Annotated in this window: 53 protein-coding genes (1 of these 53 only partly in view); 31 read left to right on the top strand and 22 right to left on the bottom strand. The window is 60.0% G+C overall.

Translation table 11 applies throughout. From position 1 onward, the window contains the following. Together HW452_RS13025 and frdA are read right to left on the bottom strand one after the other, a co-directional pair. A protein-coding gene (locus tag HW452_RS13025) for a succinate dehydrogenase/fumarate reductase iron-sulfur subunit (RefSeq protein ID WP_224106545.1) crosses the window boundary here: on the bottom strand, positions 1-185 show its 5' portion. The gene continues 583 nt to the left of window position 1, outside the view; 185 of the gene's 768 nt are visible here — the first part of the coding sequence; the start codon lies at positions 183-185; its stop codon lies beyond the left edge, outside the window. Continuing rightward, positions 182-1,969, bottom strand: a complete 1,788-nt coding sequence (gene frdA / locus HW452_RS13020; RefSeq protein WP_224106544.1) for a fumarate reductase (quinol) flavoprotein subunit — start codon at positions 1,967-1,969, stop codon at positions 182-184. The genes HW452_RS13025 and frdA overlap by 4 nt, the downstream gene beginning before the upstream one ends. 311 nt (positions 1,970-2,280) lie before the next feature. On the opposite strand from frdA, the gene HW452_RS13015 reads away from it, so the two are divergent. After that, a complete protein-coding gene (locus HW452_RS13015) occupies positions 2,281-3,750 on the top strand; it encodes an anion permease (protein WP_224106543.1) in 1,470 nt (489 codons plus the stop codon). A gap of 12 nt (positions 3,751-3,762) precedes the next feature. Here the strand turns inward: HW452_RS13015 and menH are convergent, their stop codons facing one another. The 4 genes from menH to HW452_RS12995 form a co-directional block, all read right to left on the bottom strand. Then, positions 3,763-4,512, bottom strand: coding sequence for a 2-succinyl-6-hydroxy-2,4-cyclohexadiene-1-carboxylate synthase (gene menH, locus HW452_RS13010; protein WP_317986353.1), 750 nt, complete (start codon positions 4,510-4,512; stop codon positions 3,763-3,765). Continuing rightward, positions 4,505-6,271, bottom strand: a complete 1,767-nt coding sequence (gene menD, locus HW452_RS13005) for a 2-succinyl-5-enolpyruvyl-6-hydroxy-3-cyclohexene-1-carboxylic-acid synthase (protein WP_224106541.1) — start codon at positions 6,269-6,271, stop codon at positions 4,505-4,507. The genes menH and menD overlap by 8 nt, the downstream gene beginning before the upstream one ends. 3 nt (positions 6,272-6,274) lie before the next feature. Continuing rightward, the gene (locus tag HW452_RS13000) at positions 6,275-7,603 is read right to left on the bottom strand and encodes an isochorismate synthase (protein ID WP_224106540.1); all 1,329 of its coding nucleotides are present in this window, start codon (positions 7,601-7,603) and stop codon (positions 6,275-6,277) included. A gap of 66 nt (positions 7,604-7,669) precedes the next feature. Then, a complete protein-coding gene (locus tag HW452_RS12995) occupies positions 7,670-8,161 on the bottom strand; it encodes a DoxX family protein (protein ID WP_224106539.1) in 492 nt (163 codons plus the stop codon). Between the two features lie 182 nt (positions 8,162-8,343). Here HW452_RS12995 and HW452_RS12990 point away from each other — a divergent pair, with 182 nt between their 5' ends. The 3 genes from HW452_RS12990 (at position 8,344) to HW452_RS12980 (ending at position 12,568) form a co-directional block, all read left to right on the top strand. Then, positions 8,344-9,270: a 1,4-dihydroxy-2-naphthoate polyprenyltransferase gene (locus tag HW452_RS12990; protein WP_224106538.1), complete on the top strand. Its 927-nt coding sequence runs from the start codon at positions 8,344-8,346 to the stop codon at positions 9,268-9,270. 63 nt (positions 9,271-9,333) lie between these two features. After that, entirely contained in the window at positions 9,334-10,920 is a 1,587-nt protein-coding gene (locus HW452_RS12985; protein WP_224106537.1) for a hypothetical protein, read from the top strand. 49 nt (positions 10,921-10,969) lie between these two features. Then, on the top strand, positions 10,970-12,568 hold the full coding sequence (locus HW452_RS12980) for a hypothetical protein (RefSeq protein WP_224106536.1): 1,599 nt from the start codon (positions 10,970-10,972) through the stop codon (positions 12,566-12,568). 59 nt (positions 12,569-12,627) lie between these two features. Here HW452_RS12980 and HW452_RS12975 read toward each other — a convergent pair whose 3' ends face one another. The 4 genes from HW452_RS12975 to HW452_RS12960 all read right to left on the bottom strand — a co-directional run bounded on the left by HW452_RS12975 (position 12,628) and on the right by HW452_RS12960 (position 16,817). Next, complete coding sequence (locus HW452_RS12975) at positions 12,628-12,930, bottom strand: antibiotic biosynthesis monooxygenase family protein (protein WP_224106535.1); 303 nt, start codon at positions 12,928-12,930, stop codon at positions 12,628-12,630. A gap of 148 nt (positions 12,931-13,078) precedes the next feature. Then, positions 13,079-14,347, bottom strand: coding sequence for a cation:proton antiporter (locus HW452_RS12970; RefSeq protein ID WP_224106534.1), 1,269 nt, complete (start codon positions 14,345-14,347; stop codon positions 13,079-13,081). 195 nt (positions 14,348-14,542) lie between these two features. Then, positions 14,543-15,430, bottom strand: coding sequence for a carbon-nitrogen hydrolase family protein (locus tag HW452_RS12965; protein ID WP_224106533.1), 888 nt, complete (start codon positions 15,428-15,430; stop codon positions 14,543-14,545). 10 nt (positions 15,431-15,440) lie between these two features. Continuing rightward, positions 15,441-16,817, bottom strand: a complete 1,377-nt coding sequence (locus HW452_RS12960) for an APC family permease (protein ID WP_224106532.1) — start codon at positions 16,815-16,817, stop codon at positions 15,441-15,443. Between the two features lie 241 nt (positions 16,818-17,058). Between HW452_RS12960 and HW452_RS12955 the strand changes: the two genes are divergently transcribed. Then, a complete protein-coding gene (locus HW452_RS12955) occupies positions 17,059-17,865 on the top strand; it encodes a helix-turn-helix transcriptional regulator (RefSeq protein WP_224106531.1) in 807 nt (268 codons plus the stop codon). A gap of 104 nt (positions 17,866-17,969) precedes the next feature. On the opposite strand, the gene gabT is transcribed toward HW452_RS12955, so the two are convergent. Genes gabT through HW452_RS12940 form a run of 3 tightly spaced genes read right to left on the bottom strand, consistent with a single transcriptional unit; the run spans position 17,970 to position 22,169 of the window. After that, positions 17,970-19,241, bottom strand: a complete 1,272-nt coding sequence (gabT, locus tag HW452_RS12950; RefSeq protein ID WP_224106530.1) for a 4-aminobutyrate--2-oxoglutarate transaminase — start codon at positions 19,239-19,241, stop codon at positions 17,970-17,972. A 36-nt stretch (positions 19,242-19,277) separates the two neighbouring features. Next, positions 19,278-20,729 carry an NAD-dependent succinate-semialdehyde dehydrogenase gene (locus HW452_RS12945; RefSeq protein WP_224106529.1) on the bottom strand — a complete coding sequence of 484 codons (1,452 nt, stop codon included), beginning with the start codon at positions 20,727-20,729 and terminating at the stop codon, positions 19,278-19,280. Between the two features lie 24 nt (positions 20,730-20,753). Continuing rightward, positions 20,754-22,169: an APC family permease gene (locus tag HW452_RS12940; protein WP_224106528.1), complete on the bottom strand. Its 1,416-nt coding sequence runs from the start codon at positions 22,167-22,169 to the stop codon at positions 20,754-20,756. Between the two features lie 235 nt (positions 22,170-22,404). Here HW452_RS12940 and HW452_RS12935 point away from each other — a divergent pair, with 235 nt between their 5' ends. From HW452_RS12935 to HW452_RS12910, 6 genes are all read left to right on the top strand, one after another. Beyond that, entirely contained in the window at positions 22,405-23,841 is a 1,437-nt protein-coding gene (locus HW452_RS12935) for a PLP-dependent aminotransferase family protein (protein ID WP_224106527.1), read from the top strand. A gap of 37 nt (positions 23,842-23,878) precedes the next feature. Further along, positions 23,879-24,559, top strand: a complete 681-nt coding sequence (locus HW452_RS12930) for a lysozyme-like domain containing protein (protein ID WP_224106526.1) — start codon at positions 23,879-23,881, stop codon at positions 24,557-24,559. A 26-nt stretch (positions 24,560-24,585) separates the two neighbouring features. Further along, a complete protein-coding gene (locus tag HW452_RS12925; RefSeq protein WP_224106525.1) occupies positions 24,586-25,326 on the top strand; it encodes a sulfite exporter TauE/SafE family protein in 741 nt (246 codons plus the stop codon). Positions 25,327-25,436: 110 nt separating this feature from the next. Further along, the gene (locus tag HW452_RS12920; RefSeq protein WP_224106524.1) at positions 25,437-25,808 is read left to right on the top strand and encodes a hypothetical protein; all 372 of its coding nucleotides are present in this window, start codon (positions 25,437-25,439) and stop codon (positions 25,806-25,808) included. A gap of 181 nt (positions 25,809-25,989) precedes the next feature. Further along, positions 25,990-27,108 (top strand): alkene reductase, encoded by a 1,119-nt coding sequence (locus HW452_RS12915; protein WP_224106523.1) that lies wholly within the window; start codon positions 25,990-25,992, stop codon positions 27,106-27,108. 152 nt (positions 27,109-27,260) lie between these two features. Beyond that, complete coding sequence (locus tag HW452_RS12910) at positions 27,261-27,860, top strand: cell division protein ZipA C-terminal FtsZ-binding domain-containing protein (protein WP_224106522.1); 600 nt, start codon at positions 27,261-27,263, stop codon at positions 27,858-27,860. A gap of 3 nt (positions 27,861-27,863) precedes the next feature. Here the strand turns inward: HW452_RS12910 and HW452_RS12905 are convergent, their stop codons facing one another. Both HW452_RS12905 and HW452_RS12900 read right to left on the bottom strand, forming a co-directional pair. Continuing rightward, positions 27,864-29,450: an ABC-F family ATPase gene (locus HW452_RS12905; RefSeq protein ID WP_224106521.1), complete on the bottom strand. Its 1,587-nt coding sequence runs from the start codon at positions 29,448-29,450 to the stop codon at positions 27,864-27,866. A gap of 83 nt (positions 29,451-29,533) precedes the next feature. Further along, positions 29,534-30,397 carry a sirohydrochlorin chelatase gene (locus HW452_RS12900; RefSeq protein WP_224106520.1) on the bottom strand — a complete coding sequence of 288 codons (864 nt, stop codon included), beginning with the start codon at positions 30,395-30,397 and terminating at the stop codon, positions 29,534-29,536. Positions 30,398-30,461: 64 nt separating this feature from the next. Between HW452_RS12900 and HW452_RS12895 the strand changes: the two genes are divergently transcribed. After that, complete coding sequence (locus tag HW452_RS12895; RefSeq protein ID WP_224106632.1) at positions 30,462-31,022, top strand: gamma-glutamylcyclotransferase; 561 nt, start codon at positions 30,462-30,464, stop codon at positions 31,020-31,022. Between the two features lie 4 nt (positions 31,023-31,026). Here HW452_RS12895 and HW452_RS12890 read toward each other — a convergent pair whose 3' ends face one another. Continuing rightward, positions 31,027-31,554, bottom strand: coding sequence for an HPP family protein (locus tag HW452_RS12890; RefSeq protein ID WP_224106519.1), 528 nt, complete (start codon positions 31,552-31,554; stop codon positions 31,027-31,029). 172 nt (positions 31,555-31,726) lie between these two features. Beyond that, positions 31,727-32,020 carry a hypothetical protein gene (locus tag HW452_RS12885; RefSeq protein ID WP_224106518.1) on the bottom strand — a complete coding sequence of 98 codons (294 nt, stop codon included), beginning with the start codon at positions 32,018-32,020 and terminating at the stop codon, positions 31,727-31,729. 155 nt (positions 32,021-32,175) lie between these two features. Between HW452_RS12885 and HW452_RS12880 the strand changes: the two genes are divergently transcribed. The 5 genes from HW452_RS12880 (at position 32,176) to madM (ending at position 37,459) form a co-directional block, all read left to right on the top strand. Next, positions 32,176-32,937, top strand: coding sequence for an SDR family NAD(P)-dependent oxidoreductase (locus tag HW452_RS12880; RefSeq protein ID WP_224106517.1), 762 nt, complete (start codon positions 32,176-32,178; stop codon positions 32,935-32,937). Between the two features lie 258 nt (positions 32,938-33,195). Beyond that, positions 33,196-34,533: a malonyl-CoA decarboxylase gene (locus HW452_RS12875; RefSeq protein ID WP_224106516.1), complete on the top strand. Its 1,338-nt coding sequence runs from the start codon at positions 33,196-33,198 to the stop codon at positions 34,531-34,533. 50 nt (positions 34,534-34,583) lie between these two features. Further along, positions 34,584-36,125, top strand: a complete 1,542-nt coding sequence (locus HW452_RS12870; RefSeq protein ID WP_224106515.1) for a malonate--CoA ligase — start codon at positions 34,584-34,586, stop codon at positions 36,123-36,125. Positions 36,126-36,214: 89 nt separating this feature from the next. After that, the gene (gene madL, locus HW452_RS12865; RefSeq protein ID WP_224106514.1) at positions 36,215-36,682 is read left to right on the top strand and encodes a malonate transporter subunit MadL; all 468 of its coding nucleotides are present in this window, start codon (positions 36,215-36,217) and stop codon (positions 36,680-36,682) included. 15 nt (positions 36,683-36,697) lie between these two features. Then, positions 36,698-37,459, top strand: a complete 762-nt coding sequence (gene madM / locus HW452_RS12860; RefSeq protein WP_224106513.1) for a malonate transporter subunit MadM — start codon at positions 36,698-36,700, stop codon at positions 37,457-37,459. On the opposite strand, the gene HW452_RS12855 is transcribed toward madM, so the two are convergent. Further along, positions 37,456-37,758 (bottom strand): hypothetical protein, encoded by a 303-nt coding sequence (locus tag HW452_RS12855; RefSeq protein ID WP_224106512.1) that lies wholly within the window; start codon positions 37,756-37,758, stop codon positions 37,456-37,458. The genes madM and HW452_RS12855 overlap by 4 nt on opposite strands. 10 nt (positions 37,759-37,768) lie before the next feature. On the opposite strand from HW452_RS12855, the gene HW452_RS12850 reads away from it, so the two are divergent. The 3 genes from HW452_RS12850 to HW452_RS12840 all read left to right on the top strand — a co-directional run bounded on the left by HW452_RS12850 (position 37,769) and on the right by HW452_RS12840 (position 39,434). After that, entirely contained in the window at positions 37,769-37,951 is a 183-nt protein-coding gene (locus HW452_RS12850; RefSeq protein WP_224106511.1) for a LysE family transporter, read from the top strand. A gap of 199 nt (positions 37,952-38,150) precedes the next feature. Next, positions 38,151-38,642, top strand: a complete 492-nt coding sequence (locus HW452_RS12845) for a ferritin-like domain-containing protein (RefSeq protein ID WP_224106510.1) — start codon at positions 38,151-38,153, stop codon at positions 38,640-38,642. A 342-nt stretch (positions 38,643-38,984) separates the two neighbouring features. Next, positions 38,985-39,434 carry a YbaN family protein gene (locus HW452_RS12840; RefSeq protein WP_224106509.1) on the top strand — a complete coding sequence of 150 codons (450 nt, stop codon included), beginning with the start codon at positions 38,985-38,987 and terminating at the stop codon, positions 39,432-39,434. A 53-nt stretch (positions 39,435-39,487) separates the two neighbouring features. Here HW452_RS12840 and HW452_RS12835 read toward each other — a convergent pair whose 3' ends face one another. Then, a complete protein-coding gene (locus HW452_RS12835) occupies positions 39,488-41,080 on the bottom strand; it encodes a methyl-accepting chemotaxis protein (protein WP_224106508.1) in 1,593 nt (530 codons plus the stop codon). A gap of 337 nt (positions 41,081-41,417) precedes the next feature. Then, positions 41,418-42,083 (bottom strand): GntR family transcriptional regulator, encoded by a 666-nt coding sequence (locus HW452_RS12830; RefSeq protein WP_224106507.1) that lies wholly within the window; start codon positions 42,081-42,083, stop codon positions 41,418-41,420. Positions 42,084-42,372: 289 nt separating this feature from the next. Between HW452_RS12830 and HW452_RS12825 the strand changes: the two genes are divergently transcribed. From HW452_RS12825 to HW452_RS12775, 11 genes are all read left to right on the top strand, one after another. After that, positions 42,373-43,767 (top strand): NAD(P)H-dependent oxidoreductase, encoded by a 1,395-nt coding sequence (locus HW452_RS12825; protein ID WP_224106506.1) that lies wholly within the window; start codon positions 42,373-42,375, stop codon positions 43,765-43,767. Positions 43,768-43,849: 82 nt separating this feature from the next. Further along, positions 43,850-44,815 (top strand): Bug family tripartite tricarboxylate transporter substrate binding protein, encoded by a 966-nt coding sequence (locus HW452_RS12820; RefSeq protein ID WP_224106505.1) that lies wholly within the window; start codon positions 43,850-43,852, stop codon positions 44,813-44,815. Positions 44,816-44,913: 98 nt separating this feature from the next. Continuing rightward, complete coding sequence (locus HW452_RS12815; RefSeq protein ID WP_224106504.1) at positions 44,914-45,402, top strand: tripartite tricarboxylate transporter TctB family protein; 489 nt, start codon at positions 44,914-44,916, stop codon at positions 45,400-45,402. A gap of 40 nt (positions 45,403-45,442) precedes the next feature. Further along, the gene (locus HW452_RS12810; protein ID WP_224106503.1) at positions 45,443-46,930 is read left to right on the top strand and encodes a tripartite tricarboxylate transporter permease; all 1,488 of its coding nucleotides are present in this window, start codon (positions 45,443-45,445) and stop codon (positions 46,928-46,930) included. Positions 46,931-46,952: 22 nt separating this feature from the next. After that, positions 46,953-48,239, top strand: coding sequence for a 3-oxo-tetronate kinase (gene otnK / locus HW452_RS12805; protein WP_224106502.1), 1,287 nt, complete (start codon positions 46,953-46,955; stop codon positions 48,237-48,239). Beyond that, the gene (gene otnC, locus HW452_RS12800) at positions 48,236-48,883 is read left to right on the top strand and encodes a 3-oxo-tetronate 4-phosphate decarboxylase (protein ID WP_224106501.1); all 648 of its coding nucleotides are present in this window, start codon (positions 48,236-48,238) and stop codon (positions 48,881-48,883) included. The genes otnK and otnC overlap by 4 nt, the downstream gene beginning before the upstream one ends. Before the next feature lie 163 nt (positions 48,884-49,046). Beyond that, complete coding sequence (gene mgtE / locus HW452_RS12795; RefSeq protein ID WP_224106500.1) at positions 49,047-50,405, top strand: magnesium transporter; 1,359 nt, start codon at positions 49,047-49,049, stop codon at positions 50,403-50,405. A 151-nt stretch (positions 50,406-50,556) separates the two neighbouring features. Continuing rightward, positions 50,557-51,642, top strand: a complete 1,086-nt coding sequence (locus HW452_RS12790; RefSeq protein WP_224106499.1) for an HDOD domain-containing protein — start codon at positions 50,557-50,559, stop codon at positions 51,640-51,642. 104 nt (positions 51,643-51,746) lie between these two features. Beyond that, positions 51,747-52,499 (top strand): 5-oxoprolinase subunit PxpA, encoded by a 753-nt coding sequence (locus tag HW452_RS12785; RefSeq protein ID WP_224106498.1) that lies wholly within the window; start codon positions 51,747-51,749, stop codon positions 52,497-52,499. Then, the gene (locus HW452_RS12780) at positions 52,496-53,200 is read left to right on the top strand and encodes a 5-oxoprolinase subunit B family protein (protein WP_224106497.1); all 705 of its coding nucleotides are present in this window, start codon (positions 52,496-52,498) and stop codon (positions 53,198-53,200) included. Before HW452_RS12785 ends, HW452_RS12780 begins: the two co-directional genes overlap by 4 nt. Continuing rightward, positions 53,197-54,129: a biotin-dependent carboxyltransferase family protein gene (locus HW452_RS12775; protein ID WP_224106496.1), complete on the top strand. Its 933-nt coding sequence runs from the start codon at positions 53,197-53,199 to the stop codon at positions 54,127-54,129. Before HW452_RS12780 ends, HW452_RS12775 begins: the two co-directional genes overlap by 4 nt. 44 nt (positions 54,130-54,173) lie before the next feature. Here HW452_RS12775 and HW452_RS12770 read toward each other — a convergent pair whose 3' ends face one another. Next, positions 54,174-55,673, bottom strand: a complete 1,500-nt coding sequence (locus tag HW452_RS12770) for a sodium:solute symporter family protein (protein WP_224106495.1) — start codon at positions 55,671-55,673, stop codon at positions 54,174-54,176. After that, the gene (locus tag HW452_RS12765) at positions 55,666-55,857 is read right to left on the bottom strand and encodes a hypothetical protein (RefSeq protein ID WP_263433655.1); all 192 of its coding nucleotides are present in this window, start codon (positions 55,855-55,857) and stop codon (positions 55,666-55,668) included. Before HW452_RS12765 ends, HW452_RS12770 begins: the two co-directional genes overlap by 8 nt. Positions 55,858-56,250 lie beyond the last annotated feature (393 nt).

The following is a 56,250-nucleotide window of genomic DNA, read 5'->3' as shown; positions in this document are numbered from 1 at the left end:
CGGTAGCTCAGCGTGCTGTCCAGCTGCTCCTTGATGTGGTTGAGCGCATCCAGCAGCGAGGTGCTGTCGTCCACCGGCAGCTCGAAGGATTGCCAGTAGGGCTCGGTCGAACGATCGGGCAGGTAGCGTTTGACGCTGATGAGCTTGGTATTCAGGTTATCGGTGCCGATCTTGTCGCCACTCATGCCTTGCCCTCCTTTCCCGCATCGCCATAAGCCCGCTCCGCCGGGGCGGAAAACCGCACATCGACGTCCTGCCAGCGCAGCTCGGCATGCCCGTCGCCCTGGTAGAAGACCTGGCTATGCTTCAGGTAGTTGACGTCATCGCGCTTCTGCATGCCTTCGTCCAAGCGCTGGTGGGCGCCGCGGGACTCCCTGCGCTCGAGCGCCCCAAGGCATGAGGCTTCGGCGATATCCAGGCCACACCCCAGCTCGATACACTCCAGAAGCTCGGTATTGAATATCTTGCTCGTGTCGTTGACGCGAACCTGGCGATAGCGCTCACGCAACTGGCGGATCACCGCAAGCGACTGCTGCATGCCTTCCTCGGTACGGTAGATACCGCAACCGCTCTCCATGGCCTGCACCATGGCATGCTTGAGGTCTACCCACTTCTCGCCGCTCCCCTGGCCGTCGCACAACCGGGTCAACAGGGCCTGCTGCCGGTCGGCCTGGGCTTTTAGTACTCCACTATCCGCCCACTCGGTTTGCGCGGCGCGCCGGCTTGCCTGTTCACCGGCCAGGCGGCCAAAGACCAGAAGCTCGGTCAGCGAGTTGGAGCCCAGGCGGTTGGCACCGTGCAGGCCCACCGAGGCGCACTCGCCGGCGGCGTAGAGCCCGGCAATCGAAGTCTCGCACTGCGGGTTGGTCTCGATGCCTCCCATGGTGTAGTGAACCGCCGGGCGAATGGGAACCGGCTCTTTCACCGGGTCGACGTTGATATAGGACTTGGCCAGTTCGCAGATGAACGGCAGGCGCTCCAGAATGGTTTTTTCGCCCAGGTGGCGAAGGTCGAGATAGACCACGTCGCTGTCGCCAAACTTGCCGGTGCGGCCGGCCTGCTGCTCCTGCCAGAAAGCCTGGGAGAGCTTGTCCCGAGGCCCCAGTTCCATGTACTTGTTTTCCGGGTGGCCCAGCGGCGTTTCGGGGCCAAGGCCGTAATCCTGCAGGTAGCGGTAGCCATCCTTATTGAGCAGAATGCCGCCTTCGCCCCGGCACGCTTCGGTAATCAGGATGCCGGAACCGGGAAGGCCGGTAGGGTGGTATTGCACGAACTCCATGTCGCGCAGCGCCACACCGTGGCGGTAGGCCATCGCCATGCCATCGCCGGTGACGATGCCCGCGTTGGTATTGAAACGGAACAGCCGCCCGGCCCCGCCGGTGGCCAGCACCACCGCCTTGGCGCGCAGCAGCGTCAGCTCGCCCGTGGCTATCTGAAGAGCAATGACTCCGACGACCGCGCCGTCGTGTACCGCCAGGTCGAGCACGAAATACTCATCGAAACGTTCGATCTCCGGGTATTTGAGCGAGGTCTGGAAGAGCGTATGCAGCATGTGAAAGCCGGTCTTGTCGGCGGCAAACCAGGTGCGTGCCGTCTTCATGCCACCAAAGCGGCGCACCTGTACCTGACCATCATCCTTGCGGCTCCATGGGCAGCCCCAGCGCTCCATCTGCACCAGCTCTTGATGGGCATGGTGAACAAAATAATCGACCACCCCTTGTTCGACCAGCCAGTCGCCGCCGGAGACGGTGTCGTCAAAGTGCGCCTGATGGGTGTCTTCTGCGCTGGTGACAGCGGCAGCGCCGCCTTCGGCGGCCACGGTGTGCGAACGCATCGGGTACACCTTGGAAAGCAGCGCAATGCGTTGCGGGCTCCCCTGCTGACTGGCCTGCTCTGCCGCGCCAATGGCTGCACGCAACCCCGCTCCGCCGCCTCCCACGATCACGATATCGAAATCTCGCTGCTGCATAACGGTCCCTTCCCTCAGCCCGGCCCAGCGTCAATAAGCGCATCACGCATGGGCGTATTCACTGAACTTACCACACTTGCGTTTTTGCCTTGGTGACATCACAGAGGTCCTTGACATGCGTCAAGAAAGCGCGGGGATCAAGCGGGTAACGCTTCTAACTCAGCGCGGGCGCTTCTACTCTTCAGAGTAGCCGTACTGCCCTGCCGTGCCCACCGAACAGATCGGTCACAGTGGTTCGACAGGTGCAGCAGCGGCTTGGCGGACATGTTTTCGTCCCATGTCCAGCGTATCAAATAGAAGAGAACAGCCTCATGAACAGCAGCGTTCAGGCCTTGCCGCGTTGGAAGTTGTTAGCCCCCCTTCTGGTTGCCATCGTGATGGCGTTGATACCTGCGCCTTCGGGGCTCGCCCCGCATGCATGGTACTTCTTTGCCATTTTCATGGGCTGTGTGGTCGGCCTGATACTCGAGCCCTTGCCGGGGGCGGTCATTGGCCTGCTCGGCGTAACGCTTGCGGCCCTGCTGTCACGCTGGGTGCTGTTCTCACCGGAACAGCTGGCAACCGAAGGGTTCAATGCCGCCAACCAGGCCTTTGCCTGGGCCGTCTCGGGCTTCACCAACTCGACGGTCTGGCTGATCTTTGGCGCCTTCATGTTTGCCCTCGGGTATGAAAAGACCGGCCTTGGTCGGCGAATCTCCCTCTGGCTGGTCACGTCCATGGGCAAACGCACCCTGACCCTGGGCTACGCGGTCATGATCGCCGATACGATCCTGGCCCCCTTCACGCCGTCCAATACGGCGCGCAGCGGAGGCACCATCTATCCGGTCATTCGCAACCTGCCGCCGCTTTACGACTCCCATCCCAACGACCCCAGCATGAAGCGCATGGGCAGCTTTCTGATGTGGACGGCCATCGTTTCCACCTGCGTCACAAGCTCGCTGTTTCTGACCGCCCTGGCCCCCAACCTGCTGGCCATTGCGCTGACCGAAAGCGCAACCGGCATCCATGTCAACTGGGGGCAGTGGTTCATGGCGGTCGCCCCGGTGGGCATTGCACTGCTTCTGCTGGTGCCGTTGCTGTGCTACTGGCTGTGCGCACCGGAGGTCAAGGCGGGCAGTGAAATCTCTGATTGGGCCGCGCAGGAGCTTTCCAAGCTGGGCCGCTTGACGCGCCATGAGATCACCTTGATCGTCATGGTGGTCGTGGCGCTGCTGCTGTGGATTTTTGCCGGAGACATCATCTCTGCCTCGCTGGTGGGCCTGGTAGTCATTGGCGGCATGCTGCTGACCGGCATGGTCAGCTGGAACGACATTCTCGATAACCGCGCCGCGTGGAATACCTTTGTATGGTTTGCCACGCTGGTGGCACTGGCAGGCGGGCTGAGCCAGGTCGGGTTCGTCAGCTGGTTCGGCAACGTGGTGGGCGGGCAGATCAGCGACTTCAACCCGTTGATGGCCATGGTCGCGCTCACCGTGATCTTCTATCTGCTCCACTACCTGTTTGCCAGCGTCACCGCCCACGTGACTGCCTTGCTGCCGGTCATGCTGGCGGCGGCTTCCGGCATTGCAGGGCTGGATATGGAGCTGTTCATTCTGCTGCTGTTGCCCACGCTTGGCTTCATGGGCATTCTCACCCCTTACGGCACCGGCCCAAGCCCGGTCTACTATGGCAGTGGCTACCTGCCAAGCCGCCTGTGGTGGCGATTAGGCGCTCTTTTCGGCCTGCTCTTTTTGGTGGTGTGGTTGGCGGCAGGACTGCCATGGCTTCTGCTGATTCACTGAGCAGGCGGCCGCTTACCGCAGTGCGCGATACCAGGCATCGAGCTGCCGCGCCACCTTGTCAGGCTGCTCGGAATGCAGGTTATGCCCCCCTTCCAGGGGGGCATGATGTATATGGGGCGCGGTTGCGGCCAAACGGTTTGCCAGTGCATGAAACTTGGCATCCTGCAGGCCCGAGAGATACCCCACCGGCAGCGAGGTATCGGCAAGCCACTGCCAGAGCGACGGCTGACACCCCAGGGAGGTTGCCCGAAGCATACGGGCCACGGCCTGCCCGCTGTTATGGCGGCGTCTGTCGCGCTGCCGCCTGCGCTGGGCAGCGCCAAGGTCGGCAAATACCGGCTGCCGATACCAGTCGGCAAGTACCTCCTGAAGCGGCTCCTGCGCAAAGCGCGCCGCCCAGCGCTCGTCATGGGCGATACGGTCAGGCCGCTGTTCGGTGGGCAAGCCTGGGTGAGCGTTCTCCAGCCACAGGGCGGCAAGGCCCGGCGGCTGGCGGCTGGCGTGATACAGCGCCAACCGCCCGCCCAGCGAATAACCCAGCAGGCAGTAGCGCACTATCCCCCGGTCGCTCAACGTAGCGCTTAGCCACTCATGAAACGCCTCGAAAGAGCCTACCTGTACGGCGCGGTTATCGCCGTGACCGGGCAGGTCCAGGGCAAGGTGACTAATCCCCTCCAATCTTTCAGCCACTCTGGCCCAGTCGTGCCGATCCCCCAGCAGGCCATGCAGCATGACCAGGGTTGGCTCGTGCGTTCTATTCACGTGACGATTCACGAATCGCCGCGCCGAGTGCGGCAAGTTCATCGGCCACCTGCTGATGAGGTACGCTGATCTCGATTAGCGTAACGCCTGTCTGAAGCGCCTGGCGGTAGGCCACGTCGAAGGCATCGAGGGAGTCGGGTGCAACATAGGCAAGCCCGAACATCGCCGCTGCCTGCTCGAAGCCCAGCCCATGGGGCTGACGGAAGTAGCGCTCGAGCAGCTCCCCTTCCTGGGGCACGGGTAGCATATGGAAAATACTGCCGCCATCGTTGTTGAGAATGATCACGACCAGAGGGTGAGTTGCCTGCTTCAGCAGCGCCAGGCTATTGAGATCATGCAGGGCGCTGGTATCCCCCAGCACGATGGTGGTGGGGCCTGGATGAGTACAGCTGACGCCGTAGGCCGTGGCAATCAGGCCGTCGATCCCCGACGCACCACGGTTGGCAAATACCCGCAGGGGCAGGTCACGATACGTGCCCAGCATATTCATCAGCCGTGCGGGCAGGCTGTTGCCCACGAACAGTTGCCCTTTAGCCAGCTGCACCAGCTGGTGGCACACCCCCAACTCGGAAAACGCCCTGCATCGCGCGTCGACAAGCTGACCGGTACGGCGCTGAAGGCTGTCCAGCCGGTGCCAAGGCGCCTGCTCCGGGAGGCTGGGCATACCCGCGATGAAATCGGCAGGTGTGCCGACCACGCGGCGCTTGACGCAGTAGTCGGGATCGAGCCGCTGGGAAAGCGGGTCGATCAGCCAGACATCCTGCCACGGCTGCCGAGCAATGAATTGCGTCAACCGCTTGGAGATCAGCCGGCCGCCGAACTGCAGCAGCACCTCTGCCCGGGCAAGCTCAGTGCTGAATGGCGCATCGTGCAGCGCCAGGTCAAAATAGATCAGGTTCTGAGGGTCGAAGCGGAGCTGGCTTTGCAGGTCGGCCAGCAAGGGCCAGCCCAACTGCCTGGATAGCTCGACGAGCTGCTGCGCCTGCTTGGGGTCGCTGGCGCCACCTTCGACGTTACCCACCACGATAATGCCCCGCTGCCGGGCAAAGGCACTCCATTCACTGCCGAGGATGAGGGCGTTGCCGGAAGCAGGAAGCGCAGCATCGGTCTGCCAGGTACTCCATGGCGTCGACGCTGCCTGCCAGCCCCTCAGCGGGGCAAGATAGTCGCTGGCATCGAGCAGGCAGCTGCCGGGATAGAGCGGTTCGCGGTAGCGGCAGTTGATATGAACGGGGCCAGGCGTGCGGCGCTGTTGATCGATCGCCTGGTCGACCGTGCTGAGCAGAAACGCTGCCTTCATGTCAGGGTCCGGCGGCGGCAGGTCGATGTGCATGACCGTATGGCGGGAGAAGATGTCCCGTTGATCGATGGCCTGGTTGCTGCCGTTATCCAGCAGTTCCAGAGGGCGGTCGGCGGAGAGCACCACCAGCGGCACGCCGGTCAGCCTGGCTTCTACCACCGCCGGGTAGAGGTTGGCTACCGCCGTGCCCGATGTCGTGATCACCGCGACGGGCCGTTGGCTGCCCCGGGACATTCCCAGCGCCATGAACCCGAGCCCGCGCTCGTCGAAATGGCAGTGGCAGCAAAGGCCGGCGTGTTCGCTGGCCGCCGTCGTCAAGGGCGCTGACCGCGAGCCCGGCGCCAGCACGACATCGCGCACGCCCAGACGGTAGAGTTCCTCCAGCAGCAGCGCCGCCCAGAGGTGGTTGAAGGTTGCGTGATGAACCGGAAACCCCGGCGTCAAGGCAGGCGCGGACATGTCTTACCCCATTCCCAACAGCGCCATGATATCGGCGATCTTGCTGTCCAGCTCGCGCCACTCCGCGTCTGGTTCAGAGCCTTTCACGATCCCCGCCCCGGCGTAGAGGCGAATCGTGTCCTTACCCACCTGGGCACAGCGAATGGCCACTGCCAAGTCGCTGCTGGCGTGGCTGATGCGTCCAAAGACACCCGCGTACCAACCGCGCCTTTGGCGCTCATGCTGGCGGATGAAGGCCAACGCCGCCTGGCGGGGGACGCCTCCGACGGCGGGCGTCGGGGGCAAGGTGTCGAGCAACGCCTGGTCGCTGACCCCAGGGTGCAGCTTGGCGTGAATCAGGCGGCGAATGTGCAGCACCGAGCGAAGCGTGACAATGTGTGCCTCACCCATGTCGATCCGACACGAAAGCGGCTCGAGCTGGCTCAGCAGCTGTTGATACACGCACTGATTTTCCAGGCCGTTCTTGGCATCTGAAAGCAGCGCGGCGGCACGTTCGCCATCCTGCTGAGCCGTGCGCCCGCGAGGCGTCGTGCCGGCCAGCGCCTCGCTCACCAGGTGCGTGCCTTCACGCTGGTAAAGCCGCTCCGGTGGGCAGCCTATGAACGCCTCATACGGTGTGAGCTGAATACCGAACTGGAAACAGTCAGCGGCCCTTGCCTGCCAATGAGACAGCAGCGCCCAGGGGCTGGGCATTTCCGCACTGTGCAGGCACGTCTCCCGCGAGAGAACCACCTTGGGCGTTCTGCGCAGCTGCTCGGGCTGCGTTACCCGGTGTACCTGGGCAACCCACTCATCGCGCGAGGGCGTGTCTTCTCGCATCAAGGAAAGTGGCTTCATCGGTGGTAACGGCCTTGGCGGGTTCAACGCCTCAAGCGCGGCACGGGCGTCGGCCAGTTCCTGCTCCCGAGGACGATCATCAAAGCGCAGGTTAAGAGACAGGACGCTGTTCTGCCCGTCGCGCTTCAGCGCTAGCCGAGGCAGTAGAAAATGGCAGGCCCCGAACCCCGTCCACCCTTCGGCGTCGGGGTCAAACGCCATACCGCCAAAGTAGTCGGGTTGCTCGCTGGAACAGGCCGCCAGCGCATCTTGGTCCTGGTGCAGTGCCGCCAGCGAGTCGAACGCCTTGACCACTCCGACCATCGCGTACTCGGGTGCATCAGCCTCCCGCGCTTTCCAGTAAAGGCGCGGAAGCGCACGCTGCCCGTCCATCCAGCCCATCAGGTGGTCTACCTGGCAGGGTGTACTCAAGCGTATGAAGCCTTGCGGCTGCTCGCTTTCCAGCGCATCCAGCCGACGCTTGAGCATGGCTACTGGAGCCGCCGAATCCATCATTTGATACGTACTTCCTCTGATACGCGCTTCCTCAAGCTGCCCACGTCAGGATACGGCCAGTGTGGCTCAGCCGTGCCGAGCACGCCCTATCCGGCGGTTGATGTAAGGCAAGACCCAGCGGTCGCCGCCAAAGCGCCCTGCATTGGCGCCTGCCACCAGCAAAAAGAAGGTCAGCGCAATCATCCAGGGGTTGGTCGACACCGTGCCGGCCATGAGAAAAGACATGTTCATCACGATAGCGAAAAATGCCGCATAGGAGGTAAGCACGCCGGCGATCAACCCAAGCCCGACCAGGACTTCTCCCCAGGGAACGACGACATTGATAACATCGGCATAAGGCAGGGCGACGTTTTCCAGAAAGGCAACGTAGTTGGGATACACCATGCTGCCCTCGCGCATGACAGGATTGGCGACCGCATTGCTCAAGAACCCTTGAGCGTCGAAGCCACCGGTCAGCTTGCCTATTCCCAGCGTCAACCAGGTAACACCAAGGTACAGACGCAGTACCAGCCAGACAAAGGCTGCATATTTGTTTTTCCTAAATAAGTCGCCGATCATCCCGTATACTCCATGCCAAAGGGGAACTAGCCGTAGTATGGGTCAAAACACTCCGGCTCTTTTTGACGTGAGTCCATTTTTTCATCAACTCATCATGCATTTTCAAGATGTCATCTCTGTTTCCTGCAGGCCACGTCGACTGCCCGTTCTTTTAACGCCCATGTCAAAAGAGATATTCATCCATGGCTCACTCCACCCAACGCTCCCGTTTCCACGCCTGGCTGCTGGCCGCCCGCCCCCGCACGCTGCCACTGGCCTGTGCTTCCATCTTGCTGGGCAGCGGGCTGGCCGCTCATCTTGGGAGTTTTCATGCAGGCGTATTCCTGCTGACCCTGTTAACGGCAATTTCACTCCAGATCCTCTCCAACCTGGCCAACGACTACGGAGACGCGGTATCCGGGGCGGACGACCATGCGCGTATCGGGCCGGTACGGGCGGTTTCCTCGGGCCTGCTGAGCCCCCAGGCCATGCGCCGCGGAATGATCGTAACGGCCATCGTCGCCGCGCTTTCAGGGCTTTCACTGCTGGTGACTGCCTTTGGCAACCAGTGGGGGCATGTTGTCGCGTTCATTCTGCTGGGGGCTGCTGCCTTGTTGGCGGCGGTGACCTATACCGTCGGGCTTGGGGGCACGCCCTATGGATACCGGGGGCTGGGCGACATTTCGGTCTTCCTGTTCTTCGGACTGCTCGGCGTGCTGGGCACTTACTATCTTCATACCCAGCAATTAAGCGTGCTGGCGTTGCTGCCTGCCGCCACCTGCGGGCTGCTGTCCGCGGCGGTCCTGAACGTGAACAACGTCCGCGATATAGAAAGTGATGCGCGCAATGGAAAAATCACCCTGGCCGTCAAGCTTGGCCGCACCAACGCGATCAATTACCACTGGGCATTGCTGGGCGCGGCGCTGCTGCTTACGGTGGTCTACCTGGTGGCTCTGCCGGTGCCACTCGCGGGATGGAGCTGCCTGGTGGTGGCCAAGCCGCTGACGGATGCCGCCCGAACGTTAAGCCATAGCCGTGATGGAGAGCTACTGACCGGCATGTTGAAGAAAACCGCGTTATCGACGCTGATTTACAGCGTGCTGCTCTCCATCGGCCTGGCGTTTTTTTAAGCGCCATCTCGCTGCACCGAACACTCGATCTTCACTCTGCTCTCTATCAAGGATAGCCACACCATGGATGACACCCTTTCAAACACTTTCTCCTTGACGGCATTTCAGCAGGACTTGGCATCCTCGGATCAACGCCAGCTGTTGCGCTGGGCGGATTGCGAGCTTCATGCGGCCTTTATTCGCCATGCGGAAGGCCATGAAGAGCCGGCCCTGATCCAGGTAGACGAAAGCTCGCGTTATATCGCTTCAACCCAAGCCGATACCCTGCACAACCTGTTGGCCGGTGCCCAGCTTGAAGAGGGTAGCGAAGCCGTGATTCGCTCACTGCCACTGCATGAGCTGGCCCGCAATGCACACCTTTTTCGCGTGGGCCTGCACATTCTTGATGGAGAGGAGGGCCTGTACCTCGAAGGGCCCACGACGCTGGTGTTGGGCACAGCGGCGGTGGTCGAATCGCCGGAGGGCGACGAGGTCATCTATCAGGCGGAAATCTTCTTTTTCGAGCCGCTGGATGAGGCTCGCACCCTACCGCATGGCACCGTTCAGTACTGGTACGATGCCCGCCCGACGCACACCCAGAGCGATGGGCAGACTGCCTCGATTTACGTGTTCGATGATCGACTGGATTGGCTCGACCCCCTCTTTCCCGATCTGCCCGACGGCGCCAGGCCGCTGAGCACGCTATCGCCAGACGCGAGAGCCTTTTTCGAACGCATGCGCTTGCCGCTTTTAAAGCGCCAAGAAAAGACACCGGCTACGCCAGCCGAGCCAGACCGGCGCTATCACAATGACTTGATCAAGGATCAGGTGCTTTACTCTTTCAATCAGCTGCGCGCCATGGTGGATCGCGATATCGTCCCGGCGGCCAGTGGCATCTCGCTGAAGGTAGTGGAAACCTTACGCTCCGAGGAAGAAACCGATGACGCGACCATGAGCTGGGAAATCAGGGTCGGCTTTACCACGCCTCTAGGGGTCGAGGCGCACTTCGACCCCAACTGGGTTTCGGCATCACTGTGCCAGGCCAATGCCGAACTTCCGGATACTACCGGCACCCATGGCGCCAGCGAAGCATTGCGCGAGCGCATCGTCGACCACCTCACCTGGATGTTCTTCCAGCAGGGCCGCAACTTTTTCTTGATGCGTTTCAACGAATGCCTGGAGGGGCTCCTGCCCGATGTCATCATCAACAGCGACAAGCCCTACCAGCCGGACTATACCGATCACCGTTTTCCCTGTCTGGCACGCTTTCAGTGCGGTGAGCATCCGGTGCCGGTGCTGCTGCTGGGTCAGCAAGACGGCAACTACGTTTGCCAGCCATTGAAGGATGTCGATATCGAAGAAAAGCACGTCCCCACCTTGATTCCCAGGCGCAGCAGCTTGATCGACATGACGCGAAACACCATGATGCTTTCCAGTATCGGGGAGAGATGGGTACTCCCTACGTCGCTCATCGATTTTCCCGAATACTGGTATGAGGGCATCCGCCTCAGCAATCAAAACCTCACATCCAAATTTGTTTCGAGCATGCGTGTTAATACGCTGTTAAACGAGTATGAAAAAGGTGGCACGGCCAACAGCAGCGCGGCCAAATGGCTCATCGCGGGCTGTGTGGCGGCGCTGATAGGCGTGATAGCGATGATGAACTTGTAATACAGACCAAACGGATAATGCTGGTATTCTGCATCAAGGATGAAAGGTAATGTTAGAAACACTCACCAACCCACTTCCTTTTGATCAATTCAGGAAAGATGTAGAAAGTAACACAATCGCCAAGATAATAGGCTGGGCGGACCACGAAATTTATGTGCCGTTTATTCGTTATACGTCAGGTGAGGAGGTAGCATTTTTATTTCAAGAACGCCTTTTATGCCACGTCAATGCTTCTTATATGGCGGGAGCTAAACAAATATTAAGCTCCACTGAGACATATACACATCTTAAAGAAATAGTGATCAAGCCGCTGACGCTTGGAGAGCTATTTTGCACTGCCAATTTTCACAAACTGGGCATTAATATATTTGGTGAAGATCATCGTTTGAACTTAGGCAGTCATGCCATGTGTGTATTGGCTGAGTTTGGTCTTTACGACGATAAAGAGAATGAGGAATCACTTCATTCCATCACCGTTTTCTCGTTTGAAAATGATGATTGCACAGCCCTCCTGCCTAAAGGGGCTGTTCAGCTATGGTTACCTAGCCGCCTCTCAGCAACGCTTCCATGGTTCAAAAAGCAGGAGCAAGCTCTACTCATCTTTGATGATCGACTCGACTGGACTAACCCTCGCTTTCCGCCCCTGCCGGATAATGCCAAGCGGCTGAGTCAACTTCCCACTATGGCGCAAAAATCGTTTCAACGAATGCAGTTATCGCCTTTGCCTATCAAGCGGGATACCCCACAGGCTCCAGTCGTCCCAGCCGCTATTTATCATGATTCACTGCTGGCTGAGGAAAAAGTCAAGAGCTTCAGCCGATTACTCGCAAGGGTAGATAAAGAGATTGTACCCAAAGCGATCAATATCAAGCTGAACGTCACCCATCCTTCAGCGCGAAGTTCCGCAGCAGACAAGGCTGACACCTGGGAACTTCAGGTCAGTTTTATCTCGCCAAGGCGGGGTAATATTATCTTTACATCAGAGCTGGTCGACACTGCGCTTTGCAAGGCAAATGCCGCGCTGCCCAATACCCTCGGTACCCAATGCGCCAGCCATCAACTACGTCAACGCATCGTCAAGCATATTGCCTGGATGCTCTTTCAACATGGTCGTGACCTTAACTTCTTGTTCTCTGAATTCTTTTTCGACCTTCAAGGACTTCTCCCATGCTCCATAACCAATGGTAGCGGAAAATTTCAGCCGGACTACACAGATAACCGCTTCCCGTGTCTTGCATGCTTTTCATTTAGCCAACACCAGGTGCCGGTCATGCTGCTGGGGACGGATAAGGACAACTATATCTGCATGCCGTTGGCGTCAAAAGCTTTGCCGGAAACAGATGCCCCCCGCCAGATACCTCATCGTAGCGACCTGATCGACAGGTCGACCGGATACGTGGAATTAAAGCGCAGAACCGACAAGCTGTTGATCCCCAAGTCGCTTATCGACTTTCCTGAGCACTGGTACCAAGGAGAGCGAATCAGCAATAAGATGGTTATCGACCAATTCATCTCGCGCATGGAATATAAAGAGTTGCCCGAAAACACCGATCAGCCGATCAAGGATGAAAGCGGCTCGCCCATGCTGTGGCTCATGGGGTGTGTTTTGGTCATGGCGCTGTTAATCATGTGGGACTTTCTGTTATAGCCCCACATCAGCGGCTCCCAGCACTTTTTTGCTAAATTCATAGGCAAGCGCCAGTTTGTTTAAAGCACCACCTCATACCCTTCAAACTTGGGCGGCCCCAGGTAAATACCTTCTGGCGATTTGGCCCCCGCATGCGCTTTACGGAAGGCTTCTGACTGGGTCCAGGCACGGAAGGCTTCTTCCGATTCCCACACGCTGTGCGAAATAAACACGGTGTGGTCTTCCTGCGTTTCACCCTGGAGCATCTTGAACGTCTTGAAGCCCGGCACTTCATCAAGATGAGAATCGCGGTTGCGCCACACGTCCAGAAAATCTTCTTCGCGGCCTGGGGCGATGCGGAAACGGTTCATGGCGATATACATGGGCTGACTCCTCTGATGATGGTATGGCAACGCTTGATGGTAACGGCGCAGGACAAACACGGATAGCCCAAGACGGCGTCATGGCAAAGACCGGCATTCGCGTGGTTTGGTTCAAGCGCGATCTATGCGCTCCCGCCCCGCCTTCCCGTCAGGGCGCCGACGATCTGCTGCTCAGGCGAATGACTTTTCCCATGGTCAGCCCCTGCACCATGATCGAGAAGACCACCACACAGTAGGTCAGGGTCAGCACCAGGTTTCGAAGCTCGCCTTCGGGCAGCGACAGCGCCATGGCCACCGAGATACCGCCGCGCAGCCCGCCCCAGGTGAGAATACGGATCGCCCCCGGAGACTGGCGGGTCACTCGGCCAAGCGGGCCCATGATGATGGAGACACAAAACCCACGCGCTGCCAGCACGATGGGGATCGCCAACGCACCCGCTACCAGCCAGGCGCGTTCGATGGGCAGGATAAGAAGTTCCAGGCCGATCAAAAAGAAGAGCACCACGTTCAGAATCTCGTCGATCAGTTCCCAGAAGGTATCGACGTTGTCGCGGGTCTTCTCCGACATGGCGAACAGCCGCCCGTGGTTGCCAACGAACAGCCCCGCGATGACCACGGCGATGGGCGCGGACAGGTGCAGGCCGTCTGCCAGAGCATAAAGCCCCATGGCCAGTGCCAGGGTCAGCAGCACTTCGACCTGATAGTTATCCACGCGCTTGAGCATCTGATAGGCCACGTAGCCCACGACCGATGCCAGCAAGAGCGCCCCGCCCACTTCCTTGAGCAGCAGCATGCCAATCGCCGCCGCGTCAATGGGAGATGACATGTGCGACCCTTCCGTCGCATCCAGCCCGGAAAGCTGCAACAGTACCAGAAACACCACCACGCCCAGACCGTCGTTGAACAGCGACTCCCCGGATATCTGGCTTTCAAGCTGCTGGGAAACGCCCACGGATTTCATGATGGCGACCACCGCGATGGGATCGGTCGGGGAGATCAAGGCGCCGAACAGCAGCGCATGCAAAAACGGAATGCCGAGCCCCATCCAGTCAAGCGTAAGCCAGGTCAGCGTGCCCACGATGAAGGTGGACATCAGAGTGCCCGCCACGGCCAGCAGCGCAATGGGCAGCCATTCACGGCTCAGGTTGTCGAACTTGACGTGGATGGCAGCGGCAAACAGCAGAAAGGCCAGCATCCCGTGCAGCACCACCTGATCGAAGTCGATACGCGCCACCAGCGCCGTCGCCTCGTCACGCAGCCCTTCGTTATAGGGGCTGATCAGAATCAGGGCAAGGGAGGCCACCAGCGCCACCAGCATGACGCCGATGGTGGTCGGCAGCTTGATATAGCGGTCGTTGAAGTAACTCGAGACGGCGGCGAGCGTGATCAATATGCTCACCAGAGAAAAGACGCTCATCGGCGCTCCTGATTGAAACGATAAAAGATAAGGACAGCGAAACGATAGCGGCGGCCCCGCACATTTCGAGTAGGTTAATGTGGCCCTAAAATGCAAAACCCGCCACCACGGAAAGCGAAAGCTTCCAGCGGTAGCGGATCAGCCCCGTTGCAGGCACGCCGCGTCAATTGAGCGATGCTAAGGAGAACTCATCTGTTACGTTCGATCCTTCCACTTACGTGGATCGATGCGGCCTTCGTACATGGGTAGTGCGAGTACGGGGTCGTCGTCACGATATTGCGACCACATGCGGTTCAACCCGGCGGTGCCGAACGTGCGCACCCTTTCGACCTCATCGAGGTTGAGTACATCGGTAAGAATGCCTGAGGTGGCGCCGGGCATTTGCGCGCGAATCCGTCCTTCAGGATCGACGATCAGGCTGCGCCCTTCGCCCGAAGGTGTGGCGGCATTGACGCTCACCACATATACCTGATTGAAGATGGCGTTAGCCTGAACAAGGATCTGCTCCTGAGCCCGGTCGCAGGTGGTGGTGGCGACCTGGTTGATGATCACGTCGGCCCCCATCCAGGCAAGTTGCCGTACCGTTTCGGGAAACCAGATGTCGTAGCAGATGGCAAGCCCTACCCGACCTACGCCCGGTACCTCGAACACGTCGAAACGGTTACCCGGGCGATACGGCTCGTAAGGCCTCCAAGGGAAGCACTTGCGGTAGGCGGCCACTCGCGCGCCTTCGGGCGAATACACCGGGGCAGTGTTGTAAAGATGCCCATCCTCTCCGCGTTCACATACCGTGCCCGGGAGCAGCCATATGCCCAGGTTGCGGGCGATACGCGCCAGATGCTGATGGCGCGGCCCATCGATAGGCTCGGCCGCGGCTTCCAGCTGCTCCTTTCGCTGCTCTGGTGTTCCAGAGGCGCTACAAAGATGCATTTCGGGATAGACCACCATTCGAGGCTGCTCAAAATCAGCCCCAAAGTCACTCAGGTGGGTCGCAAGCTCAGCTTCGAACTCAAAAAGCTCGGGGTCGGCGCCGTACTGGCGTGAAATTTCCTGCACCATCAGCACAGGCAAGTATCGGGACATAGTAAACTCCTTAACGCGTTTCCTGCGCCAACGAGTGCGCTGGCTCAGACTCTGACTCGTCAAAATCGACTTCCGGCGGTTCACGGCGGAAGAAACGGGTCAGGTAGGTCAACTGGGCGAGACCGATGGCAAGCCAGATGAAGCCAAGAATAAAGGCCTTGATATCCAGCTTGCTCATCAGCCACAGGTTGACCGCAGCACCAATCAACGGAACCGCCATCCCCTTGAGTACACCATACTCACGTCTTGCCTCTTCGTCCTTGCTCACCAGAAAGATCACCGACAGATTGACCATGATAAAGGCGATAAACGCCCCGAAATTGATGAACGACGCCGCGGACAGCACATCAAGAAACAGGGCGATGATACCGATACCACCCGTCAGCAGAATGCTGAATACCGGGGTATGAAAGCGTGCATGCAGCGCGCCGAAAAACCTGGGTGGCAGTACCGCGTCACGCCCCATGGCAAACAGTAGCCGAGAGGCGCTGGCCTGGGCTGCCAAGCCGGATGTGAACTGAGCAAACACCATGCCCGCCAGGAAGATAGCCCCGAAGAGATCTGCACCGATGGTCGTTGCAATCTCGAAGGCCGCGGAGTCAGCGTTTACAAAGTTACTGCCCGGATGTACAAGCTGAGTGGTGTAACCCACCAGCACATAGATACCGCCGCCGATCAGGGCGGTGAGCATGATCGCCCGGGGTATATTGCGCTTGGGTTCGATGGTTTCTTCGGTCAGGGTCGTTACGGCATCAAAGCCCAGAAACGAATAGGCCGCTACCGCCGCACCGGCGGCAATCGCGCTAAACCCCGCGTCTTCACCCAGGAATGGCCCGAGGCTGAAAAGCGCATCAGTGCCGCCGGTAGACACTACATGGCGAATCGACAGCAGTACAAAGAAAGCGATGACCAGAATCTGGAAGGTCATCAAAAGCGAGTTCACCTTGGACGCCAGCTTGATGCCGTAGATATTCAGAAAGGTAGTGATACCGATGAAACCCAGCAGGAATACCCAGCTTGGCACCTCCGGAAAACGCGCGTTCAGGTAGGCAGCGCCGATCAGCCAGATCACCATGGGCAGAAAGAAGTAATCCAGCAACACGCTCCACCCCACCATGAAGCCCACCCGCGAGTCGATGGCCCGGCGTGCATAGGTATAGGCAGAACCTGACACTGGATAGGTACGCGCCATGATGCCGTAGCTGTAGGCCGTGAACAGCATGGCCACGGTGGTAATAAGGTAGGCAGTGGGCACAGCGCCGCTACTGGTGCTGGCAATCACACCGAAGGTGCCCAGCACGATCAAGGGGGTCATGTAAGCGAGGCCAAACAGCACCACGGCTTTCAAGGATAGGGTTCTTTCCAGTCTTGTATTGTTATCCGTCATCATCCATCTCCGGGAAACGTTGAAACCGACAGCAGGCAACCGCCCTGCCGGTACAAAGCGACGAGCTGATGTATCAGCCTTGGTTTTCTGCGTCTAACGACCGGCCAGCCCTCTTTATTGCTGATATTGTTACTGTCCAGCTAGACTGAGAGGCTTGGCAGCCAGCCTGTTTAAAAGGTATTGGCCGTTCATCTGATCGTATATAACCCCAGCGTGGTATGGCTTTGCGGATGTGGAATTGGTGACACGTAACGAATATGACCCGTTGCTGGCCAGCACCATCATGGCGTTGGCAACGCCTGAGTTACCTCAGCACTTTTCCCGCTTGGTAAAACATCTGACGGCGTTCGATAACCTGATCATCATCGCTTATCACGGCGAACAGCGGCCCGCGGTGCTCTACCGGGAATACACCGACCCCGTGGTATATCTCCCCATGGATAGCCAGTATCTCGGTGGCGCCTACCTGCTCGCCCCGTTCTATCGCGAGCACCTGCGAGGCGGGGCAGAAGGAATACGCCGCCTGATGGATGTCGCCCCCGATCACTTCCGGCGCACGCATTACTACAAGCACTACTACCAGCAGACCACCCTGCTCGATGAGATCGCCGTGTTTGCCAGGCTCACCGAAAACGTCACCTTGACGGCCTGTTTTGGCAAGGACCGCTCCAGCGGCAAACCCTTCAACAAGCGGGAACGTGAGGCGGTCGAGCAGTATGCCGCTACCCTGTCCGGCCTGATGAAAAAACACTGGCAGGATTATCGTCCACCAGACGCAATGAAAGCTGCACCGGCGCCGCTTGAAGAACGCCTGCAAGAGGTGCTCAACCAGGAGCACCGCATCCGGCTCAGCCCGCGCCAGGCGGAAGTGGCGCTGTTCATCTTGCGGGGCCACTCCTCTTTATCCATCAGCCTGCACCTGGGGCTCAGCTTGCAAACGGTCAAGGTGTTTCGCCGTCAGCTTTACGCCAAGTGCAGCATCTCTTCTCAGGCAGAGCTTTTCGCGCTGCTGATGCCATTGTTCGCCAGACTGACGGCGGCTGAGTAAGTGACGCCTTGAGAGTGTGCTGCGTTCAACGGCCTACAAAAAAGCCCGCTCTGCCGGAAACGTCTGTTTCCGGCAGAGCGGGCTAGAGATGCTTAAGCAACGTATCAGCCAAGCGTTTCCAGAGAGGCCTCGATGATACCCAGCCCCTCTTCCAGCACTTCGCTTGAGACCGTCAGCGGCACCAGAATCCGAATGCTGTTGCCGTAGAAGCCGCAGGAGAGCAGGATCAGGCCCTTCTCGCGCGCTTTGGCGCAGAGCGCCGCGGTGGCGGCGGGGTCGGGCTTGCCGTTGTCATCGACGAGCTCGAACGCCGCCATGGCGCCGAGCTGGCGGCCGTGGGCCACGTGCTCGAAGCGCTCTTCCCACACCGAAAAACGCTCAGCCAGCAGCCGACCCATCTGTTCGCTGCGCGCAAGGATGTTCTCTTCCTCGATCACCTCGATCACCGCCAGCGCCGCCGCGCAGGAGAGCGGGTTGCCGCTGTAGGTGCCGCCCAGCGAATTCGGGCCGGAGGCGTCCATGACGGCGGCGGTACCGACGACTGCGGAGAGCGGCATGCCGTTGGCCAGGCTCTTGGCGGTGGTCAGGATATCCGCCTCGACGCCGCTATGTTCCAGCGCAAAGAGCTTGCCGGTGCGCGCGAAGCCGGACTGCACTTCGTCGGCAATCAGCAGGATGCCGTGCTCGTCGCACAGCGCGCGCAGCGCCTGGAGGTACTCGGGGGAGGCGATGTAGAAGCCGCCTTCGCCCTGTACCGGCTCGATGACGATGGCCGCGGTGCGGTGCGGGGCGATATCGGTCTTGAACACCGTGCGAAGCGCCTCCAAAGAGGCCTCTTCGCTGATGCCGTGGATCGGGTTCGGGAACGGCGCGCGGAACACGTCGCCCGGCATCGGGCCGAAGTCGTTCTTGTAGGGCAGCACCTTGCCGGTCATGGCCAGCGTCATCATGGTGCGGCCGTGAAAGGCGCCATCGAAGGTGATGATGCCGGAGCGGCCGGTGGCGGCGCGGGCGATCTTCACCGCGTTTTCCAGCGCTTCGGCACCGGTGTTGACCAGCATCGCCTTGCGCTCGGGCCCGCGTACCGGGGTCAGCTCGCAAAGCTTCTGGCACAGCTCGACGTAGGGCGCGTAGGAGATCACCGCCGCGCTGGTGTGCATCACCTTCTTGAGCTGCGCTTCCACCGCGGCGACGATTTTCGGGTGGCGGTGGCCCAGGTTCAACACGCCAATGCCGCCGGCGAAGTCGATCCAGCGGTTACCGTCGGCGTCCCAGATCTCCGCGTTTTCCGCACGCTCGGCGAACTGGGTGGTCGGCGTGGCCGCGCCTTTGGCGACATACTGGTTCTTGAGTTCGTTCAGTTCCTGATTGGTCATCATCGTTCTCTGTTGCGTTCGTGGTTGCGCTAACGGTTACAAGCCGCCGATGCAGGCGTACTTCAGCTCGGTGAACTCATCGAGGCCATGGTGGGAGCCTTCGCGGCCAAGGCCGGACTCCTTCACGCCGCCAAAGGGAGCAAGCTCGGTCGAGATCAGACCTTCGTTGACGCCGACCATGCCGTACTCGAGCGCTTCCATGGTGCGCCAGATGCGCCGGTAGTCGGTGGCGTAGAAGTAGGCGGCGAGGCCAAAAGGCGTGTCGTTGGCCATGGCGATCGCCTCTTCATCGCGGCTGAAACGGAACACCGGCGCGACGGGGCCGAAGGTTTCCTCATCGGCCACAGCCATCTCGGTGGTGACGTCCGCCAGCACCGTGGGCGTGAAGAAGCGCTCGCCGGCGGCGTGGGGCTTGCCGCCGCACAGCACCCGCGCGCCCTTTTCCCTGGCGTCATCCACATGGCGCTGCACCTTGTCCACCGCGGCCTGGTTGATCAGCGGGCCGATCACGCTGCCTTCCGCCTGCCCGTCGCCCACCTTCAGCGCCTCGACGCGAGCGGTGAGCTTTTCGACGAACGCATCGTAAACGCCGTCCTGAACCAGAAAACGGTTGGTGCACACACAGGTTTGCCCGGCGTTGCGGAATTTGGAGGCGATGGCCCCGTCCACCGCGGCGTCGAGATCCGCATCGTCGAAGACGATGAACGGCGCGTTGCCGCCGAGCTCCATGGCGGTCTTCTTCACGGTGCTGGCGCACTGGGCGAGCAGGCGCTTGCCGACCGGCGTGGAGCCGGTGAACGACACCTTGCGCACGCGGGAATCCGTGGTCAGCACCTCACCCACCTCGACGGGCTTCGAGGCCGTCACCACATTGATGGTGCCTTCCGGCAGCCCCGCTTCCAGCGCCAGGTACGCCGCGGCCAGCGCGGTCAGCGGTGTGGCTTCCGCGGGCTTGATCACCACGGTGCAGCCGGCGGCCAGCGCCGGGGCGCACTTGCGGGTGATCATCGCCAGCGGAAAGTTCCAGGGCGTGATGGCGGCGACCACGCCGACCGGCTCGCGGGTCACCAGAATACGCTTGTCGGCGCCGTGGCTCGGCAGCGTTTCGCCGGCCATGCGCTTGGCTTCCTCAGAAAAGAACTCGATGAACGAGGCGCCGTAGGTGACTTCGCCTTTCGCTTCCGCCAGCGGCTTGCCCTGCTCGAGGGTCATCAGCCGGGCGAGGTCATCGGCGTGCTCGGTGATGAGTTCGAACCAGCGGCGCAGGATCTTCGCGCGCTCCTTGACCGGCGTTGCCCGCCAACCGGGGCCGGCCTCGTAAGCGGCAGCCACGGCGTCACGGGTGTCGTCACCGCCAAGCTCCGCTACGCGGGCGATGGTTTCGCCGGTGGCCGGGTTGTCCACCGCGAAGGTCGCGTCGGTGGTTCGCCACTCGCGGCCTACCAGGGCGGGAACGGCGTCGTTCAACCATTGATCGATAAAGCTCATGAAGTGCTCCTGAAGGTTAAAACGTTACAAGTCGCTGAGCATGTGACGGTCGCTGTAGGCACGCCCGTAGGTGCGCAGCGAATAGACGTAAAGCGCCAGCCCCAGCACCGACCAGCCGGCGAAGATGATCCACTCGGCGCCGGTCAGCGCGGCGGGGCTGCCGGGCAGGTACAGAAAGGCCATGACCAGCGACATCAGCACCGCGGCCACGCCGCAGGGCATGCCGAAGGGCACGCGAAACGGGCGCGGCATGTCCGGTTCGCGCACGCGCAGCACGATGAAGGAGACCGCCACGAACAGGTAGGCGATGACGATGCCAAGACCGCCCGCATCGACGATCCAAACGAGCGCCGGGCGGCCGAAGAACGGCGCGATACAGGACAGAAAGCCCATCAGGAAGATGGCGTTGGTCGGCGTCTTGTAACGCGGGTGCAGCTTGGCGAACGCGCGCGGCATCATGCCAGCAGTGGCCAGGGCGTAGATCGCCCGCGAGCCGCCGATGTAGAAAGCGTTCCAGCTGGTGATGATGCCCGCGATGCCGGCCAGCACCATCAGGTTGCTCGCCCAGTCGGCGTTGAACAGCACGCCCATGGCTTCCGGCACGGTCAGGCTCGCGTTTTCGAGTGCGGCGCTATCGAGCATCAGGCTGGTGGCCAGAATGATCAGCGAGTACCAGGCCACGGCCAGCAGCACCGAGAGCATCAGGACCTTGCCGATCGCCTTGTAGGGCAGGTTGATCTCCTCGGCGGCCTGGGGGATGACGTCGAAGCCGACGAACAGAAACGGCACCATCACCAGCACGGCCATGATGCCCGCGGCAACGCCTGTATCGTCCGGGGTAAACAGCGGCGTCATGTTCGCGGTGTTACCCTCGAACAGCGCGCCGGTGATGAACATCACGCCCACCACCAGAATCAGGCCGGTGACGACCTTTTGCAGAAGGGCGGCGGTAGTCACGCCGAAGTAGTTGATCGCCATCATGGCAAGCGAGCCGCCCACGCCGACGGCGACCCAGGTGGCCTTCACTTCCCAGCCGGCGATGGTCCACAGATGCCCCACGGCGTAGTTGGGCGCGATGTACTCGACCACCGTCGGCAGCGCCACGGCCTCGAAGGCCACCACGCTCAGATACCCGAGGATGATCGCCCAGGTGCACAGAAACGAGGCCCCGTGACCCAGCGCTCGGTAGGTGTAGACGTGCTCGCCGCCGACCTTCGGCATGGCTGAGGCGAGTTCGGCGTAGGTCAGCCCGACGAGCACGATGGCAAACCCACCCACGATAAAGGCTAGAATAGCGCCCAGGCTGCCGGCGGACTGGATAGCCGTTCCGGTAAGAACGATCCAGCCCCAGCCGATCATGGCCCCAAACGCGAGCGCCAGTACATCGCCGCGGGCCAGTACCCGGACGAGCTTGTCTTGTTCAGAGGAGGAGGTAGTCATGACAGAGTGTCCTGCAGTTATTGGATGTTGTCATTGGCGCTCTGTGGCGCTATATCCTGGTGCCGATTAAACGGTACTTAAACACGCTAGCAGGAAGGGCAAGAGGCGCGTATGTACCACTTTCGCGTTTGACTAGACCACTTTTTGGTTGCACTGAAACGGCGCAGGAAAGGCGCAACTAAGTGCTTGATAGTGTGCCTTGCTGGCCGCCGCAGCAGGCAAGAAGGAGTTCTACGTGGATCGTGAGCAGGTTCTGCACCAACTTGAACAGCTTTATGCACTCCAGCCCGAACGGTTGAGCAAGCAGGTGCGTATCGAGCAGGCGCTGCGCTATGCGATTACCCAGCAGTGGCCTTCCGGGTTGCGATTGCCTTCCCACCGTCGCCTGGCCGAAGCGCTGGGCGTGGCGCGCCAGACCCTGGCCCTTGCCGTGGGTACGCTACTGGACGAAGCCTTGCTGAAGACTGCCCACGGCCAGGGTACCTGGACCCACAAGCCCGCCCCCCGCTCCTTACCACCAATTCAGGATAAGCCGCTTTCCAGACGTGCCCAGAAAGTGTTGCAAGGCCCCGGCGCCAGCCTGATTCAAAGCGGCGCCTTCGTGCCCGGCATTCCGGATATTGCCCAGTTTCCGATGCGCAAGTGGCGCCAGCTGTACGCCAGCGTCACGGTGGCGCAAAACGCGCTGCTGCTCTCCTACTCTACCGGCGGCTACGGGCCGTTGAAGCGTGCGATACGTGATTTTCTCGAGCGCTGGCGCAACATTCGCTGCGATATCGAACAGATCATCATTACCGACGGCACCCATAACGGCATCGAGCTGTGTGCCATGGCGCTGACCGACGTCGGCGATACGGTCGCCATGGAATCGCCCTGCTACTGGGGAGCGCGCAACGTATTTACCGCGGCGGGGCTGAACGTCGAGATGCTGGCCTGGCAGCCAGGGGCCGGGCATACCCTGCCCGACGCGCCGAGCGCTGTTCAACTGGCCTACCTCACCGGCTCCCATCACTATCCGCTTAGCGTGCCGACCAGCGTGCATGACAAGCAGCGCCTGTGTAACACTCTTTCGCCCGCCTATATTCTGGAAGATGACTACGAGTTCAGCCGGGATGATCACCCCAACCTGCTGTTCGATGCGCAGTCCGCGCGCCATCTACTGGTCGGCTCGTTTTCCAAGATGATGTTTCCCGGGCTACGGCTGGGCTATCTCGTGGTACCGCACCAACTGGCCGGGCCGATGAACCGGCTGCGCAGCGAGCTGTTTCGTGAAGGACGCATGCTGGACCAGGCCGTGCTGGCTCAGTTCATCTTCGACGGCGACCTGGACGCCTGGTGTCGGCGCATTCAGCGCGACTACCTGGGTCGCCAGCAGGTCATGCATGACCAACTGCGCACGCTGCCATTCATACGGCGCATTTCGCCGCCCAGCGGGGCGATCAGCCTGTGCATCGAATTCGAGCCGTGCATCAACGATGTGCAGCTTGCCCAGGCGCTGTTGAAAGAGCACTTGATCGTTCGTCCGTTAAGCCCGGTGTGTGCCACACACGACCCGCGCTCGGGCCTGGTGATGGGCGTAGGCATGCTCTCTGGCGAAACGCTGGCCCGTGAGGCCCAGCGGCTGCGCCGCTGCCTGGAAAACCTGTTACGCTTGGCGACTGCAAAGAGCTGATTTCAATAAACTAGCCGTTATCCACAAGGAAATTGACATGCCCCGCCCTGTTGATAGTTTTCATGCCGCGTCCCGCTCCTGGTGGATAACCCTGCGCGCATGGTGGCTTGTCAGCGCGGTACTGCTGCTGTCGGGCTGCGCCACCTTTGCTCCCAACCCGCCGCAGGATCAGGGCAATATCTGCGAAATCTTCCGTGAACAGCCCACCTGGTACGACTACGCACGCGACTCCGAGGACAAGTGGGGTACCTCGATCGCCACCCAGATGGCGTTCATTCAGCAGGAGTCCTCCTTCAAGAGCCACGTGCGCCCGGACCGCAAATACTATCTGGGCTTCATTCCCGGCCCGCGCCCCTCCTCGGCCAAGGGCTACGCCCAGGCCCAGGACCCGGTGTGGGGGGAATACCGTGAACAGGCGGGCAGCCTGTTTGCACGGCGTACCAGCATGAAACACGCCACCGACTTCATCGGCTGGTACAACCGCCGCTCCCAGCAGCAGGCGGGCATTTCGCTGTCCAATCCCGAGCACCTCTACTACGCCTATCACGAAGGCGCCGGAGGCTATCGGCGCGGCACCTACCGCAGCAAGCCCCACGTATTGCGCGCCGGCCAGCAGATCGCTGCCCGCACCCACCGTTACCAGGCCCAGCTCAACGCTTGCGAAGCGGAGTTCCAGTGCCGTCGCTTCTATCAGGTCTGGCCATTCTGTCGCCGTTGATTTCCTAGCTAACAAGAAGCGTACCTATGTCGTTACTGATCGGATTCAGTCTTGTCGTGGTGGTGTTCTTCACGTCCATGCTTTCGGGGGTTTTTGGCATGGCAGGCGGGCTGGTGCTGCTGTGGTTTCTGCTGCTGGTGTTTCCGGCGGGGGCGGCGATGGCCGTGCACGGTGTCATTCAGCTAACGGCCAACGCCTCCCGGGCCTGGCTTTCGCGGCGTTATATCGTCTGGCGTATCGTGGCGTTCATGCTGCTGGGCGTACTCGTCGCAGCAGGCTTGCTGCTGCTGTTCAACTACTCGCCCAACGCCACCGTGGTATCGCTTCTGATCGGCCTGATGCCCATTCTGATCTGGCTGCCCAAGCGCTGGTTTCACCTCGATGCCAACCGCGCAAGCCACGCGCTGTGCTGCGGCCTGGCCTCGGGCGGCCTGACCATTGCGGCAGGCGTTTCCGGCCCGCTGATCGATATCTTCTTTGTGCGCTCGCGCATGGACCGGCGCCAGGTGGTGGCCACCAAGGCGATGATTCAGGTGTGCGCCCACACCATCAAGATCCTGTTCTATCTTGGCGCGGCGCTTTCACTAGGCGCAGGGGAATGGGGCATCGTCTTGCTGGCCGCCCCCTTTGCCATGCTGGGCACCCAGGCAGGCAACCGTATTCTGCACCGCCTGACCGATGCCAACTTTCGCACCTGGACGCGCTGGATCGTGACCGCGATCGGGGTCTTCTATTTCGTTCAAGGGCTTGTGCTGCTTTATCAATGACAGGCCGTCGGTCAATAGCCTTTATATTGACACGCCGATTGGCTGTCGCTATCGTCAAAAGATGGAAATGATAACCAGTTTCTTTTAGAGACGTTCAGCAGGATAGCCCCATGACCAGTGAGCAGCGCCAGCTTCGCCAGACCCTTGTGTTTCTGCGCACCTCGTTCGAAGCGATTCAGCACTCGATTGCAGGCCGCCTGGATGATCCGCTGCCCTGCTGGCTGGATACCGCCATGCTCTCGATGCTGTCGCGTGAACTTGGCCGCTGCGGCCAGGAAGCCCGGCCACTGCTTGCAGCGCCCGCGGTGGAACAGATCCTGATCGCCTTCCAGCAGTGTGAGCTGCTGCTCAAGCAGTGCCCCGGCGTGCTCAACAGCGCCGTTTGCTACCGCCAGCTGGCAGCCATCATGCTGCCGCTTACCAGCGCCATCGGCCAGATCGATACGCCTGCCAAGCGCCGCTGGCCGTGGCAGCGGGCTTGAAATAACCCTCACGCTTCTTGTTCGACCCCGCTTTTTTCAAGGCGGGGTTTTAGCTTGTTTCGCACGGGCCAAGGGAAAACAGGCGTAAAGACGCTGATTGAATCTGACAATTGGCGATTAGTAGTAAACTGGTCTATTCTGACTTTTATCGTTACCCAATCGCATAAAGGGAGTTTGCTGAATGGCCTTTGAAACGCTTTTTCAACCGCTCGAGCTGGGCAGCCTGTCCATTCCCAATCGTGTCATCATGGCGCCGCTGACCCGTGCCCGCACGCCGGACAGCGTGCCCGGCAAGCTACAGGAGGCTTATTACGGCCAGCGCGCCGGATCAGGCCTGATCATCTCTGAGGCGACCAATATTTCCCCGACTGCCCGTGGCTATGTCTACACACCGGGTATCTGGACCGATGAGCAGGAAGCCGGCTGGCAGCGGGTTGTCGAGACCGTGCATGCCAAGGGCGGGCGGATCGCCATGCAGCTGTGGCACGTTGGGCGCGTCTCCCATGAAATGGTTCAACCCGATGGCCAGCAGCCGGTCGCGCCCAGCGCGCTGAAAGGCGAAGGCGCCCAGTGTTTTGTGGAATTTGAAGACGGCAGTGCCGGCCAGCACCCCACCAGCACGCCGCGGGCGCTGGAAACCGACGAGCTTCCAGGCATCGTGGACGATTACCGCCAAGCGGCAATTCGCGCCAAGCGCGCGGGCTTTGACATGGTGGAAGTACACGCGGCCAACGCCTACCTGCTCAACCAGTTCCTGGCCACCGGCACCAACCAGCGTACCGACCAGTACGGCGGCTCCGTGGAAAACCGCGCACGCTTCCCGCTGGAAGTAGTGGACGCGGTGATCGAGGTGTTTGGCGCCGACCGGGTGGGCATCCGCCTGACGCCATTCATCGAAATCTTCGGCCTGACCGACGACGAGCCCGAGGCGATGTCGTTCTACCTGGCCGATGAACTCGCCAAGCGCGGCCTTGCGTATATCCACTTGAACGAGCCCAACTGGGCTGGCGGTGACAATCAGTTCCCCGACGGTTTCCGCGAGCAGATGCGCAAGCGCTTCAATGGCCGCCTCATCTACTGTGGCCACTACGACGCCGAAAAAGGCGAGGCGCTCATCAAAAGCGGCAACGGCGATCTCGTCGCATTTGGCCGCCCTTATATCGCCAACCCGGATCTGGCCGAGCGCTTTCGCGTCGATGCCGCACTCAACGAGCCGAACCCCGATACCTTCTACGGCGGCGAGGAGAAGGGCTATACCGACTATCCGTTCATGGATAACGGCTTTGATCGCATAGGCTGAGCCTGGCTGCCGTTTGACCCTTCAATGATAGAGAAGCACTACTTCGGTAGTGCTTTTTTTGTGCCTTGATAAAGATAAAGACTGGTAGTCTATGCTGATGCAAATAAAGGGTAGTAGCGCCAAACCGCTAACTAAATAAGGATTTCAAGAATATGGATCGCACGACTGCCATTCTGCTGCTGGCGCTGATATCGCTTATATTCGGTGGGATAGCGGCCGCTATATTCATCTACGTCATCGTTCCATGGCGGCGACGGCGTGCAAGAAACCGGGCAGCCAAATTGGCGGCGCGATCTTCGACTGAAAGTGTTGCGGAGCCGCCCATCGACGATACCCCGGCGCCCACCAAACCGGCTGCCAAGGTTTCTCAGCACTCGCTGTTCATCATCTTCGCCGAACCTGGGCCCGGCGCCGAACAGACGCTGACCCGGTGGCTTGAACAGATCGATGCCCACTACGACCCGCTGAAAAAGGTGTTTCTGGTGCCCGGGCAGCAGCCCGCCAACCCGATCACGATTGCCAACGCCTTTCTACCAGGTGAGCTGCCTGATCTGTTTCGTGGCGAGCGCCTGGAGGACGACATCAAGGGAGTCAGCTTGATCGTCAAGCCGCCGCTGCGCAAGCGCCGCAATCAGCAGATGATCGCTTTTGTGGCGCTTGCCAAGGAGGCAGCAACGCTGTTCAACGCCGATGTGCTGGATACCCAGCACCAGAGCGCGAGCGAAGAGACCTACACCCAGATTATCGGTTAAACGTTACGCCACGCCCTGGCTGCGCAAGTAGTCGTCATAGCTGCCGCTGAAATCCACGATACCGCCGGGCTGCATATCGATGATACGTGTCGCCAGGGACGAGACGAACTCGCGGTCGTGACTGACGAATAAAAGCGTTCCCGGGTAGTTTTCGAGCGCCAGGTTGAGCGCCTCGATGGACTCCATATCCAGGTGGTTGGTCGGCTCGTCCAGCAGCATCACGTTGGGGTTGGTGAGCGTTAACTTGCCGAACAGCATGCGCCCCTGCTCGCCTCCGGAAATCACCTTGACCGACTTGCCGATATCGTCGCTCGAGAACAGCATGCGACCCAGCGCGCCGCGTACCACCTGCTCACCGCCCTGAGTCCACTGCGCCATCCACTCGAACAGCGTGGCATCCGCGGCAAAGTCATCGGCATGGTCCTGGGCAAATACGCCAAGCTCGGCGGCATCTGTCCATTTCACTTCGCCTTTATCCGGGCGCAGATCGCCCGCCAGGGTTTTCAGCAGGGTCGTCTTGCCGATGCCGTTGGGGCCGATGATGGCGATACGCTCACCGGCTTCGACGGTCATCGAGAAGCGCTCGAACAGCGGCGCGCCGTCGTAGCCCTTGGTAATGGCGTCCACATTGACGGCGTTACGGTGAATCTTCTTGTTCTGATCGAAGCGAATGAACGGGCTGACGCGGCTCGAGGGCTTGATGTCCTCGAGCTTGATCTTGTCGATCTGGCGCGCACGCGAAGTCGCCTGCTTGGCCTTGGAGGCGTTGGCGGAGAAGCGGCTGACGAACTGCTGCAGCTCGGCAATCTGGGCTTTCTTCTTGGCGTTGTCGGCGTATTGACGCTCGCGCGCGGCGGTGGCCGCGGTCATGTAGTCGTCGTAGTTGCCCGGGAAGAGCGTGATCTCGCCGTAATCCAGATCCGCCATGTGGGTACACACACTGTTCAGGAAGTGGCGGTCGTGGGAAATGATGATCATGGTGCTGCTGCGCGCGGTCAGAATATCCTCGAGCCAGCGGATCGTGTTGATATCCAGATGGTTGGTCGGCTCATCGAGCAGCAGCACGTCGGGGTCGGAGAACAGCGCCTGGGCCAGGAGCACACGCAGCTTCCAGCCGGGAGCCACCTCACTCATCGGCCCGGTATGCTGTTCGATGGGAATGCCCAGGCCCAGCAGCAGCTCGCCGGCGCGAGACTCGGCGGTGTAGCCATCCAGCTCGGCAAAGCGCACCTCGAGATCCGCGACCGCCATGCCGTCCTCTTCACTCATTTCAGGCAACGAGTAGATACGCTCGCGCTCGGCGGCCACTTTCCAAAGCTCGGTGTTGCCCATGATCACGGTATCGATCACCCGCTCGTTTTCATAGGCGAACTGATCCTGGCGCAGCTTGCCAAGACGCGTGCTGCTGTCCAGCATGACCTGGCCCGATGACGGCTCGAGTTCGCCGCCCAGAATCTTCATGAAGGTCGACTTGCCGCAACCGTTGGCGCCGATCAGACCGTAGCGATTGCCGTTGTTGAATTTGACGGAAACGTTTTCAAACAGGGGCTTGGCCCCGAACTGCATGGTGATATTGGCGGTTGCGATCAAGATGTGGGCCCTGGTTAGCGTATAAAGTGCGCATGCAAAGGCCCGCGATTCTACGCGCTCTTGAACGCTGTGACACCTATCACCTAGCGCGGCGCATCGCCGGATGCAGGGAGATCGAGCAGAAAGCGTTCGTCATCAATTGCTTGGCGTAATCGGGAGTGCAATATCTCCACTACCCCTGCATGTTCGCCAACAAGCCTCGTGGCCGTGATGTGCAGAGCTGGATGACGCTTTTGTGCCGCACGGCAGATTTCATCGATGTCACCGCCTTCACCGGCGTGGCGGCCTGGGGAGAGAAACAGCATGGCCAGCACCACCTGCCCTGCATGAAACTCAGGCCTGTCCAGCAGGTTCTCCAGCAGCGGTTCGTTAAAGCGATATTCATCCCCTGCCCGGCGTTCCATGGATGCCGCCGCCACACAGGCAACCTCCTCGGCCAGCAGAACGCTTAGCTGCCCAGCCAGGCGGTTACGAACGGCCGTGACCTCGGGGATGGGGCTGCCATGATCTACCAGGGCAACGCGCACCGGTTCGCCGCCAAGGCACTCGCGTACGTTGTCAGCCAGCAGGCGAGCCAGACGCAGATCGTTCCCTCCCAGCTCGTCTACCAGGGGCTGGGCGACGCGTACGCTCACCTGCGGAAACGCTGCCTGCAGCACCGCCATACGTTCGGGTAAATAATCGGTCAGGGCCTTGCTCGGGCCAAAAAAGAACGGCACCACGATGATCTCGGTAGCGCCTTGCTCGGCACTGCGCTCAGCGCCCGGGCCCAGGGTCAGCGCAGGCTTCCCCTCAAGCCTTTCAGCGGGAACTTTATTGGAGTGAAGTAATGAGGCGGCCTGTACCGTCTCGCCTATCTGTTGGCTGAGGGCGGCCGCCACCCGGCGTAAATTGAGCGTGGACGCCGGGCGTAATGATCCATTATCAACGAGAAAGATAGCGCGCATGATCGCTCCAGAAGAGTATGCCAAGGCATGTTACCATGACCTTTTGAGCCACCTTCATAGCGTCATGTTGATCGATACCACGGCCATTAACCAGCAGCGTAACCACTTCGATGATGATGCCGATATCTGGGTCTTCGGCTACGGCTCCCTGATCTGGAAGGCGGATTTCACGTACCTGGAAAGACGCAGCGCCTATATTACCGGCTGGGAGCGCCGCTTCTGGCAAGGCTCTCACGACCATCGCGGAACGCCACAGGCGCCTGGCCGGGTGGTCACACTGACGCCCGTGAAAGGCGCTCTCTGCCACGGCATGGCCTACCGTATTACCCGCGATGTCCTCGCCCCGCTGGATCATCGTGAGAAGAACGGCTACCTGCGTGAACTCACGCCCATGCACTTTGCCGACGGCAGCCAGGCGCAAGGGCTTGTCTACATGGCAACCGAGGATAACCCGGCATTTTTGGGCCCCGCCCCACTCGAGGCGATGGCGCATCAGATCGCCTGCGCCGAAGGCCCAAGCGGCCCCAACCGCGACTACCTGCTGAACCTGGCAAGCGCGCTACGCGACCTGGAGGTCGAGGATACGCATATCTTTGCGCTCGAAGAACGGCTTCAGCGTCTTTGAGCCCTTACCAGTAGCGCGGGTAGCGGCGATGGCGGGCCAGGTTGTTGACCAGAATGGCGATGACCAGCATCACCACGCTGCCCATGCCGATCGGCAGCAGCGGGTACCACCAGCCCAACTGATGCACACTGGCCCCGCCGCCTACCGCAATCAACGCCGCCGCAGCGCCGGGTGGGTGCACCGTATGGGTCAACTGCATCACCAGGATCGACAGCGATACGGCAAGCGACATGGAAAGCGGCGTTGCCCCCAGCCATTGATAGCAGCCTACGCCAATGCACGCCGAAAGCACGCTGCCAAACAGTACGTGGCTGGGCTGAGCGAAAGGACTTTCCGGTGCGGCATAGATGAGTACCGAGGTTGCGCCAAACGAGCCCACGATCAGCAGCTGCTGCGAAAGCCACGCAGCGCTCAGCCAGCAGATGACCGCCATGCCGGTAAAAGCGCCCACCCATGACCACACCGCATCCTGCCAGCCAACGCGAGCACGCTGAATACGCTCGCCACGCATTTTGCCAAGATAAGTTTTCATCGCACCCACTTTGCACTAAAGAAGGGCGAATAATGGCAAATTGCACCAAATAGGCAAATGATAAATGGTCATACTCTTATGAGCTGGATTCAGCCCATGGCAGGGCGCGCCCACTACCCTCGGCAATACAGATACTTAGCGCGCTTACTTCCAGATGGTCGTTATTGCAAGGCTACATCATCAGCCAGGAAAGTATGAACAGCGCAATGAGCGTCTTGACGATTCCACCAACGATGGAGGCACGTAGAAACGACTTGATCCCTCCCCACAGCACTAGAAGTCCGATCACCAGTACCGCGATGCTGAAGAACGAATCATTGATCCCGAGCGACCGGGTCAGCCCATCGGTGAAATCGCCAAAGGCACCAAAGAAGTTGGTAAAAATACCCAGAAGGAACTCCACCACCGTGCGAATGACATCGCCAATCGTGGAGCCCGCTCGGTCAAAAAATCCATTTTCCTGCATGCAAGTGTCTCAGCTCGGCTATCGTATTGCTGTGCATTGTCGGCTAAAACCTGGCGGGGGGCAAAGCAAAGCGCTGCACACAGGCCTTCATCAGACACGCCCAAACAGGCTACATTAGGGCTTCGACATTCGCCCATTTCAAAGGAGTCATCGCGATGCCTAGCGTATTGATTACCGGTGCCACTTCCGGCTTTGGTAAAGCTGCCGCCCAGCGTTTTGCCAAGGCTGGCTGGTCACTGATTCTGACCGGCCGCCGGGAAGAGCGCCTGAAAGCCCTTGAAAGCGAACTTTCCCAGCATGTGCCGGTACTGACTCTGACGCTGGATGTTCGCGATAGCGAGGCGGTCAGCAAGGCGCTGGGCGAGCTGCCGGAGCAGTTCTTGCCGCTCACTTGCCTGATCAACAATGCCGGCCTGGCCCTGGCACCGGAGCCCTCTCAGCAAGTCGATCTGAAAGACTGGCACACCATGATCGACACGAACATTACCGGCCTTGTGAACGTGACCCATGCCGCCCTGCCGCTGCTGCTGGCTCAGGGCGAAGGCGCCAGCATTCTCAACCTGGGCTCGGTGGCGGGTCAGTGGCCCTACCCGGGCGGGCACGTCTACGGTGCCTCAAAGGCCTTCGTCCAGCAGTTTGGCTACAACCTGCGCTGCGACTTGCTGGGCACCGGCGTGCGGGTTACCGACCTCGCCCCGGGCATGGCAGAAACCGAGTTCACCCTGGTGCGCACCAAAGGCAATCAGGAAGCGTCGGATGCGCTTTACCGAGGCACTACACCGCTGCAGGCAGAAGATATCGCCGAGCAGCTTTACTACCTGGCCACGCTGCCGGCGCATATCAATATCAACCGTCTGGAAATCATGCCCGTGCGCCAGGCGTGGTCAGCGTTTGCGGTTGACCGCGACGCCCAGTAACACGCGCTGAACGGCTGTACGCTTCGGGCCACTCATCCAGCTCCTCCCAGGCGTACGGCCGCCCTTTCGGCCTTCTCCTTTCTCTTCCCTGGCCACCGTACTCCCGGCAAGGCTCCCTTGAGCTACCTGCGCCTTCACCCTTTGTCTAATTCCTATCTATTGACCTGCATATCTTAAACCTCTATTTGTTGTATATAACAACGCAACTGATACATCTCTCTAGCGCCCATTCAGAGGTCGATGTGCATGAATGTGAACATGACGTTTCTACAAGGACTACTCTCCAACATCAGTACGCGCACTCGCCTGCTGGGAAATGCCTCGAATACCGTAAAGGGCAGCGACGCACACCTTCACGCTCTCGCCTCAGCCTGCGAAACACTGATGCAGCGCGGCGGTGAAGCGTCTCAGATCATGACCGCCCAGCGCGCGCTGACCCATTACCAGCAGTTGGCGCCCGAAGAGCAACTGGCGTTCTTTACCCTGCTGGCCGACGAGTATGCCGCCGACCCCAAGGCCATTCATGCCGCCTACCAGGCGTACGCGGAAACGGAGGACAACGCGACGCTTGAAACGCTGTTCAATGCCTGCGAGCCGCGCCGTCAAGACCTCTTGCGACGCCTGAATCTGTGTCCTGGCGGTACGTTCGAGCTTCTGAAAATGCGCGCCGACCTGCTCAAGCACCTGCGCCAGGCGCCGGAGCTATCCGCACTTAACGGCGATTTCTCGCACCTGTTCAATTCCTGGTTCAACCGCGGGTTTCTGGTACTGGAGAGCATCGACTGGAACACGCCGGCCGCCGTGCTCGAGAAGCTGATTCACTACGAAGCGGTGCATGCCATCAGCGACTGGCGCGACCTGCGTCGGCGCCTGGACCCCGATGACCGCCGCTGCTATGCCTTTTTCCACCCAGCTACCGGTGACGAGCCGCTGATCTTCGTGGAAGTCGCGCTCTGCAAGGGGATTCCCGATAACGTGCAGCGCATTCTGGAGCATGGCGAAGAGGTGCCGCTGGAGGAAGCCGACACGGCGGTGTTCTACAGCATCAGCAACTGCCAGGCGGGGCTGAAGGGCGTTTCCTTCGGCAATTTCCTGATCAAGCAAGTCGTGCAGGAGCTAAGCCGCGAGCTTCCCCAGCTCAAGAATTTCGTCACTCTTTCGCCGGTGCCGGGCTTTGCCGACTGGCTGGCCGAGCAGCGAGCCAAGCAGGCCGTCACGCTTTCCACACCGCTGCAGCATTTCATCGACTCACGCGAGACGAACGAGCTTCCCGCCGCAGCCCACAAGGAGTTCATGCGCCTGGCCGCCTACTATCTGGTGGAAGCCAAGCATAAAAGCGGTCAGCCGCTCAACCCGGTGGCTCGCTTCCACCTGGGTAACGGTGCCAGCCTGCACCGCATGAACGGGCTGGCCGACACATCGTCCAAAGGCATGCAGCAGGCGCACGGGCTGATGGTCAACTACCTCTATCAGCTGGATCGCATCGAACAGAACCACGAGGCCTATACCCGCGACAACAGCGTGGTGTGTGCCAACGATATCCGCCGTCTGGCAGGCCAGGCCGAGCAGTACTTCAGCACCGAAGCGAGCGCTTGAGAACGTTGCCGTTTTCAGTCCCACGCTTTTGAAATAACAAGGAACCTCCCATGAACCACAACCTCTATCTACAGTTCTACCCACACTTCGAGCGCCAGCCCAACAAGGTGCTGATGGATACGCTGGACGGCAAGCGTTACCGCTATGGCGATGTGCTTTCCACCAGCCGCAAACTTGCAAGCGTCTTGCTGGAACTGGGCGTAAGCCCCGGCGACCGGGTTGCGGTGCAGGTCGATAAAAGCCCTGAAATCGTCATGCTCTACCTTGCCTGCCTGCAGGTGGGGGCGGTCTACCTGCCGCTCAATACGGCCTACACCGACAGCGAAATTCGCTACTTCTTGCAGGACGCCGAGCCGCACCTGTTTGTCTGCCGCCCGGCGGTACTTGAAGAAGCGACAGCCATCACCGCCGCCACAGGAGTGGCCCACGTGGAAAGCCTGGGCACCAAAGCCGACGGCAGCCTGATGGAAAAAGCCACCCGCGCAACGGAAAGCGAGACGGTGTGCGAAGTGGGCGAAGATGACCTGGCCGCGATCCTGTATACCTCCGGCACGACCGGGCGCTCCAAGGGCGCAATGCTGAGCCACAAGAACCTGGCCTCCAACAGTCAGGCGCTGAGCGAGGCGTGGCAGTATACCGATCAGGACCACCTGATCCACGCGCTGCCCATCTTTCATACCCACGGGCTATTCGTGGCCTGCAATATCACGCTGATCAATGGCGCCTCGATGACGTTCCTGCCCAAGCTGGACGTGGACGAGCTGCTCGACCTGATGCCTCACGCCACCGTGCTGATGGGCGTACCCACCTTCTATACCCGCCTGCTGGACTCCAAGCGCCTGAACCGTGATGTCGTTGCCAACATGCGCTTGTTCATTTCGGGCTCGGCGCCGCTGCTGGCTGAAACCCACGAAGCGTTCGAAGCCCGCACCGGCCACGCCATTCTCGAGCGTTACGGCATGACCGAAACCAACATGAACACCTCTAACCCTTATGACGGCAAGCGCCGCCCAGGCACGGTGGGCATGCCGTTACCCGGCGTGGAAGTGCGCATTGCCGACCGTGAAAGCGGCAAGGCACTTGCCCAGGGCGAAACCGGCATGGTGGAGATGCGCGGGCCTAACGTGTTTCAGGGGTATTGGCGCATGCCGGAGAAGACTCAGGCCGAGTTTCGAGAAGACGGTTTCTTCATTACCGGCGACCTGGGGCTTATCGACGAGCACGGCTATCTGAACATCGTGGGTCGTGACAAGGACCTGGTGATCTCCGGTGGTTACAACGTCTATCCCAAGGAAGTGGAGCAATTGATCGACGAGCTGCCGGGCGTGGTCGAATCGGCGGTGATTGGGGTGCCTCACGGCGACCTGGGCGAAGGCGTAGTCGCCGTCGTGGTGCCCGATACAGAAAAGAGCGTGAGTGAGACGCAGGTGCTGGACGCCCTCAAGAACCAGCTGGCCCGCTACAAGCAGCCAAAGCGGATCTTCTTTACCGAAGCACTGCCGCGTAACGTCATGGGCAAGGTGCAGAAGAATCAGCTGCGCAGTACCTACCAGGATACCTTTGCACGGGAGGGAGCCGCCGCCAACGTTTGATATCGACATACCCGCAGGCAGGCCCATGCCCGCCTGCGGCCTGTAACTACATCAGTGCCTGACAACAACGATAATATAGGAAAATCGCCATGGTAATTTACGGTGTAGCCCTCTTGGCAGGGTGCATGCTGGTAGGCCTGTGGGCCGGAGACGTGCTGGGCATGCTGCTCGGCGTGGAATCCAACGTGGGTGGGGTCGGCATCGCGATGCTGATGCTGATCTTTCTGGGCGGCTATCTGATGGACAAGAAAAAGATGCCCGCCAGTACCGAAAGCGGCATCACGTTCTGGAATGGCATGTACATTCCGATCGTGGTGGCCATGGCCGCCAGCCAGAACGTGGCGGCAGCGATCGATGGCGGCATGATTGCGCTGCTGGCAAGCCTTCTGGCGGTCGTGGCAAGCTTTGCGCTGGTGCCCTGTCTCAACCGCCTGGGTCGCGCCAAATCGGAAACGCCCCAGCCGAAAAAGGACAAGCCCACCGCTTTGAAGCAGGATGCACGCCAGCGCAAAAGCGCCTCCTCCCCCGTCAGCGCTCGCGCGCGCCATGCCCGCTAACCGGAGGCTGCCCTCATGATCGAATCCTTCGTTACTCAACTTGAAAAACAGCACCTGATTGCCGCCTTTGCCCTGGTGGGCGGCGCCATGTATCTCTCTTACCTGATCAGCGACAAGCTGACCCACGGGCGCGTGCATGGCTCGGCCATTGCCATCATGGTGGGCCTGGCGCTTGCCTATTTTGGCGGCATCCATACCGGGGGCAGCAAAGGGCTTGCCGATATCAGCCTGTTTGCCGGACTGGGGTTGATGGGCGGTGGCATGTTGCGCGACCTGGCCATCATTGCCACGGCCTACGGGGTTCGCTTTCAAGAGATCCGCGAAGCGGGCATCAGCGGTATCATTGCGCTGTTTCTGGGTGTCATTGTCTCGTTTATCGCGGGCGTTGCCGTCGCGTATGCGTTTGGCTACCGCGACCCGGTGTCACTGACCACCATCGGCGCCGGTACCGTCACCTATATCGTCGGCCCGATTGCCGGCGCCTCGATTGGCGCCCCTTCGGATATCATCGCACTCTCGATTGCCGCTGGCCTGTTCAAGTCGATCCTGGTGATGATCCTCACGCCCATGGCCGCTCGCCATATCGGCCTGGACAACCCTCGCTCGGCCATGATCTTCGGCGGCTTGATGGGCACCACCAGCGGCGTGGCCGCCGGGCTTGCCGCCACCGACCCCAAACTGGTGCCCTACGGCGCCATGACAGCCACTTTCTACACCGGTTTGGGTGCCCTGCTGGCGCCTTCGGTTCTGTATATCGCCGTTCGTGCGGTGTTCTAGATAGGCACCAGCCGCGCCATGCTCGCATGGCGCAGGTGGCGGGTCAGCTCGGCCAGCAGGGTGCCGCCGCTGCGCCAGTAGTGCCAGTAAAGCGGTACATCGATAAAGCGCTCGGGGCACAGCTCGACAAGTTCCCCGCGCGCCAATTGTTTCTCTACCTGAAGCTCGGGCACCATCCCCCATCCAAGCCCACCTTGCAAAAAGCGTACGAAGCCTTCAGAAGAGGGGCATACATGGTAGGCAAAATCGCCCTTCATCCCCAGCGCAGCCAGGTAGTGATGCTGTAACTGGTCGTCCACGCCAAATACGATGGCGGGTGCCTTCGCGCTGGGGGCTGCCAACGGTTCACTGGTATGGTTCAGTGCCTTGGCGCTGGGCGGTGCCAAACTCGCCCCCTGGCTTTCGCGGCCGTCCATCTGGCGGCTCATTGATATCAGCGTTGCCGCCATGATGATTTTCATCAGCGTTCAGTTACTTATGAATGCTTTCTAATCTTTCCTGCCAACTTACTAACACATAGTCCTTGTCGCATCTTGATTCACTTTTATCAATAATCACCACACTCTTTAGGCATCTGACTACTGAATCTTAACTTACATAAACGCTCTGCTCGTCAATTCACTGCTAGCCTTAGGTGGCTGGCGTATTTATTACGGACGATCCTTTTTATTGATCATACAGGAGTGATCCAATGGTTATTAAAACAGCCAAGGACCTTTTTACTCATTTGCTTTCCGATACGAACAGTGCCGAAAAGCAGATTACGAAAGCCCTGCCCAAGCTGGCCCGCGCGGCCGACGACCCTCAGCTTGCCGAAGCGTTCAAACATCACCTGGAAGAGACACAAGGCCAGCTGGAAAGGCTCGAAAAAGTGGCAGAGAGCCTGCCTGACATCCGCATCAAGCGTATCAAGTGCCACGCAATGGAAGGCTTGATCGAAGAGGGCGAGGAACTGATCGATGCAACCGAGAAAGGCCCGGTTCGTGATGCTGGCTTGATCGGTGCAGCGCAAAAAGTGGAGCATTATGAAATCGCCACGTATGGGACGCTGTGTGCACTGGCGGAGCAGCTAGGCTATACGGAAGCGAAGCAACTTCTGGCGCAGACGCTGGAAGAAGAGAAAAGCACAGATGATAAGCTTTCCAAACTGGCAGAACGTAACGTCAACCAGAAGGCTGGCTGACGTCATATAAAAAATCGAAGAGGTGAACCTGCCTAGTTCGCCTTGTTCGGTATTGCTGCAACCATGTTATAGATCGCAATGAAACCAACAGTTTATTGAGTAGGGTGATGCCATTAAACTGCTCACCCTATTTTTTATGTTTCATCATTACTATAAATAATAGCTACTGCATTTTTATATTTATGCGGTTCGATTGCCTTTACCACCACTATAAAAGAAAGCAACGATTAACGGCTGTACTGCCTTGCCAAGCTAATTCTGAACTGCACCGCTTTCTCGCCTCCTGGGTCAGGAATGTCAATATTGATCGCCAATCAATGCAGCTTATGAGAAGCTCTAGGGATGAAAGCGCAAACTCCCGATAACCCTCCTCCAGAGCGGGACATCGAAGACCCGCCGATGACGCTAAAGCGTGCCTTATGGGTAGGTGTGGCCGCGCTTAGTTTCGGCATAGGCGTATTGGGCATATTTCTACCGCTGTTACCGACCACCGAGTTCATGCTGGGTGCCGTTTACTGCGCGTCAAAAGGCTCGCCGCGTTTTGAAGCGTGGATTCGTTCACGGCGCTATGTCGGGCCGCTCATCAGAAACTGGGAGTGCGAACGCGCCATCTCTCGGCGTGCCAAACTGGTCGCGGTCAGCATGATTGGCGCAAGCGCGCTGTTTATTCTGCTGCATCTGAGCAACGGCTGGCTGCGGTGGAGCATCATTGCGCTTTTGGCAGGCGTAGCCGCGTGGCTGGCGACACGCCCGGAACCCACACCCGACGATGAGCGGGATTCCGGACGGTGAACCATCGGCTAACGGTGGGTCATACGACAGGCGTTTGCCGCATCATGGCGCTTTCAGCGATGCGACAAGTATAGCGGTTCGGTACTCGTACCTTGATGGCCTGCCAGCTTGAATCGCTCGACGGCGCTCACCAGCTGTTGCGCCTGCTGCTTGAGACTGGCCGCCGCGGCGGCAGACTCCTCGACCAGAGCGGCGTTTTGCTGCGTGGTCTGGTCAAGCTGGCTGATCGCTTCACTCACCTGCCCCACGGCGCTACTCTGCTCGCTACTGGCATTACTGATTTCACTGACGATATCACTGACCCGCTGAATGGATGTCACGATCTCCTGCATGGTGGTGCCTGCCTGATCAACCAGCACAGATCCTTTTTCGACACGCTCGACACTGACACCGATCAGCTCCTTGATCTCCTTCGCGGCGACGGCGCTACGCTGGGCCAGATTACGCACCTCGCTTGCCACCACGGCAAAGCCTCGCCCCTGTTCGCCTGCTCGGGCCGCCTCGACGGATGCGTTCAGCGCCAGGATATTGGTCTGAAATGCAATGCTGTCGATGACGCCGACAATCTCATGGATCTGCTGGCTGCTGTCGTTGATGCCGCGCATGGTATCAACGACCTTTTCGACCACATCGCCGCCCTGTTTCGCTACACTACTGGCACTGCTGGCCAACTGACTGGCCGTATGCGCATTGTCCGCGTTCTGTGTAGCACTTGATCCCATCTGTTCGATGGATGCCGACGTTTCTTCAAGCGCGGACGCTTGCACTTCCGTACGTTGGCTCAAGTCACTATTGCCCAGCGCTATCTGACTACTGGCAGTCGCCACACTTTCTGCGTTGCTACGTACCTCTGCTACCACGCTGCCCAGGCTCTTGATCATGGAGCTTTGGGCCATCAACAGTTGGCCAATCTCGTTACGCGAGAAGGATTCGACACGACTGGTCAGGTCCCCCTTTGCGACCGCTTGTGCCTGGTCGACCGCTTGGCTCAACGGGCGGGTAATACCGCGTGTAATGACAATAGCGACCCATATTGATACCAGTACCGCGATCACCCCAAGGCCGACCGTTTCCATCATGGACGTACGATACTGGGCAGCACTGTGCTCCATGTCGCGCCTGGCCTTATCAAGCTGCAGATCGATAATTTCGCTGATGATGCTGCTGATAGGATCGATGGAGGCGTAGAGCGGCCCATCGTATGCGTCCAATTGGCCGATTATCGTGCCAGAGTAGGTTTTCAGCGTATTTTCCAGCTCACGCACGGCAACGTCGGCAGGGCCAAAACGCGTTTTCGCCTCCTCCGCCAGACGCGCTTCTTCAGGCGTCAGCGATGTGGCCATATAGATGTCCCATTCCAGTGCGATCGTATCGCGGGCGTTACGCACTGCGCTTAACGCCTCTTCGGCCGTGATCATGCCCGAATTAGCTTTATTGACGGTATCGATGACGTTGACGGCATAAGCATCGGAAATCACCTTGAGTCCCCGCAGCGGGATTACGCGATCTTCGTAAAGGGACTGCATGGTTTGATTGACGTTTTTCAGGCTGAGCGAACTCAGCACGCCACTGAAAACCAAGAACAGAACGGCGACCAGAAAACCAAGGCCGATCTGCTTGCTGATAGACAGGTGTTTAAACTGCATTTTAAGCTCCGGGATGTATAAGGATAAGCGCTTACCTCAAGCCGGCCCGAAGGGGGATTCATGGCGTCATGGGGAAGTTTCGCCATGTCGAGCCGGCTCGATTTGAAACATCACACTCATCTAGACGAAGGAAGGGGAGGAGAAATCACCTGCTTGCATGAGCAAGCGAAGAAACAGCGCTCTTGTAGGGATACCTGAATCGGTATGGTGACTATTGAGCAAGCAATATGTTTAAAGGCGTGTCGCACATCCCCAATAGCCAACAGCGCGCTGGCAATATCGGCACTGCAAGCAAATACTTTAGATCAAGGAAGGTTATCCAGGCATTTGCCTATCTTCAGCTGACTACCGGCTCGCCATTGGCATACTTGATCCAGGTCTTGCCCAGATGGTTGCGTAACTCGCGCCCTACCCGCACGCCATCACGCGCCTCCAGCGCGGCCAGTATGGCTTCGTGCTCTTCCATGGCCGTGGCCCATTTTTCGTTTTTCTGATTGGAAAGATAGCGCACCCGGTATAGCTGACGGCTGAGAGTGGCGTGCATATCGATCAGGGTGGTGTTGCCGGAAAGCGCCACGATCCGGTTGTGGATATCCTGGTTCAGACGAAAGTAGTTCTGGCGATCCCGCCGTAGAAAAGCGGCCTTCATCTCGTAATGCAGCGCCTGAAACTCGGCGATATCGTCATCGCTGGCCAAGGCGCAGGTCAGCTCTGCCGCCGCCTGTTCAAGCACACTGAGTACATAGGCTTTCTCTTTCATGTCCGCGGCGCTGACATCGGCCACGACCGCCCCCCGGTTGGGGGAGATGACCACCAGTCCTTCGGTGGCAAGAATCTTTAGCGCTTCACGAAGTGGCGTGCGCGACACCTGCAGCTCGACGGCAAGCGTGCGCTCTGGCAAGCGTTGGCCGGGCTGAAAATGGTCCATCACGATATGTTCACGTAAATAGTTCGCGACCTTTTCGACAAGCCCGGCATGATTTGACTGAGCGATATCTTGCATAGGTATATTCACTTTACTTAGTCATCGCCAAGGATGGCATACCAGAAAACTTCTTTCAAACTACCACACTCATCGGCTAGAGGGACGTTTTGTTTAGTTGATTCAAGGTGATGGTCATCAATTTGTCATCACCGAGACTAAAGTAGCATGCCTCTTTTATTGACCCCTCAAATGGTATACCACAACATTCTCACTATCTGTAAATCGTCTCCAGGCGGCAACTACGTATCCATACGTTAATGGTCATGTTGCGCAATGCTCTGACCTGAACAGGGAATACCCCATTACTATGAATTATTTACAACACTTCAGCACGACCAAGGTAGTAGAAGCCTGTATTGCAGGCGCAGGCGATTTTGGTCGTGGGGTACTGCGTCAGGCACGCCAGATGCAAGGACTATCGGCGCGTATCGCGATCGATATCAATCCTGAAAAGGCAGCTGAAGCCTTGCGCCATGCGGGTATTCCTGAATCAGAGATAATGGTATGCCACTCTCAAGACGAGGCTGAAAGTGCTTGGCAAGCAGGTGCCTTCATTGCCACGTCCTCCTTTGATACGGTAAAGAGCCTGCCCTTCGATATCCTGGTCGAGTCCACCGGCATTCCCGATGTAGGTGCACGCTATGCCGAGGCCGCTCTGCTGGCAGGCAAGCATGTCGGCATTGCTACCAAAGAGACCGAATCGGTCGTGGGACCTTACCTGACACGCCTGGCAGAACAGCAGGGTTGCCTGTTCACACCGCTGGATGGCGATCAGCCAAGTCTGCTGATCGGCCTGGTGACCTGGGCGAATACGCTGGGTTTTGAAATCATCTCCGCGGGCAAGAGTAGCGAATACGACTTTATCTGGGATGAAGCGCAAGGCACGGTTACCTGCAACGGCACCGCCTTTGACGCCGCCGAGATGACTTCGCTCTGGCAGCTTGATGACAACGATGCCCGTGCAACGGTTCAGGCACGCAGCCAGGCACTTTCCGCCATTGCGCAAATCTCGGTGCCGGATCTGTGTGAAATGGTCAACGTTGCCAACGCAACGGGGCTGGCGCCGGATCTGCCCGAATTTCACGCCATGATACTCAGGACCATTGAAGTACCTACGTTGCTGGATACCCAGGAGAAAGGTGGCGTACTGGAAGGCAACGGCCGTCTTGAGGTTTTCAACTGCCTGCGCCGCCCGGATGAACTCAGCTTTGCCGGTGGTGTTTTCGTGGTGGTGCGCTGCGAAGACCCGCACGTATGGACACTCCTGCGCGACAAGGGCCACGTGCTGAGCCGTAGCGGTGACAGCGCCATGGTATATCTGCCCCGCCATTTACTGGGCCTAGAAGCGCCCATTTCGCTGCTGGATGTCGTGCTGAATGGCCTGACGTCCGGCGGTGGGCACGCTACCACGCCCAAGTTTGACCTGACCGCACGGGCGACCCAGCCCATCGCTGCAGGCCAGTTGCTCGAAATGAAGGGGCACCATCGACACATCGACGGCCTGCGCCCGGAAATTCATCCGGCCGCGGCCCTGGCGGGCGATGCCCAGGTGCCGTTTTACCTGCTGCCGGGCGCCGAGGTCATCCGTGATATCGCGCCAGGCCAGCCGATCACGCTGGCCGATGTCCGGCTGCCTGCCTCGAGACTGCATGAGCTTCGCCTTGAACAGGACGCTCTCTTCTACGGTAACGATAGTCAGTAACTCATTGCGGAGCGGCTTGGTTGGTCGCTCCGTTTCCAATCGCAGTGATCTTAAAAGCAACAATAACCAACCGGAGAAAAACATGCCTATCACGCACAGTATTAAATACGCCACGCTCGCGTTTGCCCTCCTGGGTGTTGCCACCGGCGCAAGCGCCAGCGACGCCGATGACTTCCCCAGCAAACCCATTCAGTTTCTGGTAGCAGCCGGTGCCGGTGGCGGCACCGACAACTTCGCCCGCGTCGTGCGTCCGATGTTTGAAGAAGCCCTTGGCGGCGCGCGCATCACCGTGGTCAACCTTCCCGCGGCGTCAGGCGCCTTGGCGCACCAGCGTACCGCGACAAGCGCCGCTGACGGCCACACGCTGGACTTTGCCTCGACAACGCTTGTGACCTCGCTGGCGGCCGGCCAGAACCCCGTGGGTCTGGACCAGGTAACGCCGGTGGCGCGCATGCAGTCCGACGTGATGGCGCTGTTTGTCAACCCTGAGCGCTTTCCAGACTTCGAATCCTTCGTCCAGTACGCCGAAGAGAACCCCGGCAAGGTGACCGTGGGCGGCACACATACCGCAAGCCCTGACCATGTGGCGTTCTTGTCACTGCGTGACGCCTCTGGCCTGGACATGAACTTCATCCCCTACGACAGCACCGGCAACGCCACCGCCAACGTGCTGGGTGGCAACATCGATGCGACCACCACGTCACTCAGCCCGCTTTTGAGCTACATCGAAGCCGGCCAGATGATGCCGATTCTGGTATTCAGCGACGAGCGTCTTGAAGACTACCCGGACGTGCCGACCACGGTCGAAAACGACTGGGACCTGACCGATGGCAATGACCGGGCCATTTTCGTGCATGCCGATACGCCAGCGCCGATCCTGCAACGCCTGGAAGACGCTTTCAAGACGGTGTACGACTCCGAGGATTACCAGAGCTACGCCGAGCGCGTAAACCTTGACTACCGCGAGGGCTGGATGGGTAGCGACGAGTACCGCCAGCGCCTTGAGAACAACTACGAGCTTTACTCTCGTCTGCTGAAAAACGACTAAGCCGGCGCTCGCTGGTAGGTGGAGGGCGCCCCCTCCTATCTTCATCTGGAAGACCGGCCTTGCGGGCCGGTCTTCCAATGTCAGCTTCAGGGTCTCCCATGCACGCCAGGATCACTATTTTTGCACTCGGGGTCTTGTCACTTGCCGTGATCAGCCTTTACCCCACGCTGCAATTTCCAAGCTCTGCGCAGGTATCCACCTTTATCGGCCCGCGCGTTTGGCCGCTGACACTTCTCGGTATTCTGTTCACGCTTGGTCTTGTGCTGCTCGCCATCACGCTACGTGATCGCAAGCAGGCACTGGCGGCCGAGCCGCCGTCCTCTCAAGAGTCCAGCGAGAACGCCGAGCTACCGCCCCCCCGCTTCTCTCTAGCCCGTACGCGCCACTGGTGGTTCATGGCCGCAGCGGTGGCGTACACGCTGCTGATGCAGAGCGTCGGCTTTCTCGTCGCCAGTCTGATATTCACGCTGGCAGGCACGCTGCTGCTGGGTGCCCGCTCGTGGGTCACCGTGGTCATTACGTTAGTGGTTGCCGCCGTGCTGATGCAAGGCGTCTTCGTTTCGCTGCTCGGCATTCCCATGCCGTAAGGCTGACCCATGACAAACCCAACTTTCTAGGGAGTCGATCATGCTGGAACATTTTTTGGGCGGGTTGGCCGTGGTGATGCAGCCACTCAATCTGCTGCTTCTGACCTCTGCCGTCTTCATCGGCTTCATCGGCGGTGCGCTGCCCGGTATCAGCGGCGTCATTCTGGTCGTCATTCTTCTGCCGGTCACTTATGGCATGGAGCCGACCACGGCGTTCATGGTGCTGACCGCCATCTACGGCGCCACGGTCTTTTCAGGTCTTATCACTGCCATTTTATACCGCGCCCCCGGCACGCCCGAGGCCGTGATGACAGCCTTTGACGGCTACCCCATGACCCAGCGCGGCGAAGCAGGCAAGGCGCTGGGCATCGGCGTGCTGAGTTCGGCCATCGGCGGTATCGTGGGCACCATCGCCTTGATCATCTTCACCCCGATGCTGGCCAAGATGGCGCTGAAGTTCTCCTCCCCGGAGTACTTTGCTCTGGCCGTGCTGGGCTTGACCGTGGTTGCCTCCCTGGGCGGGCGGCTGATTTATGGCCTGATCGGCGCCGCCTTGGGGTTGTTGATTGCCACCGTGGGCATCGACCCGCTTACCGGTACCAGCCGCTATACCTTTGGCAATCTCAACCTGGCCGAGGGCGTAGGCTTGATTCCGGTGATCGTTGGCCTGTTTGCCGTCTCCGAAGTCATGAAACGCACGCTGGATCATGGAAGCCATCAGCCGTTGACCAAGGTGAAGGTCAAGATCTTCGACCTGCCCATTCTGCGCCAGATCGGCATGACCCTATCGCGCTCCTCGATCATTGGTGTCGTCATCGGCATTCTGCCGGGCATCGGGGCCAGTACCGCGGCCATGGTGAGCTACAGCGAAACGGTTCGCTGGTCCAAGCACCCCGAGAAGTTCGGCAAGGGAGCCCCGGAAGGCATTGCCGCGCCGGAGTCGGCCAACAACGCTGCCGCCATGGGCGCGCTGGTACCGCTGTTTGCGCTGGGCATTCCCGGCAGCGGTACCACCGCCGTCATTCTGGGCGCGTTCATCATGCACGGCCTGCAGCCCGGGCCGATGTTCATGCTGACCAGCAGCGACTTGATCTATGCCGTCTTTGCCGGCCTGTTCATCGTCAACTTCATGATTTTGCTCTTCTCGAAGCCGTTCATCATGCTGTTTACCAAGCTATTGAATGTGCCCTACTCGGCGCTTGGCCCCATCATCATCATGTGCTGTATCGTAGGCACCTACTCGGTGCGCAACTCGCTGTTCGATGTATGGCTGATGCTGGGCTTTGGCGTGGCGGGCTATTTGCTCGAGAAGATCAACTTCCCTCTGGTATCGATCATTCTGGGCCTGGTGCTGGGGCCCATTGCAGAAAGCGAACTGCGCCGGGCGCTTTCCATGTCGCAAGGCGACGTCAGCATCTTCCTGACACGTCCCATCAGCGCCACGCTGCTGGGTATTGCCCTGCTTCTGCTGGCCGTCACGCTGATCACGCCGCTGATCAAGCGCGCACGCCGTAACGCTACCGCCTGACGCGCGTACCCTGGAGAATGCTATGACCATCGTACTGGGCGCTATCGCCGACGATTTCACCGGTGCTACCGACCTTGCCAACAACCTAGTACGCGGCGGCATGCGCTGCGTTCAAGTCATCGGCGTGCCGAACACCCTGCCCAACCTGAGCCAGGTGGATGCCGTGGTGGTGGCGCTCAAATCACGCTCCTGCCCGGTTGACGAGGCCGTCACCGACTCGCTGGCCGCCCTTGAATGGCTGCAGGAACAGGGTGCGCGGCAGATCTTCTTCAAATACTGCTCGACCTTCGATTCAACGGATAAAGGCAATATCGGCCCCGTGGCCGATGCGCTGCTGGAGCGTCTGGGGGCGTCCCAGACCGTGATGGTACCGGCGTTCCCGATCAACGGCCGCACGGTCTATCAGGGCCACCTGTTCGTAGGCGACCGGCTACTCAACGACAGCGGCATGCAGAACCATCCGCTGACGCCCATGAACGATGCTGACCTGGTGCGCGTTCTGTCGCGCCAGACGCCTCATGCGGTAGGCCTTGCCAACCGTGCAACCCTTGCCCAGGGAGCCGAGGCCACGCGCCAGCGCCTGGCCACGCTTGCTGCTGACGGCGTTCGCCATGTGATCTGCGATACCGTGGAGGAAAGCGACCTGGACGTGCTCGCCGAGGCAACCGTTACCCAGGCGCTCGTTACCGGCGGCTCCGGGCTTGGCCAGGCCTTGCCTGCCCAGTACCGCAAGCAGGGTTGGCTTGCCGACATCGCCGAACCGGGTCGCCTTCAGCCTGCCTCGGGCAGCACGATGGTGCTTTCCGGCAGTTGCTCGCGGGCAACGCTTGCCCAGGTGGATGACTTCCTGGCCCGCCACCCAGGCGCGGGCTTCGCCCTCGACCCGCTCGCTCTTGCCAAGGATGACAAGCAGTGGGAGCAGGCACTGGCATTTGCTTTCGAGCATCTCGAGCAGGAGGCGCCGATGCTGATCTACGCCTCCGCCGACCCTGAGAAGGTCAAGGCCGCCCAGGCCGAGCTAGGGGTCGAGAAAGCCGGTTTCCTCGTGGAGGAAGCCCTCAGCCAGCTCGCCGTTACCCTGGTAACCGAAGGGGTAGGCCGACTACTGGTCGCCGGTGGCGAGACATCGGGTGCGGTGGTGTCCGCACTGGGCATCAAGGCCATGCGCATTGGCGAACAGATCGACCCGGGCGTTCCCTGGACCCAGGCAACCCTTGGCCAACGCGAGGCACCGCTGTCACTTGCTCTCAAGTCGGGCAACTTTGGGGGCGTCGACTTCTTCACCCGCGCATTTGAGGTATTGCCATGAACACTCATGATCAGAACCGGCTGCGCGAGCAGATCAGTACGCTGGGCAAATCCCTGTTCGACCGCGGCCTGACCATGGGCTCGAGCGGCAACATCAGCGTACGCCTGGATGACGGTGGCTGGTTGATGACGCCCACCAACGCCTGCCTTGGGCGGCTGGACCCGGCGCGTATCTCTCACCTGGATACCCAGGGCCAACTGGTCAGCGGCGACAAGCCCACCAAGGAGCAGTTCCTGCACATGGCGATGTACGATGAGCGCCCGCAATCCGGCGCCATCGTTCACCTGCACTCCACGCATTCGGTCGCGGTGTCCTGCCTGCCGGGTATCGACCCCTGCGACTGCATCCCGCCGCTGACGGCCTACTACGCCATGCGGGTGGGTAAGCTGCCGCTGGTGCCGTATCACATCCCTGGCGACCACAAGTTGGGCGACGCGGTACGCGGCCTGGCCGGCAAGCACAGCGCGGTACTGCTGGCCAACCACGGCCCGGTGGTCGCGGGCAAGAATCTCGAAGCTGCGGTCTATGCCACCGAAGAGCTCGAAGAGACCGCCAAGCTGTTCTTGCTGCTGCGCGGTGAAAACCCGCGAGTGCTGACCCCGGAACAGGTCGCCGAGCTGGAAGCGCGTTTCCCACGCGACTAGCAGTGCCGCAATTACCGTTCGACCTGCAAAAGCGAAGCCCGAGGCTTCGCTTTTTGCTTGGCCTGTGTGGCGTTCAGCTCGGCCTATCGATAAGCTCAATATCGAGCCACCACGTGCTTTCAAGTGGTTAGGTCAAGAATCGATATTTCAAGGGGTGGACTCCATGGGCGATGAAGAGAAATACACCAGTACCGAGGAGCAGTTGCTGTATCTTCAAAAGCGGCTGGATGAAGAAGACACGGCTGCCTTGAACGAGCTGTTCGAGAGCCTCGACATTCTCGCGATTGCGCGCACGCTAGAGTCTTTTCCCGCCAGGACCCGTGATCGGCTGTGGATGTACATCCCCGAGGAGCTGCTCGGTGAAGTGCTTGCCGAAGTCGAGGAAGGCATTCGTGGCGACTATATCGAGGGCCTGAGCGCCAGCGATGTCGAACAGATCGTCAAAGGCCTGGATGCTCAGGAGGTCGCCGAGGTTCTCGATGTTACCGATGATGAGATCAAGACCACGGTCTATGCCAGCCTCGACCAGGAGATTCGGGCCCAGGTCGAAAACCTCTACACCTATGAAGAGGACATGGTGGGCCGCTACATGGACCCGGAAACGGTCAATGTAAAACAGGGTGTATCCCTGGAGGCGGTACAACGCTACATCCGTATTCATCACCTTCTGGATGATGAGTCCCAGCAGATCATGATTACCGACAAGGATAAACGCCTGCTGGGCACCCTGACGCTGATCGACCTGATCAAGCAGGCGCAGGAAAGCAGCGTCGATGAATTCATGGATGACGCCCCCTACACCCTCAATGACCAGATGAAAGTCAGCGACGCCGCCGCGCTGCTGCGCTCCAAGGAGCTGCCCTTCGTGGCGGTATGCAACAGCGAAGGCCAGCTCGTGGGGCAGTTGAACACTACCGACATTCTGGAGATCACCCAGGAGGATGCGGACATGACGTTGAAGCACATGTCCGGCGTCAGTGACGAAGAAGAGGTATTTACTCCCATCTTTCGCAGTGCCAGAAGCCGGGGTGTCTGGCTGGGCATCAACCTGCTGACCGCCTTTCTCGCGGCCTTCGTGATTGGCCGGTTCGAAGCCGTACTGGACCAGATCGTGGCACTTGCCATCCTGATGCCCGTCGTTGCCAGCATGGGCGGCATCGCGGGAAGCCAGACCCTGACGGTGGTCATACGCGGCTTGGCGCTTGGCCAACTGGCTGGTAACAACAAGCAGTGGCTGTATAACAAGGAACTGTGGGTAGGCATGAGCAATGGCCTGGTGTGGGCACTCGTAGTCGGCGTTGTGTCCTACTTGTGGTTCAGCGACCCGCTCATTACCCTGGTGATCACGCTGGCGATTTTCATCAACATGAGCCTTGCCAATCTGTCGGGCGTCCTGATCCCTTTGGTGCTGAAAAGGTTGCAGATCGACCCGGCACTCTCCGGCGCGGTGATCCTGACGACCGTCACCGACGTGGTCGGCTTTCTCTCGTTTCTGGGGCTTGCCACGGTGATTATCCTGTAACCAGACACCCAGGCCAGCGTTATCCGATATCAACTGACTGGTCGTTATCACGCTTATGCGGCGTTATAATGGGCGACGGATAACGATAAGTGGAAAACGTCAGCGTCTGGCGGCTCTCGGGTAGAGCGCTGACGACGTATTAGGAGGAAACATGACGGGGCCAAACGATACGCTGTATATGGCGCTCACTCATGAGCTGCCGGGGTTTCTCAGCAAATCATTGCTACAGTGCAAGCGTTTGCCCGCCCTGCCCTCCGTTGCCCTTCGCGTGCTGGATATTGCGCGCTCGCCCAAAGCAACGCTGAGCGACTATGCCAAGGCGATCGAGAACGACCCGGCACTCACGCTGCGCCTGATAGCCCTGGCCAACAGCGCCTATTACGCGCGCAGCACCGCCCGCGCCCAGACGTGCCTGGATGCCATGCAGCGCCTGGGGCTGAACGCAACGCTTGCGGTGATACTCGGCTTTACCCTGTTCACGCATGCCCAGGGCCACGATTACCACTGCCGCATGTGGCAGCGCTCCATCACCTCGGCCCTGATTGCCCGCTACCTGGCCGAGCAGCTTTGCCCGGAAAGCAGCGGTACCGCATTTACCCTGGCCCTGCTGCAGGATATCGGCATACTGGCGCTTCAGGCGGCCTACCCCGAGGAGGCTGACACTCTGTATGCCGATGCCGCACTTTCTCACGGGGACATCGCCCAGGGTGAACTGGCGCATTTTGGCTGCGACCACACCCTGGTAGGCGCCTGGCTTGCCGCCAAATGGGGCATGCCGGACGCCACGGTCATGGCCATACGCCAAAGCCACGACAGCTTTCTGGTGAAGGACAAGGTGCTGCTGTGCATGCGCGTCTCCGGCCCGATTGCAGATGCCTGGCTCTCGCGAAGCGCAGCGTCAAAACTGGCCGCCGTGCTGTATCAATTGAAAAGCGTAAGCCATACCAGCGCGCTGGAACTGGATGACGTGCTCCACCATGTTCAGCAGCAAAGCGACATACTCGCCAATGCGTTGAGAATGACCGCCCCGGTCGACATCGACAGCACGACCCTGCTGAGCGAAGCCCACCAGCTGCTTTTCCAGCACACCTTGGCGCTGGGCACGCAGCTGGACGACCAGCAGCAGGCGCTAGTCTCGCTACGCTCCCCTGACGCCGACCGCCAGACACACAGCCTGCGCGATGCCTCGCGCGCCATTCGCCGCTCGGGTTTGACCCGTAACACTGGAAAAACCTGATTCTGCCTTGAGTGCCACGCCACCAAGGGCGGCCTGATAGGTTAGCGGTTCATGGTGTAGGGCAGGTAGAGCGCAATCGCCGGATACCAACAACAGGAGTCGTCATGGCCGTTCCCCTGCTCAACTGCGATATGGGCGAAAGCTTCGGTAACTGGCCCCTTGGCCTGGATGCCGAGGTCATGCCTTATGTTGACTGCGCCAATATCGCCTGTGGCTTTCACGCCTCCGACCCTCATGTGATGCGCCGCACGGTCGCGCTGGCCGCTGAACATGGCGTGCGTATCGGCGCCCATCCGGGCTATCCGGATCTGGTGGGGTTTGGCCGACGCTCCATGGCCTGCTCGGCGGCGGAAGTCGAGGACATGATGCTTTATCAGGCCGGTGCGCTTGCCGGCATCTGCCGCGCCGAAGGCACCGAGCTTGCCTATATCAAGCCCCACGGTGCCATGTATAACGACATGGCGGCCAATCTGGAGCTGCTGGAAGGTGCCATGCGCGCCGTGCGGGCGTTTGATCCACGTTTGCCGCTGATGGTGATGTCCACTGCGGATGCCGATTCGCACCGCGAACTGGCCGCCAGAATGGGCATCACGCTGTGGTTCGAGACCTTTGCCGACCGCGCTTATGAAGCCAACGGCCACCTGGCCTCGCGCCGACTGCCGGGGGCGGTGCATCACGACCAGGCCACCATCGTCGCTCAGGCCATTGCCCTGGCCAAGGGCGAGGCGCTGACCGCGCGTGACGGCACGTCGCTGTACCTGCCCTGCGATACGCTTTGCGTGCATGGCGACAACCCTGAATCCATGGCGGCCGTACACGCCATCCGCCAGGCCTTTCAAGCGTTGGAGTCAGTGTGAAGCCACGTCTGGAAACCGCTGCCATGGACGCGCTGACCGTGCGTTTATTCGATACCATCGATGAAGGCAACATGGCATGGATCATCCCCGCCGATACCGCCTTGCGTCATGCATTCGGTAATGCGCTGATCGACCTGATCCCTTCCTACACCACGCTGCTGGTTCACTACGACTGCCGACAGCTGGGCTTTGTCGAGGCTACGGCCCTGGCGCGAAACGCTCTGAATGATTTACAGCCTGCCGATATTCAGAATGGCCAGCTGCATGAAATCCCGGTGTGGTACGACGCAAGCGTCGGCCCCGAGCTGGCCCCGGTCGCCAAGCGCGCCGGCCTCAGCGTCGAGCAGTTGATTACACGCCACTGTGGCCACGATTACTGCGTGTTTGCCCTGGGTTTTGCACCGGGTTATGGCTTCATGGGCCTGGTGGATGAGGCCCTGGCCACGCCGCGCCTGACAACACCGCGCCAGCGCGTGGCCGCCGGAAGCGTGGGTATCGCCGACCGGCAAACCGCTATCTATCCGCTGCTTTCACCCGGCGGCTGGAACATTCTGGGCCGCACCGCCGTGCCGCTATTCGAGTACGCCAAACGCGGCGAGCCACTCTTTCGCCCCGGCGACAAGGTACGCTTCAAGGCAATTTCGAAAGCGGAATTTGAAGCGGCAGGCGGCGATATCACCCCGCTGGCGGAGCGCTCATGAGCACCGCCACCCTGAGCGTGAAACAGGCCGGGCCACTGGCGCTGATCCAGGATGGCGGGCGGTTCGGGGTCGGCCATCTTGGTGTTACCCAGAGCGGCGCGGCGGACTGGATCTCGTTTTACTGGGCCAACTGGCTGCTGGGCAATCCGCTGGACAGCACCGCGCTCGAGATCGTGCTGGGTGGCAACCTGACCCTGGAAGCCAGCCACGACGCTTGCCTGGCCCTGGCCGGCGCCGACCTGGATGCCCGGATCGACGATCACCCCCTGGCGCCTAATACCTGCTTTACCCTGAAAGCCGGGCAGCGCTTGATATTTCGTCAGCCGCGCGCCGGGCTGCGGGCCTATCTCGCCTTTCCGGGCGGGCTGAAGGCACCGGAAGTCCTCGGCAGCCGCGCCTGCACCGCCCGCGAGCAGCTCGGTGGCCTGCACGAAGACGGCAAGCCGCTGCAAACCGGCGACCAGCTTGTCTGGCTGAGCGAGAAGCCCCAGGCCGTTCGTCAGTTGCCCGAGGCGCTCGTCCCGGCCATGCCCGCTCAGCACTGCACGCTTCCGCTGGTGCTGGGCTCCCAGGCCGCCCACTTTGCCGGGCGCAGCCTTTATCAGGTATTCAACCAGCCGTGGAAGGTGGACCAGCGCGCCGACCGCATGGGCGTTCGCCTGACCGGCCAGGCGCTGAACAGCAGGCTTGGCGGGATCATTTCTGAAGGCATTCCCCTGGGTGCCGTCCAGATACCGCCGGACGGTCAGCCCATCGTGCTGATGAACGACCGCCAGACGATTGGCGGCTACCCTCGCATCGGCGCGATTACACCAAGCGCCTGCGCCCGTCTCTCCCAGTGCCTGCCCGGCACCGAGGTGTGGCTACAGCCGGTGAGTGCCACCCAGGCGCAGGTAGATCATCGAAAGCAGCTGGCGGTGTGGCGCTAAGCATAAGCATCGAGTCACCCGGTGGGTGCCTTGATGCGGGTTAATTAAAGGCGAGAGGACACTGCCGGGGCATCCTGCTTCCTGCGCCCCAGCTCATCATCAACCGCGCCCAGAAACGCCTCAGCGGACGGCATGTGGGGCGTGGTCACCAGGCTGACGCTTACAAACAAAAGCGTGGCGACAACGATTCCCCAGACCCCGGCAGGCAGGCCAAGCAGCGAATTACCCGTGGCGTACATCAGCAGCACAAAGGCGCTGGTGCCCAGCACGCTTGCCAGCGCCCCGGCGGCCGTACCGCGCCGCCAGTAAAACGCGCCAATGATGGCAGGCACGACGGCCACCAGGCCTGACGACGTGGCCACGGACAGCACGGCGATCAGGTCCAGCTGCAGCTCGGCAAAGCCAAGCGCCAGCAGGGCGATCACGGGAATCACGATCTTGCCCATCAACAGTTGGCGCTTCTCGTTCGCCTCCGGTTTGGCGTTGGCATACACATCCCGCGAGAGCATGGAGGCCAGGGTCAGCATGATCGAATCAATGGTGGACACCGCCGCCGCCATGATACCCACCATGACGATGACGCCCAGCACCGGCGGTACCAGGTTGGAGGCCAACAGCGTAGGCGTTGCCAGATCCGCACGGGCAAGATCCGGGAATGCCGCCAGTGCGGAAAAACCCCACAGCACCGACACCAGCGTATAGATAAGGCCGAACACCAGAAAGCCGATCAGCATCTGGCGCATGGCGCGCAGCGAAGATGGCATGAACAAGCGCTGGCTGACCTGGGGATTGGAAAGGCTGAAAAAGAACCAGGGAATGCTCAGCCCCAGAAAGGTTACCAGGCTGAAGACGCCTGAACCCGGTACGCTCAGCGACGCCGGATGCTCGGTTTCAAGAGTACCGAACAGGCCACTGAAGCCGCCCAGCCCCTGGACCACCAGAAAGGCGACCAGGGTGGAGGCGACAATCATCATCAGCGCCTGGAGGGAGTCGGTCCACATGACCGAGCGGATACCGGCAATGTAGGAGAAGAAAATGGCAATGGCCGTGGCGAGCACGATGCCCGTGGTAAAGGAGATGGCCCCACCCGTCATTCCCTGCAGCAGGTAGCCCACCCCAGCCAGTTGAACAGCAGAGTACGGAATCAAGAACACACAGCTGGCAAGCGAAACCGCCATGGCCACGTGCCGACTGTTATAGCGATGCCCCAGCATCTCGCTGGGTGTGACAAACCCGAACTTCCTGCCCACCGCCCAGAACCGAGGGCCAAAAACAGCCACCAGCGATACACCGGCAAAGTAGATGATCTCAAAGCCCAGCGCCCCGACACCGCCGGCATAGGTAAGGCCGGCAAGCCCCACCATCATGAAGGCGCTATAGGTGGTGGCGCTGTAACTCAGTGCCGAAACCACACCGTTCATCTGCCGGTTACCCAGAAAATAGCCTGACATGCTGTCGGCCGCGCCCTGGCGTGAAAGCACGGCAATCCCGGTCGCTGCCAGTATATAGAGGGCAATCGACCACCAGATCATCGACTCACTCATGGCCATGATCCTCGAAATCCCGGGTAATGAAGATATTCAGGGCGATGACGGCCACCCCCGCACAGGCCCAGAACAGAAAGCTGCCGTACCAGGCCGCCACATTGGTCAAAAGTGTATAAGGCACCAGGCAGCTCAAGAGCACCACGCACCAGACCGCCCATATCCATTTGCTGCGCTTCACCATTCACCTCGTATTTCAGCATGACGCAAGCATGTTCATGCCCGCCTACGGCTGGATAATCGATAGCCTAAATACAGGCTTGCCATAGCCAAGCATACCGCAAACGCCGCGGCTCTCCCTCCGCCATGCAGGCATCGCCGCCTACGTAGTCTATGCCTACCATTAAAATGACAGTGATCGAGCCTGAGTGGCAGGTGTAAACATCTCGGTTTTAGCGGCATCGCTGATCAGGTGCTTGGTCCCGGCATGTAACGGTTTATGGCATGCCCCCTACACTCCTGGGCCATACAACTGACTACTCTAAGGAAAAAGTCATTCTCGACGAGTTTCGTCAGTTAATCAGCCAGTGCATAGTGTCGCTGGCGGCCCCATCATGCGGCGAAAACTACCAACCAC

Origin of the sequence: Vreelandella aquamarina (assembly GCF_020075495.1) — a bacterium.
GTDB lineage: Bacteria > Pseudomonadota > Gammaproteobacteria > Pseudomonadales > Halomonadaceae > Vreelandella > Vreelandella aquamarina_A.
This window is presented reverse-complemented; position numbering and strand designations above follow the sequence as displayed.

Excerpts from the sequence above, each read along its gene's own strand:
- HW452_RS12970 (WP_224106534.1), bottom strand. The coding sequence starts at position 14,347 with ATGAGCGTCTTTTCTCTGGTGAGCATATTGATCACGCTCGCCGCCGTC.
- HW452_RS12940 (WP_224106528.1), bottom strand. The coding sequence starts at position 22,169 with ATGACTACCTCCTCCTCTGAACAAGACAAGCTCGTCCGGGTACTGGCC.
- HW452_RS12960 (WP_224106532.1), bottom strand. The coding sequence starts at position 16,817 with ATGACGGATAACAATACAAGACTGGAAAGAACCCTATCCTTGAAAGCC.
- menD (WP_224106541.1), bottom strand. The coding sequence starts at position 6,271 with ATGTCCGCGCCTGCCTTGACGCCGGGGTTTCCGGTTCATCACGCAACC.
- HW452_RS13000 (WP_224106540.1), bottom strand. The coding sequence starts at position 7,603 with ATGATGGATTCGGCGGCTCCAGTAGCCATGCTCAAGCGTCGGCTGGAT.
- HW452_RS12990 (WP_224106538.1), top strand. The coding sequence starts at position 8,344 with ATGGCTCACTCCACCCAACGCTCCCGTTTCCACGCCTGGCTGCTGGCC.
- HW452_RS12985 (WP_224106537.1), top strand. The coding sequence starts at position 9,334 with ATGGATGACACCCTTTCAAACACTTTCTCCTTGACGGCATTTCAGCAG.
- HW452_RS12835 (WP_224106508.1), bottom strand. The coding sequence starts at position 41,080 with ATGCAGTTTAAACACCTGTCTATCAGCAAGCAGATCGGCCTTGGTTTT.
- HW452_RS12995 (WP_224106539.1), bottom strand. The coding sequence starts at position 8,161 with ATGATCGGCGACTTATTTAGGAAAAACAAATATGCAGCCTTTGTCTGG.
- HW452_RS12980 (WP_224106536.1), top strand. The coding sequence starts at position 10,970 with ATGTTAGAAACACTCACCAACCCACTTCCTTTTGATCAATTCAGGAAA.
- HW452_RS12815 (WP_224106504.1), top strand. The coding sequence starts at position 44,914 with ATGCACGCCAGGATCACTATTTTTGCACTCGGGGTCTTGTCACTTGCC.
- HW452_RS12845 (WP_224106510.1), top strand. The coding sequence starts at position 38,151 with ATGGTTATTAAAACAGCCAAGGACCTTTTTACTCATTTGCTTTCCGAT.
- HW452_RS12790 (WP_224106499.1), top strand. The coding sequence starts at position 50,557 with ATGACGGGGCCAAACGATACGCTGTATATGGCGCTCACTCATGAGCTG.
- HW452_RS12870 (WP_224106515.1), top strand. The coding sequence starts at position 34,584 with ATGAACCACAACCTCTATCTACAGTTCTACCCACACTTCGAGCGCCAG.
- HW452_RS12900 (WP_224106520.1), bottom strand. The coding sequence starts at position 30,397 with ATGCGCGCTATCTTTCTCGTTGATAATGGATCATTACGCCCGGCGTCC.
- HW452_RS12885 (WP_224106518.1), bottom strand. The coding sequence starts at position 32,020 with ATGCAGGAAAATGGATTTTTTGACCGAGCGGGCTCCACGATTGGCGAT.
- HW452_RS12830 (WP_224106507.1), bottom strand. The coding sequence starts at position 42,083 with ATGCAAGATATCGCTCAGTCAAATCATGCCGGGCTTGTCGAAAAGGTC.
- otnK (WP_224106502.1), top strand. The coding sequence starts at position 46,953 with ATGACCATCGTACTGGGCGCTATCGCCGACGATTTCACCGGTGCTACC.
- HW452_RS12810 (WP_224106503.1), top strand. The coding sequence starts at position 45,443 with ATGCTGGAACATTTTTTGGGCGGGTTGGCCGTGGTGATGCAGCCACTC.
- HW452_RS12910 (WP_224106522.1), top strand. The coding sequence starts at position 27,261 with ATGGATCGCACGACTGCCATTCTGCTGCTGGCGCTGATATCGCTTATA.
- mgtE (WP_224106500.1), top strand. The coding sequence starts at position 49,047 with ATGGGCGATGAAGAGAAATACACCAGTACCGAGGAGCAGTTGCTGTAT.
- HW452_RS12850 (WP_224106511.1), top strand. The coding sequence starts at position 37,769 with ATGGCGGGTGCCTTCGCGCTGGGGGCTGCCAACGGTTCACTGGTATGG.
- HW452_RS12820 (WP_224106505.1), top strand. The coding sequence starts at position 43,850 with ATGCCTATCACGCACAGTATTAAATACGCCACGCTCGCGTTTGCCCTC.
- HW452_RS12880 (WP_224106517.1), top strand. The coding sequence starts at position 32,176 with ATGCCTAGCGTATTGATTACCGGTGCCACTTCCGGCTTTGGTAAAGCT.
- HW452_RS12930 (WP_224106526.1), top strand. The coding sequence starts at position 23,879 with ATGCCCCGCCCTGTTGATAGTTTTCATGCCGCGTCCCGCTCCTGGTGG.
- HW452_RS12840 (WP_224106509.1), top strand. The coding sequence starts at position 38,985 with ATGAAAGCGCAAACTCCCGATAACCCTCCTCCAGAGCGGGACATCGAA.
- HW452_RS12770 (WP_224106495.1), bottom strand. The coding sequence starts at position 55,673 with ATGAGTGAGTCGATGATCTGGTGGTCGATTGCCCTCTATATACTGGCA.
- HW452_RS12895 (WP_224106632.1), top strand. The coding sequence starts at position 30,462 with ATGTTGATCGATACCACGGCCATTAACCAGCAGCGTAACCACTTCGAT.
- HW452_RS12890 (WP_224106519.1), bottom strand. The coding sequence starts at position 31,554 with ATGAAAACTTATCTTGGCAAAATGCGTGGCGAGCGTATTCAGCGTGCT.
- madM (WP_224106513.1), top strand. The coding sequence starts at position 36,698 with ATGATCGAATCCTTCGTTACTCAACTTGAAAAACAGCACCTGATTGCC.
- frdA (WP_224106544.1), bottom strand. The coding sequence starts at position 1,969 with ATGCAGCAGCGAGATTTCGATATCGTGATCGTGGGAGGCGGCGGAGCG.
- HW452_RS12765 (WP_263433655.1), bottom strand. The coding sequence starts at position 55,857 with ATGGTGAAGCGCAGCAAATGGATATGGGCGGTCTGGTGCGTGGTGCTC.
- HW452_RS12945 (WP_224106529.1), bottom strand. The coding sequence starts at position 20,729 with ATGAGCTTTATCGATCAATGGTTGAACGACGCCGTTCCCGCCCTGGTA.
- HW452_RS12965 (WP_224106533.1), bottom strand. The coding sequence starts at position 15,430 with ATGTCCCGATACTTGCCTGTGCTGATGGTGCAGGAAATTTCACGCCAG.
- HW452_RS12775 (WP_224106496.1), top strand. The coding sequence starts at position 53,197 with ATGAGCACCGCCACCCTGAGCGTGAAACAGGCCGGGCCACTGGCGCTG.
- HW452_RS12875 (WP_224106516.1), top strand. The coding sequence starts at position 33,196 with ATGACGTTTCTACAAGGACTACTCTCCAACATCAGTACGCGCACTCGC.
- gabT (WP_224106530.1), bottom strand. The coding sequence starts at position 19,241 with ATGACCAATCAGGAACTGAACGAACTCAAGAACCAGTATGTCGCCAAA.
- HW452_RS13015 (WP_224106543.1), top strand. The coding sequence starts at position 2,281 with ATGAACAGCAGCGTTCAGGCCTTGCCGCGTTGGAAGTTGTTAGCCCCC.
- madL (WP_224106514.1), top strand. The coding sequence starts at position 36,215 with ATGGTAATTTACGGTGTAGCCCTCTTGGCAGGGTGCATGCTGGTAGGC.
- HW452_RS12920 (WP_224106524.1), top strand. The coding sequence starts at position 25,437 with ATGACCAGTGAGCAGCGCCAGCTTCGCCAGACCCTTGTGTTTCTGCGC.
- HW452_RS12825 (WP_224106506.1), top strand. The coding sequence starts at position 42,373 with ATGAATTATTTACAACACTTCAGCACGACCAAGGTAGTAGAAGCCTGT.
- HW452_RS12915 (WP_224106523.1), top strand. The coding sequence starts at position 25,990 with ATGGCCTTTGAAACGCTTTTTCAACCGCTCGAGCTGGGCAGCCTGTCC.
- otnC (WP_224106501.1), top strand. The coding sequence starts at position 48,236 with ATGAACACTCATGATCAGAACCGGCTGCGCGAGCAGATCAGTACGCTG.
- HW452_RS12975 (WP_224106535.1), bottom strand. The coding sequence starts at position 12,930 with ATGTATATCGCCATGAACCGTTTCCGCATCGCCCCAGGCCGCGAAGAA.
- HW452_RS12925 (WP_224106525.1), top strand. The coding sequence starts at position 24,586 with ATGTCGTTACTGATCGGATTCAGTCTTGTCGTGGTGGTGTTCTTCACG.
- HW452_RS12785 (WP_224106498.1), top strand. The coding sequence starts at position 51,747 with ATGGCCGTTCCCCTGCTCAACTGCGATATGGGCGAAAGCTTCGGTAAC.